Source organism: Pseudoalteromonas luteoviolacea S2607 (assembly GCF_001625575.1).
Classification (GTDB): domain Bacteria; phylum Pseudomonadota; class Gammaproteobacteria; order Enterobacterales; family Alteromonadaceae; genus Pseudoalteromonas; species Pseudoalteromonas luteoviolacea_E.
Map to the genome: position 1 here is coordinate 57,672 of NZ_AUXV01000020.1, position 57,671 is coordinate 115,342.

The 57,671-nt window shown below is 42.3% G+C and carries 57 protein-coding genes and 1 tRNA gene (1 of these 58 only partly in view); 27 read left to right on the forward strand and 31 right to left on the reverse strand.

Going from position 1 to position 57,671, the window contains the following annotated elements; translation table 11 throughout:
• Nucleotides 1-56: 56 nt before the first annotated feature.
• The 3 genes from N480_RS12355 (at nt 57) to N480_RS12365 (ending at nt 2,634) form a co-directional block, all read left to right on the forward strand.
• Nucleotides 57-776, forward strand: a complete 720-nt coding sequence (locus tag N480_RS12355) for a substrate-binding periplasmic protein (RefSeq protein ID WP_063372811.1) — start codon at nt 57-59, stop codon at nt 774-776.
• A gap of 136 nt (nt 777-912) precedes the next feature.
• Nucleotides 913-1,749, forward strand: coding sequence for a pirin family protein (locus tag N480_RS12360; protein WP_063372812.1), 837 nt, complete (start codon nt 913-915; stop codon nt 1,747-1,749).
• Nucleotides 1,750-1,869: 120 nt separating this feature from the next.
• Nucleotides 1,870-2,634 (forward strand): alpha/beta hydrolase, encoded by a 765-nt coding sequence (locus tag N480_RS12365; protein ID WP_063372813.1) that lies wholly within the window; start codon nt 1,870-1,872, stop codon nt 2,632-2,634.
• Nucleotides 2,635-2,794: 160 nt separating this feature from the next.
• Here the strand turns inward: N480_RS12365 and N480_RS12370 are convergent, their stop codons facing one another.
• Nucleotides 2,795-3,268: an NYN domain-containing protein gene (locus tag N480_RS12370; protein ID WP_063372814.1), complete on the reverse strand. Its 474-nt coding sequence runs from the start codon at nt 3,266-3,268 to the stop codon at nt 2,795-2,797.
• Nucleotides 3,269-3,327: 59 nt separating this feature from the next.
• A complete protein-coding gene (locus N480_RS12375; protein WP_063372815.1) occupies nt 3,328-4,215 on the reverse strand; it encodes a LysR family transcriptional regulator in 888 nt (295 codons plus the stop codon).
• A 112-nt stretch (nt 4,216-4,327) separates the two neighbouring features.
• Here N480_RS12375 and N480_RS12380 point away from each other — a divergent pair, with 112 nt between their 5' ends.
• The gene (locus N480_RS12380) at nt 4,328-5,083 is read left to right on the forward strand and encodes an SDR family oxidoreductase (protein ID WP_063372816.1); all 756 of its coding nucleotides are present in this window, start codon (nt 4,328-4,330) and stop codon (nt 5,081-5,083) included.
• Between the two features lie 55 nt (nt 5,084-5,138).
• On the opposite strand, the gene N480_RS12385 is transcribed toward N480_RS12380, so the two are convergent.
• Nucleotides 5,139-5,591, reverse strand: a complete 453-nt coding sequence (locus N480_RS12385) for a GNAT family N-acetyltransferase (protein ID WP_063372817.1) — start codon at nt 5,589-5,591, stop codon at nt 5,139-5,141.
• Nucleotides 5,592-5,775: 184 nt separating this feature from the next.
• On the opposite strand from N480_RS12385, the gene N480_RS12390 reads away from it, so the two are divergent.
• Nucleotides 5,776-6,207, forward strand: a complete 432-nt coding sequence (locus tag N480_RS12390) for a GNAT family N-acetyltransferase (RefSeq protein WP_063372818.1) — start codon at nt 5,776-5,778, stop codon at nt 6,205-6,207.
• Nucleotides 6,208-6,244: 37 nt separating this feature from the next.
• Here N480_RS12390 and N480_RS12395 read toward each other — a convergent pair whose 3' ends face one another.
• Nucleotides 6,245-6,781, reverse strand: a complete 537-nt coding sequence (locus N480_RS12395; protein WP_063372819.1) for a dihydrofolate reductase family protein — start codon at nt 6,779-6,781, stop codon at nt 6,245-6,247.
• A 92-nt stretch (nt 6,782-6,873) separates the two neighbouring features.
• Nucleotides 6,874-7,449 (reverse strand): DJ-1/PfpI family protein, encoded by a 576-nt coding sequence (locus tag N480_RS12400; protein WP_063372820.1) that lies wholly within the window; start codon nt 7,447-7,449, stop codon nt 6,874-6,876.
• Between the two features lie 355 nt (nt 7,450-7,804).
• On the opposite strand from N480_RS12400, the gene N480_RS12405 reads away from it, so the two are divergent.
• Nucleotides 7,805-9,967 (forward strand): M3 family metallopeptidase, encoded by a 2,163-nt coding sequence (locus N480_RS12405; RefSeq protein WP_063372892.1) that lies wholly within the window; start codon nt 7,805-7,807, stop codon nt 9,965-9,967.
• A 55-nt stretch (nt 9,968-10,022) separates the two neighbouring features.
• Here N480_RS12405 and N480_RS12410 read toward each other — a convergent pair whose 3' ends face one another.
• A complete protein-coding gene (locus tag N480_RS12410) occupies nt 10,023-10,379 on the reverse strand; it encodes a response regulator (protein ID WP_419554941.1) in 357 nt (118 codons plus the stop codon).
• Nucleotides 10,380-10,566: 187 nt separating this feature from the next.
• Here N480_RS12410 and N480_RS12415 point away from each other — a divergent pair, with 187 nt between their 5' ends.
• Entirely contained in the window at nt 10,567-10,812 is a 246-nt protein-coding gene (locus N480_RS12415) for a Rho-binding antiterminator (RefSeq protein ID WP_063372822.1), read from the forward strand.
• Between the two features lies 1 nt (nt 10,813).
• Here the strand turns inward: N480_RS12415 and N480_RS12420 are convergent, their stop codons facing one another.
• Nucleotides 10,814-11,278 (reverse strand): GNAT family N-acetyltransferase, encoded by a 465-nt coding sequence (locus tag N480_RS12420; protein ID WP_063372823.1) that lies wholly within the window; start codon nt 11,276-11,278, stop codon nt 10,814-10,816.
• A gap of 283 nt (nt 11,279-11,561) precedes the next feature.
• Entirely contained in the window at nt 11,562-12,362 is an 801-nt protein-coding gene (locus N480_RS12425) for an MBL fold metallo-hydrolase (protein WP_063372824.1), read from the reverse strand.
• A gap of 236 nt (nt 12,363-12,598) precedes the next feature.
• Here N480_RS12425 and N480_RS12430 point away from each other — a divergent pair, with 236 nt between their 5' ends.
• The 4 genes from N480_RS12430 (at nt 12,599) to N480_RS12445 (ending at nt 18,575) form a co-directional block, all read left to right on the forward strand.
• Nucleotides 12,599-13,582 carry a DUF4097 family beta strand repeat-containing protein gene (locus N480_RS12430; RefSeq protein ID WP_063372825.1) on the forward strand — a complete coding sequence of 328 codons (984 nt, stop codon included), beginning with the start codon at nt 12,599-12,601 and terminating at the stop codon, nt 13,580-13,582.
• 276 nt (nt 13,583-13,858) lie between these two features.
• Nucleotides 13,859-16,030, forward strand: coding sequence for an ATP-binding protein (locus N480_RS12435; protein WP_063372826.1), 2,172 nt, complete (start codon nt 13,859-13,861; stop codon nt 16,028-16,030).
• Nucleotides 16,031-16,325: 295 nt separating this feature from the next.
• Complete coding sequence (locus N480_RS12440) at nt 16,326-17,060, forward strand: glutathione peroxidase (protein ID WP_063372827.1); 735 nt, start codon at nt 16,326-16,328, stop codon at nt 17,058-17,060.
• A gap of 66 nt (nt 17,061-17,126) precedes the next feature.
• Nucleotides 17,127-18,575, forward strand: a complete 1,449-nt coding sequence (locus N480_RS12445; RefSeq protein ID WP_063372828.1) for a dihydrolipoyl dehydrogenase — start codon at nt 17,127-17,129, stop codon at nt 18,573-18,575.
• Nucleotides 18,576-18,617: 42 nt separating this feature from the next.
• On the opposite strand, the gene N480_RS12450 is transcribed toward N480_RS12445, so the two are convergent.
• Nucleotides 18,618-19,373, reverse strand: coding sequence for a substrate-binding periplasmic protein (locus tag N480_RS12450; protein ID WP_063372829.1), 756 nt, complete (start codon nt 19,371-19,373; stop codon nt 18,618-18,620).
• 165 nt (nt 19,374-19,538) lie between these two features.
• Nucleotides 19,539-19,703: a hypothetical protein gene (locus N480_RS25355; protein ID WP_155732840.1), complete on the reverse strand. Its 165-nt coding sequence runs from the start codon at nt 19,701-19,703 to the stop codon at nt 19,539-19,541.
• A 144-nt stretch (nt 19,704-19,847) separates the two neighbouring features.
• On the opposite strand from N480_RS25355, the gene N480_RS12455 reads away from it, so the two are divergent.
• From N480_RS12455 to N480_RS12465, 3 genes are all read left to right on the forward strand, one after another.
• Nucleotides 19,848-20,387 carry an isochorismatase family protein gene (locus tag N480_RS12455; protein ID WP_063372830.1) on the forward strand — a complete coding sequence of 180 codons (540 nt, stop codon included), beginning with the start codon at nt 19,848-19,850 and terminating at the stop codon, nt 20,385-20,387.
• A gap of 144 nt (nt 20,388-20,531) precedes the next feature.
• Nucleotides 20,532-21,482 carry a GlxA family transcriptional regulator gene (locus N480_RS12460; protein ID WP_063372831.1) on the forward strand — a complete coding sequence of 317 codons (951 nt, stop codon included), beginning with the start codon at nt 20,532-20,534 and terminating at the stop codon, nt 21,480-21,482.
• Nucleotides 21,483-21,610: 128 nt separating this feature from the next.
• Nucleotides 21,611-21,928 (forward strand): hypothetical protein, encoded by a 318-nt coding sequence (locus tag N480_RS12465; protein ID WP_063372832.1) that lies wholly within the window; start codon nt 21,611-21,613, stop codon nt 21,926-21,928.
• A gap of 124 nt (nt 21,929-22,052) precedes the next feature.
• Here the strand turns inward: N480_RS12465 and N480_RS12470 are convergent, their stop codons facing one another.
• The 3 genes from N480_RS12470 to N480_RS12480 form a co-directional block, all read right to left on the reverse strand.
• The gene (locus tag N480_RS12470; RefSeq protein WP_063372833.1) at nt 22,053-22,616 is read right to left on the reverse strand and encodes a DUF3833 family protein; all 564 of its coding nucleotides are present in this window, start codon (nt 22,614-22,616) and stop codon (nt 22,053-22,055) included.
• The gene (locus N480_RS12475; protein ID WP_231102262.1) at nt 22,613-23,140 is read right to left on the reverse strand and encodes a chalcone isomerase family protein; all 528 of its coding nucleotides are present in this window, start codon (nt 23,138-23,140) and stop codon (nt 22,613-22,615) included. Before N480_RS12475 ends, N480_RS12470 begins: the two co-directional genes overlap by 4 nt.
• Before the next feature lie 114 nt (nt 23,141-23,254).
• On the reverse strand, nt 23,255-24,160 hold the full coding sequence (locus tag N480_RS12480; protein ID WP_063372834.1) for a LysR family transcriptional regulator: 906 nt from the start codon (nt 24,158-24,160) through the stop codon (nt 23,255-23,257).
• Between the two features lie 104 nt (nt 24,161-24,264).
• On the opposite strand from N480_RS12480, the gene N480_RS12485 reads away from it, so the two are divergent.
• On the forward strand, nt 24,265-24,747 hold the full coding sequence (locus N480_RS12485; protein WP_063372835.1) for a GNAT family N-acetyltransferase: 483 nt from the start codon (nt 24,265-24,267) through the stop codon (nt 24,745-24,747).
• Here the strand turns inward: N480_RS12485 and N480_RS12490 are convergent.
• From N480_RS12490 to N480_RS12505, 4 genes are all read right to left on the reverse strand, one after another.
• Nucleotides 24,744-25,238, reverse strand: a complete 495-nt coding sequence (locus N480_RS12490; RefSeq protein ID WP_063372836.1) for a DUF2314 domain-containing protein — start codon at nt 25,236-25,238, stop codon at nt 24,744-24,746. The two genes, N480_RS12485 and N480_RS12490, sit on opposite strands and share 4 nt — an antisense overlap.
• Before the next feature lie 380 nt (nt 25,239-25,618).
• On the reverse strand, nt 25,619-26,005 hold the full coding sequence (locus tag N480_RS12495) for a hypothetical protein (protein WP_063372837.1): 387 nt from the start codon (nt 26,003-26,005) through the stop codon (nt 25,619-25,621).
• Nucleotides 26,006-26,117: 112 nt separating this feature from the next.
• Nucleotides 26,118-26,684, reverse strand: coding sequence for a uracil-DNA glycosylase family protein (locus N480_RS12500; protein WP_063372838.1), 567 nt, complete (start codon nt 26,682-26,684; stop codon nt 26,118-26,120).
• A gap of 313 nt (nt 26,685-26,997) precedes the next feature.
• Complete coding sequence (locus N480_RS12505) at nt 26,998-27,297, reverse strand: hypothetical protein (protein ID WP_063372839.1); 300 nt, start codon at nt 27,295-27,297, stop codon at nt 26,998-27,000.
• Nucleotides 27,298-27,339: 42 nt separating this feature from the next.
• Here N480_RS12505 and N480_RS12510 point away from each other — a divergent pair, with 42 nt between their 5' ends.
• A complete protein-coding gene (locus N480_RS12510; protein WP_063372840.1) occupies nt 27,340-28,929 on the forward strand; it encodes a PepSY-associated TM helix domain-containing protein in 1,590 nt (529 codons plus the stop codon).
• The gene (locus N480_RS12515; RefSeq protein ID WP_063372841.1) at nt 28,926-29,261 is read left to right on the forward strand and encodes a DUF3325 domain-containing protein; all 336 of its coding nucleotides are present in this window, start codon (nt 28,926-28,928) and stop codon (nt 29,259-29,261) included. The genes N480_RS12510 and N480_RS12515 overlap by 4 nt, the downstream gene beginning before the upstream one ends.
• Before the next feature lie 716 nt (nt 29,262-29,977).
• Here N480_RS12515 and N480_RS12520 read toward each other — a convergent pair.
• From N480_RS12520 to N480_RS12530, 3 genes are all read right to left on the reverse strand, one after another.
• Complete coding sequence (locus N480_RS12520) at nt 29,978-31,630, reverse strand: hypothetical protein (protein ID WP_063372842.1); 1,653 nt, start codon at nt 31,628-31,630, stop codon at nt 29,978-29,980.
• Between the two features lie 67 nt (nt 31,631-31,697).
• Nucleotides 31,698-33,629 (reverse strand): alkaline phosphatase PhoX, encoded by a 1,932-nt coding sequence (locus N480_RS12525; RefSeq protein WP_063372843.1) that lies wholly within the window; start codon nt 33,627-33,629, stop codon nt 31,698-31,700.
• A gap of 143 nt (nt 33,630-33,772) precedes the next feature.
• On the reverse strand, nt 33,773-34,321 hold the full coding sequence (locus N480_RS12530) for a lipocalin family protein (protein WP_081231863.1): 549 nt from the start codon (nt 34,319-34,321) through the stop codon (nt 33,773-33,775).
• Nucleotides 34,322-34,437: 116 nt separating this feature from the next.
• Between N480_RS12530 and N480_RS12535 the strand changes: the two genes are divergently transcribed.
• Nucleotides 34,438-34,998 (forward strand): DUF6942 family protein, encoded by a 561-nt coding sequence (locus N480_RS12535; protein ID WP_063372844.1) that lies wholly within the window; start codon nt 34,438-34,440, stop codon nt 34,996-34,998.
• A gap of 10 nt (nt 34,999-35,008) precedes the next feature.
• Here N480_RS12535 and N480_RS12540 read toward each other — a convergent pair whose 3' ends face one another.
• From N480_RS12540 to N480_RS12555, 4 genes are read right to left on the reverse strand one after another with little or no spacing between them, the layout of a single operon-like run.
• The gene (locus tag N480_RS12540) at nt 35,009-35,680 is read right to left on the reverse strand and encodes a class I SAM-dependent methyltransferase (protein ID WP_063372845.1); all 672 of its coding nucleotides are present in this window, start codon (nt 35,678-35,680) and stop codon (nt 35,009-35,011) included.
• A 49-nt stretch (nt 35,681-35,729) separates the two neighbouring features.
• Nucleotides 35,730-39,383 (reverse strand): AAA family ATPase, encoded by a 3,654-nt coding sequence (locus N480_RS12545; protein ID WP_063372846.1) that lies wholly within the window; start codon nt 39,381-39,383, stop codon nt 35,730-35,732.
• The gene (locus tag N480_RS12550; protein WP_063372847.1) at nt 39,383-40,600 is read right to left on the reverse strand and encodes an exonuclease SbcCD subunit D; all 1,218 of its coding nucleotides are present in this window, start codon (nt 40,598-40,600) and stop codon (nt 39,383-39,385) included. Before N480_RS12550 ends, N480_RS12545 begins: the two co-directional genes overlap by 1 nt.
• 55 nt (nt 40,601-40,655) lie before the next feature.
• Entirely contained in the window at nt 40,656-40,892 is a 237-nt protein-coding gene (locus tag N480_RS12555; protein ID WP_063372848.1) for a hypothetical protein, read from the reverse strand.
• A gap of 501 nt (nt 40,893-41,393) precedes the next feature.
• On the opposite strand from N480_RS12555, the gene N480_RS12560 reads away from it, so the two are divergent.
• Nucleotides 41,394-41,891, forward strand: coding sequence for a DUF6702 family protein (locus tag N480_RS12560; RefSeq protein WP_063372849.1), 498 nt, complete (start codon nt 41,394-41,396; stop codon nt 41,889-41,891).
• 53 nt (nt 41,892-41,944) lie between these two features.
• Here the strand turns inward: N480_RS12560 and N480_RS12565 are convergent, their stop codons facing one another.
• Both N480_RS12565 and rtcR read right to left on the reverse strand, forming a co-directional pair.
• Nucleotides 41,945-43,384: a metallophosphoesterase gene (locus tag N480_RS12565; RefSeq protein ID WP_063372850.1), complete on the reverse strand. Its 1,440-nt coding sequence runs from the start codon at nt 43,382-43,384 to the stop codon at nt 41,945-41,947.
• A 95-nt stretch (nt 43,385-43,479) separates the two neighbouring features.
• Nucleotides 43,480-45,096, reverse strand: coding sequence for an RNA repair transcriptional activator RtcR (gene rtcR / locus N480_RS12570; protein ID WP_063372851.1), 1,617 nt, complete (start codon nt 45,094-45,096; stop codon nt 43,480-43,482).
• Between the two features lie 300 nt (nt 45,097-45,396).
• Here rtcR and N480_RS12575 point away from each other — a divergent pair.
• From N480_RS12575 to N480_RS12595, 5 genes are all read left to right on the forward strand, one after another.
• A tRNA-Thr gene (locus N480_RS12575) sits at nt 45,397-45,471 on the forward strand.
• 206 nt (nt 45,472-45,677) lie between these two features.
• The gene (locus tag N480_RS12580; protein WP_196761489.1) at nt 45,678-47,297 is read left to right on the forward strand and encodes a slipin family protein; all 1,620 of its coding nucleotides are present in this window, start codon (nt 45,678-45,680) and stop codon (nt 47,295-47,297) included.
• The gene (locus tag N480_RS12585) at nt 47,290-48,516 is read left to right on the forward strand and encodes an RtcB family protein (protein ID WP_063372852.1); all 1,227 of its coding nucleotides are present in this window, start codon (nt 47,290-47,292) and stop codon (nt 48,514-48,516) included. Before N480_RS12580 ends, N480_RS12585 begins: the two co-directional genes overlap by 8 nt.
• A gap of 2 nt (nt 48,517-48,518) precedes the next feature.
• Nucleotides 48,519-49,571: an RNA 3'-terminal phosphate cyclase gene (gene rtcA, locus N480_RS12590; RefSeq protein WP_063372853.1), complete on the forward strand. Its 1,053-nt coding sequence runs from the start codon at nt 48,519-48,521 to the stop codon at nt 49,569-49,571.
• A gap of 2 nt (nt 49,572-49,573) precedes the next feature.
• A complete protein-coding gene (locus N480_RS12595) occupies nt 49,574-50,380 on the forward strand; it encodes a nucleotidyltransferase domain-containing protein (RefSeq protein WP_063372854.1) in 807 nt (268 codons plus the stop codon).
• A 34-nt stretch (nt 50,381-50,414) separates the two neighbouring features.
• Here N480_RS12595 and N480_RS12600 read toward each other — a convergent pair whose 3' ends face one another.
• On the reverse strand, nt 50,415-51,284 hold the full coding sequence (locus N480_RS12600) for a LysR family transcriptional regulator (protein ID WP_063372855.1): 870 nt from the start codon (nt 51,282-51,284) through the stop codon (nt 50,415-50,417).
• Between the two features lie 89 nt (nt 51,285-51,373).
• Here N480_RS12600 and N480_RS12605 point away from each other — a divergent pair, with 89 nt between their 5' ends.
• The gene (locus N480_RS12605) at nt 51,374-51,874 is read left to right on the forward strand and encodes a lactoylglutathione lyase family protein (RefSeq protein WP_063372856.1); all 501 of its coding nucleotides are present in this window, start codon (nt 51,374-51,376) and stop codon (nt 51,872-51,874) included.
• A gap of 159 nt (nt 51,875-52,033) precedes the next feature.
• On the opposite strand, the gene N480_RS12610 is transcribed toward N480_RS12605, so the two are convergent.
• The 4 genes from N480_RS12610 to N480_RS12620 all read right to left on the reverse strand — a co-directional run bounded on the left by N480_RS12610 (nt 52,034) and on the right by N480_RS12620 (nt 55,804).
• Nucleotides 52,034-54,736, reverse strand: a complete 2,703-nt coding sequence (locus N480_RS12610) for a hybrid sensor histidine kinase/response regulator (protein WP_063372857.1) — start codon at nt 54,734-54,736, stop codon at nt 52,034-52,036.
• Nucleotides 54,737-54,900: 164 nt separating this feature from the next.
• Nucleotides 54,901-55,119, reverse strand: a complete 219-nt coding sequence (locus N480_RS12615; RefSeq protein ID WP_063372858.1) for a hypothetical protein — start codon at nt 55,117-55,119, stop codon at nt 54,901-54,903.
• Entirely contained in the window at nt 55,120-55,290 is a 171-nt protein-coding gene (locus N480_RS25360; protein ID WP_155732841.1) for a hypothetical protein, read from the reverse strand.
• A 124-nt stretch (nt 55,291-55,414) separates the two neighbouring features.
• Nucleotides 55,415-55,804, reverse strand: a complete 390-nt coding sequence (locus tag N480_RS12620) for a DUF3224 domain-containing protein (RefSeq protein WP_063372859.1) — start codon at nt 55,802-55,804, stop codon at nt 55,415-55,417.
• A gap of 102 nt (nt 55,805-55,906) precedes the next feature.
• Here N480_RS12620 and N480_RS12625 point away from each other — a divergent pair, with 102 nt between their 5' ends.
• Both N480_RS12625 and N480_RS12630 read left to right on the forward strand, forming a co-directional pair.
• Complete coding sequence (locus tag N480_RS12625; protein WP_063372860.1) at nt 55,907-56,704, forward strand: helix-turn-helix transcriptional regulator; 798 nt, start codon at nt 55,907-55,909, stop codon at nt 56,702-56,704.
• Nucleotides 56,705-57,124: 420 nt separating this feature from the next.
• On the forward strand, nt 57,125-57,671 hold the 5' end (the start) of the coding sequence (locus tag N480_RS12630; protein ID WP_081231865.1) for a methyl-accepting chemotaxis protein. Its footprint extends 2,258 nt past the window's final position; 547 of the gene's 2,805 nt are visible here — the first part of the coding sequence; it begins with the start codon at nt 57,125-57,127; its stop codon lies beyond the right edge, outside the window.

A 57,671-nucleotide genomic window follows, 5' to 3' on the forward strand; every position in this document is an offset into this window, starting at 1 on the left:
ACGATTCAGTACGCTATACTCATACTATTTGAAACACCTATACATCAAAGCCAAGAATGAAGTACCTGTTTGCCGTCTTGTTGTTCCTATTATCGAGACCTCTGTTCGCTGAGACTTACCACTTTGTTTCAATTAACTATCTTATTGAGCAGGAAATAGGCCGTATTGTACTGCCAGAAATATACAAGCGCTTGGACATTGATATCACCATTACTCCGTTACCGGGCAAAAGAGCACAGTTTGAAGCCAAAACAGGGCTTAAACATGGTGAGATTATGAGAATTTTTAGCTATGGCGCCGAGACGCCCAGCACTGTACGCGTGCCCACACCTTACTACTATTTAGAAACAATGGCGTTTATTCGCAAAGACAGCAAAATAAAAATTGAGTCTGTAGAAGATCTGAAGAAATACCACATCGTTAAAGTGCGCGGGGTGAAGCACACAAATAACATCACCAAAGGCATGAAGTTTGTCGAGGACATGGACACAACGAAGCAAATCCTAAGACTTGTTTCTGCCGGCTTGGCGGACGTAGCACTCACCAATCGAGTTGATGGCTTAGTACACTTAGATGAGCTCGGTATAACTAACGTAGTACCCATCCCGAAAAACTTGGCTGTGCTTGAGTTATTTCATTACATTCACCACTCACAAAAGCACTTAGTACCAATTGTGAATCAAAAGATTATTGAAATGCAACATTCGGGAGAGCTTGCCAAGTTGATTTCTCAGGCTGAACAGCAAGTTATCAAAAACACCCAGTACTTTCCTTAATCAGCTTCTTCAAGCAGTCTACCCCACGCTGTAGAACATTCTCTTAGTTAGAATGAAATCATCGTTTTTTGTCAATTTTATCCAGTACCAAATAATTTTAAAGTAGCCTTAATCGAACATATTACTAGAGGTAACTATGAAAATTTTGAACGTTACTAAAGCACAACTGACGCAAGATGGTGCAGGCGTAAACATAAAACGAATTGCTGGCTTTGATGGTAAAAGTATTGACCCATTTTTGATGATTGACGAGCTAAAGTCAGATAATCCTGAGGACTTCATAGCTGGTTTTCCAGCACACCCACACCGCGGTATCGAAACCTTCACTTATATCATAAAGGGCGGTTTCGAACATCAGGACCAGATGGGTAATAAAAAAGCGATTAGGGCTGGGCAAGTGCAATGGATGAGCACTGGCCGTGGTGTCATTCATTCTGAAATGCCACTTGCGGATGCTAAAAAAGGCATGCATGGGTTTCAGATTTGGCTCAATATGCCCGCGAAAGATAAAATGAATGCGCCTAAGTATCAAGATTCAAGCGAGCGAGTGCTTCCAAGTATCACCAATCGTTCAGGTGCAAAAATAACAGCGCTTGCAGGTCAATGGCAATTAGAGGATCAGCAGGTGTCGTCAGGGCTCAATGATCTCGCAGGTGATGGTGCAATATGTGATATAACGATGCCAGCTTCAAGCTCACTACAACTCGATTTATCTCATTTTGGTAAAGTGATGGCGTATATTCACACTGGTGCGCTCAAAGATAAGAATTTCACAGCGGGTTACATGGTAACAATTGACCCTCAGCACCCAATTGAGTTGCATGGAGGCGACGTCGAATCTGGTTTGCTTATACTCGCAGGTCAACCTATTAAAGAAAAAATAGCCCATATGGGGCCATTTGTAATGAATACTCAGGACGAGTTGGCCCAAGCTGTGCGAGATTACCATGCGGGTAAATTTGGTCACATATAGAGCCATTTACTTTTGTTAGACTGTAAAGGCCATTTACAGTCTAAATTTTTATACTTATCATTAATTTACTCGACTGAAAGCAAGCTATATACTGCGCACAAATAATAAAAAGGACCTTTAATGAAAACAATCCTAGTCGCTTTATGTGTCAGTGTGACAGCATCAGCTTATGCTTCAACGACACAAATTGAGTCACTTTACGACCAGCATCGAAACAGGTCTGTACCCGTTCAATTGGTGCAACCTCAAGATCCAACTCGCTGTACCGCACAGCAACCTTGCCCAGTGGCATTTGTCAGTGCTGGTTACGGCGTATCACATCAAGAATACCATTTCCTTAGTAAACAACTATCAGCCAACGGGTATCTATCTGTTGCTATCAGACATGAGTTAAAATCAGATCCCCCCTTATCGGTATCTGGAGATCTATACCAGACCCGCCTAGAGAACTGGCAAAGAGGTGCGACTACACTTAAGTTTATTCGCTCACGACTTATGAAAACGATGACACATTTTGATTTTGACCAAATTCTACTCGTTGGTCATTCAAATGGCGGAGATCTGTCGGCGCTTCTCATCAATCAAGGCCCTGATTTTATCAGTGGCCTTGTCACACTAGATCACAGAAGAGTGCCTCTCCCGCGTGATAAGCAAGTATCTGTTTTATCAATACGTGCCAGTGATTTTCCGGCAGATAAAGGAGTTCTGCACACAGACCAAGAGCAAACACGCTATGGCAGCTGCATTATCGAAATACCGAATGCCAAACACAACGACATGACGGACAGTGGCCCCAAATGGCTTAAAGAAAAAATAGCAAAACTGTTCAGAGGACACTTACAAAAAAATAGCTGTCAACAGCTCAAGGCTACTCTCAATATATAACGAGCGCAATTTCAAAACACACCGCATCGGGATTTGATATCCAGCACTTAGGTCAATGATAAAGCGAGTGAGCGCATAATTAAGGTACTCACTAATTTTTCATTCGTTTCGTATTGAACAATGTTTGAGTGCAATTGAAAAAGTCTCCGCTAGATACCAATTACAGTAATAACTCGCCCTGTATCGGGTTATAGCGGGTTGCCGCATCAATTAGGCTTTTCGCAGTTAACGCCTCAACCCCATACACTTCAACTTGAGTGTCAAACTTCTCTTTGACTGTGCTGGCCAGAATATCAAAATCCCCATCGCCAGAGACCAAAATTATGATGTCGGACTCTTTAGCGCACTCTAAAACATCAATTGTAATGCCTACATCCCAGTCGCCTTTCGCGGTTCCATCTGAACGCTGAATAAACGGCTTAAGCTTAACGTCAAACCCTATGGCCCTGAGAATATTTTGAAACTGGCGCTGCTTTTCATCGCCTCTGTTTATGGCATAGGCATAGGCGTTTACCACTGTTCGGTTTTTCGTCGCTAATACCCAAAATTGATTGTAATCGAAGTTTCTTTTAAAGGCGCTTCGAGTTGTGTAGTAGACGTTTTGTACATCTACAAAAATACTGACTTTTTCCATATGACCTCTCTGATCACACTATGTAATCTTTAACATCCCAAAGCTAATTGTTATCTTGTTTAGCCAAGACCCTGTTTTTGGCATGTAATACGTAATTTATCAATAAAAACTCTGACCTTTGCAGGCATGAATGCTCGACTGGGGTACAGTACATGTAACGGGAATGCTTTCAAAGGTTGGTCTTTAAATAACTGCACAGCTTCGCCTTGATCAAGCGCTTCTTTGAATGCCCACACAGGACCCAAATGTATACCTTGACCTTGTAATACCAAATCCTTTAAAGCACTGACACTATTCACAATAAAGCGCCCTTGGACCTTAATTGACTTAGCGCCTATATCTATTGGCTTCTGTGTCTGAGCGCTCGAATAGAAAACAAAATCATGTTCGCTCAAGGCTTCTACGTTCTTAGGTACACCTTTTCGCATTAAGTACGTATTTGACGCCACTAATACTCTTTGTACTTCTCCCAGCTTTTGACAGATTAAACTTGAGCTAGTTAACTCCCCCACCCTGACAGCAACATCTATGCCCTGCCCTATCAAATCTTCATAGTGACTGGACAAAATTAAGTCTACGCTCAATGCTGGATAAAGTTTGCTCATTTGAGCGAGTACAGGTAACACAAACTGTATCGCAAAATCATGAGGGGCAGCCACTCGCAACATGCCACAGGGCATATCATTATTCTGCAAAATATGCGACTCCAGTGCCTGCATTTCATCCAATAGCTTTCTTAAGCCTTGGTAATACTGTTCACCCGCCTCAGTAGGTGAGGAACGTTTGGTAGAGCGAGCCAGTAGTTTTACGCTTAATCTTTGTTCCAATGCTGCTATTTTCCTACTCACCAACGAAGGATCAAGAGCCAACTGCTCAGCTGCGGCTTTAAAACTGCCCGCTTCTACAACGCGTAAAAATAGCTGCTCATTACTGAATTCGGTAGCCATAGCGTCTTATTGCACTTTTTGCATTTAATAAATTTAAAATTACTCCATACCCAAAGATATTGCAATAAGTCTATAGTTAAAGGCGTTCAAAGATTATGCAAAGGAGAAATTTATGAAAATGCCTTTATCGGGTAAAGTTGCTTTGGTAACAGGTGCAGCGCGTAACATGGGCCAAGCATTCGCATGTAACCTTGCTGAGCAGGGGTGCGATATCATTGTTCATTACCACAGTGAAGCCTCTTTAACTGATGCTGAAAAAACAGCACACATGGTGAAAGATTTAGGTAGAAAGGCGTTGGTCGTACAAGGAGATATTAGTAGTGCATCCGCTGCTGAAAACCTCTTTATACAGGGCATAGAAGCTTTTGGAAAAGTGGACATAGTCGTTAACAATGCTGGGGCGGTGCTAAAGAAAGCGTTTGTTGATTATACAGAGCAGGAGTTTGATGCCTTATTTAACATAAACTGCAAAGGTGCATTTTTTATCATGCAAAATGCAGCAAAAAGACTAGAGGACAATGGCAGGGTAATTAATATTGGTACTTCTTTGCTTGGTGCATTTACAGGCAACTATGCTTTGTATGCGGGCTCAAAAGCTCCACTGGAGCAATTTACTCGAGCACTAGCCAAAGAGGTTGGTGCAAGAGGGATCACGGTCAATACAATATGTCCAGGTCCTATTGATACCGCATTTTTCCATGCGCAAGAAGATCCGCAGTCAGTACAGTATTTAAGTGCGGCCAGTGTCTCAAATAGGCTTGGTAAAGTAGAAGACATCGTGCCAATGGTAAGTTTTCTGGCATCTGAACAAGCGCAATGGACAACTGGACAAACGCTATTTGTCAATGGCGGTTTCGTAACAAGATAAAAACTCAAATCAATGCGTACAGGCTAGGCAGTCTAGCCTGTACGCAAACCTAAACTTACAAAATAAGGTAGAGCTTTAACCTGTCTCTATGCAGTATGCCTTGTTCATATAATGGCATACTGTAATACCTCGCAAAATAATCTACCTCAACACGCTCGACTCGAAATCCCAATCGCTGATAATAAGTTAACTGATAACCAAAAGTACCCGTGCCAAGCTCTACTCTTTGAAATTTCAAATCTCTCAACTGAGCTAACACAAAAGACAATAATTGCGTACCAATGCCTCGCCTTTGCATAGACGGACAAACAGAGATATTACAAATTTCACAACTCGAGCTGGAAAGGGGCTTTACAATACAAGCCGCAGCAATCTTATTATTTTTCTTTGCCACAAATTGTAATGAATCATCAATATATGACGCAATTTGCACTTCGCACGGGTCTGCTTCAAGTAGCAGATCAAGTGGTATTTTTTCTTGAGTTCGTTCACAAATGATATCTTGCATGATCCCTCCATTTAGATTTTGTAAGTAACGCTTGCTCAACAAAAGGCTGTGGTCAACATGATAAAATTTCTATAATAAGCCCGCGTAAAATTTTATTTGCATACAAAAAGGTTATTTGTCATTTTTAAGCCTTAACGTATAAATGTATTCTTTTTTTAGCTCTATCATCAAGGAAAGGTTGAGTATGAAAATAACGCTAAAGGCCGCCAAAGAAGAAGACAAGCCCTACTTGTTGACTCTGCGTAAACAAACAATGACAGAACACCTCGAACGCCAAGGCATATTCTTGAGCCATGAAGCGCACCTAAATCGTTTGGAAGACCATTATAAGTGTTCACACTTGATATTTATCGACGACGTCAAAGTCGGCACATTAAAATACCTCTCGACGCAAGAATCACTCGAGATTATGCAATTGCAAGTTGCGCCTCAATATCAAAACAAAGGGCTGGGACGGGCCGTTGTCCAATATATTGTCGCTGAACATGCAAATCTACCAACTTACTTAACAGTATTGAAAGAAAACCCCGCACTTTACCTTTATCAAAAATTAGGCTTTGTCATTACTTCTGAAGACGAGTACGAGTATCACATGCTATTGCCAGCTGAGTCTTGATAGGGTCGATATCCTTTGTAAAGCCCCTTTACAGTTCTCAAAGGTGTATTTTGTAATGTGATTGAACTAGCTGGTTAAGCAGAACTTGCGAAGAAACCAATTCTATCTTGTGGGTGATTTTAGTGTCGGGTAGCCACCTAATGCCACTTCCAAGAATCACGGGGACAGTGGTTACTATTAGTTCATCGACCAAGGCTGCACGAATAAAGTTTTGTACTAATTTACCGCCATCTATATACAGACGATGATGCCCTAATTTACTCAGCTGACCAATCAGCTCGTGTTCTCCAGCCCTTATTAAATAAGCTTTTCCCTGAACTTGGGGCGGTAATTTTGCCAAACTATGACTGACTACATATACAGGTTTATCATAGGGCCACTGACCAAAGCCAATAACTTGCTCGAATGTGTTTCGCCCCATAACTAGCGCGTCTATATCAGCCATAAATTCGGCAAACCCCAAATCGCTATGCTGAGGGTTATCTATCTCAGATAACCAGTCAATACCACCATCTTGATCTGCGATATAGCCATCTAAACTTTGGGCTAAATATACTGTGTTTTTTGTTCTCATATTCCTTTTCACTCAACGAAGCTCGTACACAGCATATCGGCCGCTCTATTGATTTAATTAGAAAAAAGTTTAATACGATTAACCATCAACAATTAAATTTCACTCCAGCGATAGTCCATCTGGTGCGCGGTTTTCTTCGCAACTTCGAACCCAAATCGTTTTTTAACCATATCCAAGCTCATATCAATCCCTGATGCGACACCTGCAGAGCTAGTAAAATTTTGATCTGTGACAAAACGTTTGTCATTGATGACATGAAGATGGCGATGCTGCTCACTTAACTCATCGATACGTTGCCAGTGCGTAGTAACCGTTTTACCTTCGATCAACCCAGCTTTAGCAAACAAAAATACACCGCTGCATATTGACGCACAATGTCGTGTATGTGTGGCAGTTTCAGCAAGCCAATCAAGTACGGCCTGATTATTAATCACGCGATCTAATTTACCACCAGCAACAATCAATAAATCAAAACGGGGGTGGCCATGTATACAAAAATGGGGGTTTATCGAGACATCGCCTCGTGTCCTAATTGGCGCCTGACTTGGTGCAATTAGACTGACATTAATCGGCCTGTTGGCGATACGAGAAGCGGTTGTAAATACCTCTAGCGGACCACAAAAATCCAAGGCTTCTACACCGTTATAAATAAAGATACCAATTTCCATGATGTCATCACGGGATCAGAGTATGTGTTAGTTAAAGTGGCTCAATTTTAACCAACAATCAAGGGAAACTTTTATGAAAAAGTCGAGACTCCAAAAAGCCCACTAAAAAATTTTAGATTTCACTAAAATTTCGATGAATTATTCATAATAAGCGACCAATGAATAGTAAATTAGTCTTGTTACAATTAGCAAAACTTTTCCCACGTATCTGTTTGGCTCTGATGCGCGATTACAGTAGTATGTCCCAAATATCGCAAGCCTGAAGACCCATCAACATAGGTTACAGGCACCATTTTTGGTCAACATTGCAATTTTATTACTCACAATTAAGAAATCAGAGCATACTGAGAACACTATGAAATTAAAAATGTCATTTTTAAGTGCGGCGGTCTGTTTAGCACTTGCAGGGTGCGGAACCACTTCCAGCTCACCTGAATCAGTTACGGTAGAAAAAGTTCAAAAACAATACACTAACCCGCTTTTAAACGAATTCACAGGCCCGTACCAAGGTGTACCTCAATTTGGCCAAATGAAGTTAGAAGACTTAGTGCCAGCAGCTGAAACGGCTTTAAAAGAGCATCTTGGCGAGCTTGACGCCATTGTTAATACCCCAGAAGCCCCAACATTTGAAAATACCATTGTGGCGCTCGAACGCTCTGGAAGTGCAACCGAAAGACTATATGCATACTTTGTAACCTATATCACAAACTTATCCTCAGCAGAAGTACGTGAAAAACAAGCTGAAGTTATGGCTAAGTTTTCTGAGTTTGAGTCAAAAAGAAACCAAAATAAAGCGCTATTTAAACGCGTTAAAGCGGTATATGAAAGTCCAGAATATAAAACGCTATCACCAGAACAACAGCGTGTAACTTGGACACAGTACAATAGCTTTGCGCGAAATGGGGCTACGTTAGAAGGAAAAGCTGCTGCCCGCTATGCAGAAATTAACCTTGCATTGTCAGATCTGTATACCAAGTTTGGTAATAACGTTCTTGCAGACGAAGAGGGCTATACGACTTTCCTAACTAAAGATCAGCTTTCAGGCCTGCCTCAAGCATTTATTGACTCAGCAGCAAGTGCAGCTGAGAAAAAAGGTCAACCAGGCAAATACGCAATTACAAACACACGCTCGTCTATGGATCCGTTTTTAACCTATTCAACGGAGCGAGCGTTGCGTAAGCAAGTGTGGCAAAACTACTACAGCCGAGGCAACAATGCTGGCGAACATAACAACAAAGCCGTCATTTCGGAAATTTTGAAATTGCGTCGTGAACGCGTAGAGCTACTTGGTTACGAAGACTATGCTCATTGGCGTCTTGAAGATCGCATGGCCAAAACACCGGCAAACGCTATTGCTTTAATGGACAAGGTTTGGCCAGCAGCGATTGCACGCGTAAAAGAAGAAGTCGCTGACATGCAAGCAATTGCAAACAAAGAAGGGGCAAACATCACAATAGAGCCGTGGGATTACCGCTTCTATGCTGAAAAAGTTCGTAAAGCAAAATACGACTTAGATTCAAATGAAATCAAGCAATACTTACAGCTAGACAAACTGACTGATGCCATGTTCTATGTCGCAGATCGCCTGTTTAACTATGAATTCTCACCAATCACAGATGGATCGGTTCCTGTTTACCATGAAGATGTAAAAGTGTGGGAAGTCAAAGACAAAACGACTGGTCAACATATCGGCCTGTGGTACCTTGACCCATTTGCACGTAAAGGCAAACGCTCTGGTGCATGGGCTGTTTCTTTTAGAAGTCACACATCTTTTGATGGTAAAACAAATGTTTTGAGCACCAACAACTCAAACTTTGTAAAAGCACCTGAAGGGCAGGCAACACTGGTATCTTGGAGTGATGCAGAAACCTACTTCCACGAATTTGGTCACTCACTTCACGCGCTATCTTCTAATGTTAAATATCCAAGCTCTAACTCTGGTGTACGTGACTATACCGAGTTCCAATCACAGCTATTAGAGCGTTGGTTGTCAACAGATGAAGTCATTAACCGCTTCTTGTTGCACCATGAAACTGGCAAACCAATGCCAAAAGCATTGGTGAAGAAAATAAAGCAATCAGCTACTTTTAACCAAGGCTTTGCTACAACTGAGTATCTCGCTTCTGCCATCATGGATATGAAGTTCCATACGACAGATCCTGACAAAATTGGGGACCCAGTTGCATTTGAAAAAGCACAGTTAGAAGCCATCGGTATGCCTAGTGAAGTGGTAATGCGCCATCGAACAACGCAATTTGGTCACGTCTTCTCTGGTGAAGGTTATGCTACAGCCTATTATGGTTACCTGTGGGCTGAGGTACTGACGTCAGATGCTGCAGAAGCGTTTGCCAATGCACCTGGTGGTTTCTACGATAAAGAGGTGGCTAAGCGCCTTGTGGATTATCTATTTGCAGTAAGAAACGCGATGGACCCAGCTGAAGCGTATCGTAAATTCCGTGGCCGTGATGCCGACGTTAGCGCATTAATGCGCGACCGTGGCTTCCCAGAAACCATGTAATTTTGACATTTAAAAGGCATGTTCTAGTAGAGCATGCCTTTTAAGCTCATTGTATTTAAGTACACTGTTGGCCGTTTGCATCTATAATTTTAATGCGCTGTAACTGCTTTACTAACGTTGCCATATTAAAAGGCTTGATAACAAAGCCATCCACCTTATGTAATAAAATTTCTTGGACACGCTCTTTGGTGTTTTCACAAGTCACCATCAGTACTGGCACCCCAGCAAGCTGTGGGGTAGAACGCATTTTATCCAATAACGTCAGGCCATCGACAAATGGCATGTTTAAGTCCGAAATGACCAAGTTATATTTGCGCTTTCCTAGAAGGGTTAGGGCTTGTTTACCATCAGTCGCTTCATCTATTTGACTAAACCCTAAGTTGCGCAACATATTAATCATCACATGACGCATCGTTGTTATATCATCGACCACCAGAATTCGCATTGCCTGTCCTTAATCACTGCGTAAATCGAACTATACCTTTCAAAACTAGCTAAATATTGGTTTGTTGTCTATCCAAAAGCAAGGTACATTGGTCGCATAAGTATCGTGATTCTTCAATTGACTCAGTGAGAAAAAAGATGACGGGGAGGCTGAGATGAAATGTGAACATACCGACTACCTTGAATTAGCTTGCATCAAAGGTTTTGAATTGCGTGTCACAACCCGAGAGGGTAAGGCTTTTACGGGGCATGCAAAAGACATTATATATGATAAACAGAAGTGCCAATGTTTAATCTTAGTCCATAACTCTGAGTCGCTTTGCATACCGCTAGAGGCAATCATAGAGCTTGAGGCACTTACCTCAAACACCTACTTTACAACATTACGCGTGAATGGCTGAATTAATCGGCCTGCAAAGATAACGACATAAAAACACTCAAAGGGTTGTCTCGGTATAAACCAAATCGTTCGCAGCGATCAAACCCCAAGGATTCATAAAGTTTAATAGACTCTTCCTGCTTAATACCCGTTTCTAGGCGAATTAACGGGATCTGCGCGTCACCGGCGTAGTGCAGTAATATTTGCATAATGCGCTTAGACAACCCTTTTCCTCGATAGTTGGGCTTTACATACAAACGTTTAATTTCGCCGTATAACTTCTTGTCAAACTGCTTTACGATAGCACCACAGGCGACTATTTCTTCTTCGTTCATCAGTCCAACAGCACGCACATTTGGTTGGTTCAACTCTTCGAGTGCCAAAGACTGGTCACTGGCAATGGGGTAAAGTGTGTTCATTAAGCGATCGATTTCAGAAAATAAATCTATCACATTAGGATCATCAGGCTTTAGCTCGACTAGCTGCATAGGGTCCCTTTTACATTGTTATTTGATAGCCAAGATGACACATCGCTTACCGCCTTCATTACTGGCTAATCATTGCAATCGCATTACGTTTACGTGAGACCAGCAATGGGCGGTTAGGTTCAATGCAGATAAGCGCCAAGGCGCTTCTTCAAGAAGTCTGGGTCATCTGAATGGGGGCAAGTATAACGGAAAATATTTAAAATGTTATTAAAATGCGATTTCTTACAGTTAATGGGTACAAAAACACCCAAAAGTTGATTAAGTGCTCAACCTAAACCTATTGTTATCGCTGCTGATTTTCACCAAGTGAAACCATAGTGAAGGGGGTTACAAACTTTAATCCTGCACGCTTAAAGGCGCTCTGCTCTTGCTCGCTATGGTAGTGATAAACCCATATTTTTTCTAAAATGCTTGCTGGATACTCTCGCAACAAATCGTCTATGCCACTGTGGCTTGGGTTACCATTGACGGAACAATCATGGAAAATTGTTTCTGCGCCGGTTGCTGTATGCGTGAGTAACTCAGGAATAGGGCGCGTATCACCACTATAAAAAACAACCCCAGGAAGGTGCAGAGCATAGGCCGAATTTGGAGCATGATGACGCACAGGATACACCCATAACTTAACACCTTGATGCCAAAATGATTCTGAAATAGGGTGCAAAATAAATGTATTCCAAACATCCGCTTTGCTCTCAGATAACTGCGTATACCTTAACATGGCACATAACTGCTGAACCAATAACACGGGCACATATAATCGCACTTTTTTTCCCGACAATGCAGCTTTAAAAAATAACTGTTCTAGGCCGCCAATATGGTCATAGTGCAGATGTGTTATAAACACATGGCTAGGTAATTGGTTAGAAAAAGCACGTTTGTAACTGGTGATTGTGTCGTGACCACAATCAATAAGTAACCATGGCTCGGATTTTTTACACAGCACACAAGCTGAGTTACCTAGACTCTCTGAGCTCGCGTCGCCAACGCCCAAAAATAGTGCTGATGACGGTGCTATTGGGGGCTTAACTTTATCTTTCCAGCACTCATCTTTAGATTGAGTTACCGTGAGATCTCCCAACATGTAGGTGTCTCCTGCCAATGTCCTCAGGGTGAAACTACTATAATGAATTGACAATGGTGTGACACATTTTGACGATTTTGTTTGCAAAACACTTATAATTTGGTGAATAAGACCAATTAAGCTCATTGTCGAAATACTAAAAACCCCACATTATCAATAGCTTATTGATTTTTTTCACTTGGCATTGCAATTGCTGACTACATAGCCATAAAAACTCAAATAACCAAAGGGAAGAAATGACCATGTTGAAAACTTTGTCTCCATTGCTATGCACACTATTACTTGGTGGCTGTATTGTCCATGTTGATTCTAATGCTCAAGAGCCACACATGGAGCTGACTCGATCGCTGACATTACCTGTTGAAAACTTGAACCAATTAAACATTGACAATGGTGCAGGTGACATCGTTGTAACAGGGGCACCAAACATCGATGAAATCGAGGTTACAGCCAATATAATCACCTTTGAAGACAGAAGTTACACATTCACGCTAGAACGTTCGGGTAACCAAGCAAACCTCGTCGCAAAGCATAACCCCCACATCGGTGTACTTTGGTACGCAAATAAAAGTCCACGCATTGATATTGAAGTGCGGTTACCTGCACGGCTTTTGGTGGAAGTTGAGGATAGTTCTGGTGCAATGGCCATTGCCAATGTAAAGGGGGTTGTAATTGATGACAGCTCAGGTCATATCACGCTCAACGACATACAAGGTAACGCAGAGATTAAAGATGACTCAGGTGGCATCGAGATAGATGGTGTAGCAGGGCATCTGCGTATTGACGACAATTCAGGTGATATCAATTTAAGTGCTGTTACCGGTAATATCGACATTGAAGATGGTTCTGGCGATATCAATATCACCAGTGGTGCAAAAGTCACGATTGATGATGACTCTGGCGACATCATGATTAAACAGATAGCTGGTGAAATTGAGCTACAAGATGGCTCTGGAGAGATACGCATAGATGGCGCTTTGGCGCTAAACGTGCGAGATGATTCGGGGGATATAGACGTTAAAAACATTCGCAATGATGTAGCGATCGATGATGGCTCAGGTAGTATCTGGCTCAGCCGAGTCCAAGGTCAAGTTCAAATAGAGGATGGCTCTGGAGACATTAACGTCAGTGATACGAAACAACTAGAGATCAAAAGTGATAGCTCAGGTGAAGTAAATATTTCTAACGTCGCCAAAGTAAAAAATGTGAATTTGAACTAGTACAGCGAATTTACAAGCATCATGTGTGCTACTGAACCATTTATTGAGTAGCGCACACTCAATACTGTGCAATTAAGAGGGCACTATACAAAATTGAATGATAAATTCTGATGTAATGAATAATACATAATAACTAGATATTAGCGCTTATAATTTAAGTGTATTGATGCTGAGAAAAATGCATATTAAGTCCCTGTCGTTAATAATATTTACCGATATCACCACCTACGTAGTTACCATAGTATTGTCATATTATGCAAAAACTATGGAAATGACGTGTTCAAACGATTTGTCGCCGCAAGTATATTAACGATAACAGCCTCAGCAGTGACTGTTGCTGCACCCGACACGTTTACACAATATAAAGCGTTATCTGAAGCTAAAGGGCAAAAAGACAGAATTGCTTTACTAAAAACAGCTACAGAGCTTTTACACAGTAAGACACTAAGCCCAGAACAACTTACTTATGTATTGCATAGAAGTGCATTGCACCTAGTCAGAGAAAGTCAGTTTGAACAAGCTCAGCAGCGATTGGATCAACTCAAAAGACACTTGCAAGACTTTCCCAACACCAATTTACAGGGCAAATACCACTGGGTTTCAGGAGATTTAGCCTTATTGCTTGGTAATAATCAGTCCGCGGAAATTCACTTTCGCCAAGCTGTTGCGCGATTTAAAGAAAGCCAAGATGTGCGAATGTTGAGCCATGCGCACCGCTTGCTAGCCAACGTACTCTCAGAACAACGAGACTACTTTCAGGCCGTATCACATGTTTTTCAAGCAAAAGACGCGGCATTAAAAATTGAGCACGTCCAACTATTTTATGCAGCGCTCAGTACAGAAGCACGTATCTACCGCGACTTTAAACAGTTTGACAAGGCACTCGATGCGCTTAATCAAAAGTTGCAGTTTCAAAAGCAGCAACCACAAACCAGCTTAGCGCACGTATCCTCAACCTATTTCAGCCTTGCGGATATATACCAGCATCTTGGAGATCATGATGCAGCATTAGACGCGCTACAAAAGTCCTATGAATTAGACGCACAGTTAAATGATAAAAATTACATGGGCGTATCTCAGCTACGCATAGCTCAACAGCATCTGCACTTGAGTAACATACCCGCGGCAAATCTGGCAGCCAAAAAGGCGTTAAATTTATTCAAAGAAGTGAACAACACTCACAATATTGGGCAAGCACTAGCAACGAAAGGGCAAATTAAGTTAGCTAATGAAGAGTTTGCAGAGGCTGTAAACTTAATTCGAACAGGTTTAGCCAAACTCCATGGCTCCAATAATAAACAACTTCATAATCGATATCAGTCATTTTTAGGGCAAGCTTTATCACATATACATCCACAACAAGCGATTACATTGCTTACTCCTTTAGTCGATTTGGTCGATGAGCAAATCAAAATTCGTACTCTGACCAGCTTATCATACGCACACAAACAGCAAGGTGAGTTGGCACTGGCACTCAGTTATCAAGAGCAAGCTTTTAATTATAAGCAAAAACTCTCTGAAAAAGATATTACAGCAAGGCTTGAGGCCAAAAAGCTCAATAGCGAACTCGGATTAAAAAGTTTAGAAGTCAACGCCTTGCAAGCAGGGCTTGCCGAGCAACAAGAGGACACAAAAACACGCACAGTGTTGCTTGCTTCGGCCATTATCGTGCTGACTAACTTTTTGCTATTGTTCTATCTCTACCATTTAAAAAGACGCCGAGTCATGGAAAAAGAGGCAGAACTTCTAAACCAAAGCTTAAACCTCAAACAACAGCTTTTGGCTGACGTGTCTCATGAGCTTCGAACACCGCTTACCGTGCTTAAACTGAATATTGAAGCGCTGGAGTATAATTTAACCGAAGACCCAAAAGCGACCTATCAAGTATTACAACGTAGACTCGATATGCTAAATACCCTGATTGCAGATATCTATGAACTGGCACAAGCAGATACCAATAATTTGCGATTAGAGTTTGAAACCCTACAAGCCAGAGCGCTGTTTGACGAATTACTGATCGCCATTGGTCCAATCATTGAATCTCCCGACTTACAAATCGATTACCACAACCAATTGTCAGACTCACTTCAAGTTGAGTGTGATATCAGTAGGTTAAATCAGGTGTTTAATAACCTTGCAAGAAATAGCATCCACTACACAGATAAACCCGGCCAAATCAAAATCAGCGTCTTCCAGCAACAGCACACCATTGTTTGTACCTTTGAAGACAGCTCGCCAGGTGTCAACTCTGACGCACTTGGAAAGCTATTTGACCGTCTGTATCGATGCGATAAATCGCGCAGTAGAGATTTGGGGGGGTCAGGTCTTGGTTTATCTATTTGTGAAAAAATAATCGAGCTGCATCACGGTGCCATAGAAGCAAAACACAGCGATCTGGGAGGTGTTTTAATCCGCTTCACTTTGCCAATTCAGCATACCCGTCCATAACGTGTAGCGCCGATTAAAAGCGCTACATATGATCTTGATTGAGCAGCAGGCCCTTAGGGGGATTAATCTCTTTTATCGCTCATAGTTTTGCCTGTAAATAGACCTCAAGTCACGTCACAAGAAAACGACCAGCCCCTAATCAATTTGTCATTTAGCGTCTATATTTTGAATAAGTTCGGTCTGTACAATCACAAACCAATCGCTTTTTTTGATTGATTTGATTTATTCAATCAAATATACAAAACAACAACTCAACGACATAATAGCTCCATCAACTTTCGAGGAGAATAGAAAAATGCTAAACAATATTGAAGGTAAAACTGTACCATCTGTGACGTTCCCAATCCGCGTAGGCGAGGAGTTTCAACATATTACTTCTGATGAGCTATTTAAAGGTAAGACTGTAATCGTTTTCTCTTTACCAGGAGCTTTCACGCCAACATGTTCGTCGACACATTTGCCTAGATACAATGAACTTGCTCATGTATTTAAGCAAAACGACGTAGACGACATTGTATGTATGTCAGTAAACGACACCTTTGTAATGAATGCATGGGCACAAGACCAAGAAGCTGAAAATGTCACACTGATTCCGGATGGCAATGGCGAGTTTACCGACGGTATGGGCATGTTAGTAGACAAAAGCGACCTTGGTTTTGGCAAGCGTAGCTGGCGTTACTCTATGCTAGTAAAAGATGGCGTCATTGAAAAAATGTTCATTGAACCAGATTTACCAGGCGACCCATTTGAAGTATCAGATGCGGATACCATGCTGGCATACATCAATCCAGAGCAGAAAAAACCAGAACCAGTTTCTATTATCACTAAGCCCGGCTGCCCTTACTGTGCGAAAGCGAAAGCGTTACTAAGTGAGCAAGGTCTAGTGTATGAAGAGTTAGTGTTGGGTCAACAGGCTAGTTTAACGAGTCTAAAAGCGCTGTCAGGTCGTGAGACCGTGCCACAAGTATTCATTGGTGGCAAACATATTGGTGGCTCGGATGATTTAACAACTTACTTTGAAAATAATTAATCACCAGTACTGTAAAGGGGTTTGACAGCCCCTGTATAACTCTTTTCAAATTAAAGTGAGGTAATAATGAAACAGCTTGAAACAGATGTCGTTGTAATTGGTGCTGGAACAGCTGGCTTAAGCGCATATCGAAATGCCAAACAGTATACGCCCAATGTTTTAATGATTGAGTCAGGGAAATACGGCACAACCTGCGCACGTGTTGGATGTATGCCAAGTAAACTGTTAATAGCTGCTGCTGAAGCTGCACACAGTGTCGAGCATGCACCTCAATTTGGTGTATTGACAGAAAAACCGCAAATAGACGGAAAAGCAGTGATGGCAAGAGTACTCAGTGAGCGAGACCGCTTTGTCGGCTTTGTTGTCGAAGCTGTGGAAGAGTTACCTCAAGAAGACCGCATCATCGGTCATGCCAAATTTTTGGATGATAACCGAATACAAATTGACGACCACACGGTGATCACGGCAAAACGATTTGTTGTCGCAACAGGCTCAAGACCAAATATTCCACCTCCATTTTTGGCATTTGGAGACAAACTCATTATTAACGATGATGTGTTTGATTGGCAGGATCTCCCTGAGTCCGTAGCAGTATTTGGCCCAGGTGTCATTGGACTTGAACTTGGCCAAGCACTCCACCGTTTAGGGGTGAATGTAAAGCTATTCGGTGTAGGCGGTAATATTGGCCCGTTGACAGATCCTGTAATTAGAGATTACGCAAATACAGTATTTGCTGAAGAGTTTTATGTTGATACAGATGCCAAAGTATCGGATATGCAAGTTGTTGATGGTAAAGCGCAACTCAGCTATATCGACAAACAGGGAAATTCACAAACAGAGCAATTTGACTATGTACTAGCTGCGACCGGTAGAGTTCCGAATGTAGATAACCTCGGTTTAGAGAATACCTCGGTTGAATTACAAGATCACGGTGTACCAATTGCAGACCCACATACCATGCAGTGTGGTGAGAGCCATATTTTCATTGCAGGCGATGCCAGCGATCAGATACCGCTGCTACATGAAGCCGCAGATCAAGGCACCATCGCAGGAGCCAATGCAGGGCGATTCCCTGATATTAGAAATGGCCTAAGACGTACACCGATTGCCGCTGTGTTTAGTGATCCACAAATTGGTATGGTTGGCGACAACTATGCACAGCTAACGGCAAACTATGGTGAATGTGGGTGCTATGAAATCGGTGAAGTCAGCTTTGAAAACCAAGGCCGAAGCCGAGTTATGTTAAAAAATAAAGGGCATATGCGAGTTTATGCAGAGCAGGGGACTGGTCTATTTTTAGGTGCTGAGTTTATTGGACCAGCAGCTGAGCATATCGCACACCTGTTAGCATGGGCGGTGCAAAACAAAATGACCGTGCCACAAATGCTCGATATGCCTTTTTATCACCCAGTAATAGAAGAAGGCGTGAGAACAGCACTGAGAAATGTGAACGCCAAACTCAAATTTGGACCTGATATTATTCAGCATTGTTTAGAGTGCGGCCCAGGTGCATAAAAAGTCTAAAGAAACATATAAAAGTCGGGGTGAGTAGTACACTCATTCCGACTTTGAATAGAAATGTTCTGGGTTAAAAATTTCTGGCTGGCGCTGCCTAATCGATTTCAACGCTTCATTCATTTGCTCAACTAAGCGTTTTCTTACTCCTTGGTTACAGGCAAAGCCCAAATACGAAGACCTTAATGGCAAAACGATACGGTAGTGAGATGGATCTATGCCTGCGCGCTTAAACTGATACCTTGCAATGACATCCCCATAGGCAATCAGATCAATCCGTTTTAGTTTCAGCATTTGTACCAACTCAAAGCCTGATGCTAAAAATACAAGGCTTTCTCTGCTCACCCCGGCTTGGCGTAACAGTTGATGACCGATATCATTTTTGACAACTCCTACCTTAAGATCACCCAAACTTTTTAAATCAGACAACTGATACTTGGTTTCTTTGTGACCAATAATCGCAACATGATTATCCATTGCAGGCCCAACAAACTGAAACAGCTTGGCACGCTCTTCTGTGTAAGTCATTGAGAATATACATGCATTATGGTTTGAAAGGGTCATATGATAGGCCCTAGGCCAAGGCAATAGCATGACCTCATTTTCATCAAAACTCCAATTGAGATCTCGGTATATCGTCTTTAATGCATTAATCGCGATACCTTCCACATTGCCATTTACATGATAATTGAACGGTGGATAGTCTTCTGTAAACCATATCAGTTTGGGATCTTTGGCCTTTGCTGCCTGAACGCTAAAAAGCATTATTCCCAATAAGAGGAGCTTGATAATCTGCATGCTTTTTCACCCTAATGTCACTTAAAGTGTAGATGCAAAAACAAAGTTTAAAAGCCGAGACAGCAACAAACTGACTATTTTCTGAGATACCTCATATCGAAGCGGTTTCAATTAAAGTTTAAAATTGGATTAGTTCGGCTTTTTCCTATCGTTCGTGACTGTGCGCTACGATGTGCTGTTTTTGGTATAGGATTGTCGGCAATCACTGTCGACGAGTTTTCTTATCTCTGGCGATGATTCGATACCCAACTCAGTATTCAGAGCAACCATTTTACCTTCTATGCTGTTATCACCGCACAATTCAGTATCGACCTTTATTTTTAGCCACATCTTCGTCTTGTTTATAAACACACGTATAAAAAAGCGCGCTTGTCAGCATGTCTTAATTTGTCCTCTCATTGTCAGGATCTTGTATCTACGCGTTTTCAATCAGCATTTATAGTGTTTAACACCAACCCAAAAGAGGAATCCAACATGACAAAAGCATTAATCATTATAGACACGCAAGACTCGTTTTTTGAAACCGAATACTGGCAAGACAATGGCTTTGACGCATTTAAAACGAACCTATTAAGCCTCGTTGATAAATTTAAAGCAAATAACCAACCGATAGTGAAAATCCTTCACAGCAGAGAGGATGCAGATGACAGTCCATTCAACCCAAAAACAGGGCTCGTCAAACCAATGGCTTTTTTGCCACAAGAATTTACAAAAACCTTCTACAAATCAGTGCATAACGCGTTTACAGATACAGGCCTTGCAACTTGGCTCAAACGCAGTGGGATTGATACGATTGTTATAACTGGCATCCGTACTGAACAGTGTTGCGAAACAACTGCGCGCGTAGCGTTTGATTTAGGTTTTAAAGTGGAGTTTGTAACAGATGCCACACTCACTTTCGACATGCTCTGTCCAGTTACAGGTACACTGTATTGTGCTAAAGAGATTCAAGCGAGAACAAACTTAGTTCTTGCCAAACGCTTTGCTTCAATTCATGCTCATTCCGATTATTAAAATACTTACCACACAGCATTATAAATTAGCCGACTCAGACTCTCATTACAGGTGAGCAAGTCGGCTGGCCGGTATTAAAGAGCGCCACGCCAATACATTTTTCCGTCGCTGGCGTGAAAGCGATACAACAACCTGGGGGAACAAGTGACAATTTATTTTGTTTTATTATCTGATACTCTGCCACTGGACTTCGCGGGGCCCCTCCAAGTATTTTTGGAGGCAAGGCGCTTGGGCGTGCCTCTTGAAATTAGGTATGTCAGTGCATCTCAACAGTTTACGCTCGATGGTGGTCTACAGCTGAAAAACCTCGATCCACTTCCCGAGCACTTACAATCCGAGGACGTTATTGTCCTACCAGGTTGTAATAAAGCCTTCGCAGCCTACGCCACTGACGACGCAATTGAAACAATATTCTGGTTAAAACAAAAGGTAACTCGCCATACTATATTGACGATATGTTCGGGCGCATTACTGGCAGCAAAAGCGGGTCTGCTGGGCAACAAATCTTACACAACACATTACGGACTTATCGATAAAATGCGTGCTGCTTTTCCAGAGTGCCAAGCATTAGAAAATCGTATTTTTGTCGAAGATGATAACCTTATTAGTAGCGCAGGGATTAGCTCTGGTATAGATATGACGCTGTACTATATAACTACGCGATACGGCGAACATGTTGGCGCGCAAGTTGCGCGAGAAATGCTGGTATATTTTCGCCGTACAGGCCAAGATCCGCAACTCAGTAGTTGGTTACAGTTTCGCAATCATATGCACCGCGGTATCCACAAAATTCAGGATGAAATTTGCAATAATGTTGAGAAAAATTACTCCCTCGACCAGCTCGCGAACATAGCATGCCTTTCTCAACGGCAACTTAGTCGATTATTTACAGTGCATTTGGGTATAACACCTCGCGCATATTTAGAACACATAAAAGTCGGTCACGCTAAGCAGCTGTTGCAATGCAGCAACCAAAGCATAGAATGGGTTGCACAAAACTGTGGCTATTCAAGCAGTAGACAATTTAGGCGTGTATTTGCCAAGGTTACACATATTAGCCCGCAACAATTCAGACAACAGCAACATCATTTGTGATAATGCATATTGGCGTTATCTCAAATCAATGTAAGGATAATCCTTTACGTTAAAGTAAACGTTTCTCGGTGTTTTAAATTTCGATGAAAATAGCTAGACTCAAATAAACTATGATGTGAGGAGAGTTTATGAGCGATTTACAGGTTTGTATCCAGCTGCGTCTTGAGCCTGGGTGCATGGGGCCGCAAGGCAAAGATCATATTGAGGCCTTTTGCCAAAAAGAAAATACCGCGCCTTGGCAAAATCATTTTGCCATTGTCAGTGTTGTACCTAGATATGATAAAACGTTGCCTGAGTGGGAATATCGACTGAAAAATAAGCTACTAAAAGCAGAACAAGCGAATCGCGTTGTCGAAATGCACAATACGTCAAAAGCTGATTTGGAAGAAGAGATAGAAACGCATATAGCGCATGAAATAGACCGCTATATGGAAGGAAAATTATGATATTGGCTCTTGCATAACAAAAGCGCACGCAGTTGAGTTTTGATTCAAAAATGAATTTACAATTGGCATCACAGAGTAAGGCGCTTCAAGGTACGAATACGCCTTTCGGCACTTACATATATATCTATGGGTGTAAAGCCCCTGTACAGCCGAGCGGTAGCTCTTGATTTTGCATAAAGATTGTCACTTCAGCGACCACCAGACCGAATTTTTTAATATATGAACGATTCATCAACGTACATTTATCAAAAGCCCACATCCAATCATCAAATACCACTCTGTAAGTTGTGTCATCGACAGGTAAGTCCATTTCGTACTGCCATCTCAAAGCATTACCAAATACGTCTCCGACGGCTTGTGTCGCTATATCATCGGAGTCACCTGTAAAGCCTTGCCCCTGTTTTGATATGCGCCACACTCTGTGCTTCACGCCGTCACCGTATCCGTATGAAAATGTTTCGTCTAGTACCAGCGTGTTGTTTTTATTGACCTCACCTTTTATGTCTACTTTAAACCTCTGTACAAGTTGCCCACTTCGATTTTGTACTATACCCCATGCGTAAACCTGCCCATTGAAGAAAGTAAACACATCTATGTCAGGCGTCATCGCTTTGTACTCATCGCTTTGCACTGATGATTGGCAGGCACAGAGAAGCACTAAGGTACAAATCAGCAAGAGTTGCTTCATGATTTACCTCCCAGTAATTTAAGTCTCATTTTTGGCTCAGAAGTTTTGTCACCAAGCCAAATATCGAAAAACCATTTCGTGAATAGCGGGTCTTCAATCTCACCCAATAACTTTTCAGCATTGTAAAACTGTGTAGTACCGCTGGGCGTTCTCAGCCCGTAAAGCGAGTAGTTATTTTCAACATCAGGAAAAATATTTTTCATGCGTTCAAGCCAAACCCTGCCCATTTGCTCGTCTTTAAAACCCTGCTTTTCCATTTCTTCTAAAGAACGCTCTGCAATGTCCTCCCCACTGAGATCCCGTAAATAAGTTAGCTGTAACACGAAAGGAGCGGATGGTTCATATTGGCCTGTTACCGTGTAAAGGCTGATGTCATATACATCCCAGAACAGATAGGTCATTCGCGCGGTCTGTCCGACTTGCGTCATACCTTTTTTAACTCCAACGGGATCAAAAGCGGCGCTATGCGCGATGCTACTAAACAGCACTATTATCGCTGCCATACTTAATTTAACTTGGGTCATTTTAAGTCCGTGTATAATACTTTTTTATATATACGCAGACGGTATCGATTCCGTTCACTACCACATGACTCACATCACCATGTATAACACCGAGATTTAAACCCAATAAAAGCCCTAGTTCAGCGCGTGAAATCGCCGAAATTGCTCAATAAACCATTTCAATTTTGGATCGTGTTGCCGAGTACGATACCAATACAGCTTCACATGATAATTTGGTATTTTCAAAGGAGGCGGATGAATTGTTAATTTCAGCCTAGGTGCGATTTCCTCGGCATATTTGGCAGGCATTGTAAGTAGCCAATCAGTATTTTGAACACAGATAGGTGCACTCAGCATATGAGGCGTTGATAGTATCACTCGCCGCAATTTTTTTTGCTGTGCGAGCGTTTTATCGACAATTCCGCGTGATTCGTTCCATGGTGCTATCAGTACATGACTGCGTTCTAAAAAAGTGTTTATAGTTAAGCTTAAATTAGGACTCATGTGCTGACAGCTGAGCGTTACATACTCTCCCTCAAACCAATTAAGCTGAGCTAAACTCTCTGACTTCTCTTGTTTATGTGCAAACCCACACACAATGTCCAACTGGAGCTCTTTAAGTGCCTGAATTGGCAGGCGCTGTTCGAGCTGTATTATTTGTACAGATATATTGCTGAACTTTTTCAGTAAATAGCTCAAAAAAGGTTTTAAGCACCACGCAGTGTAATCGGTGGCTGCAATTGTAAATTGATGCTTGTCAGCTGGGTCAAATTCCTTGGACTCTTTTAGCCCTTGGGAGATCACTTTTAATGCAGGAAGTACCTCATCAGCTAATCGGTGGGCATAGTCTGTCGCTAACATTTTATTGTTCACTCTGACAAATAGCTCATCATTTAGACGCTCTCTTAAGCGCGTCAAAGCATGACTGCAAGCAGACTGACTCATATGTAAAACTTGTGCCGTTTGCGTAACTGATCCTGTCTCATACAGTACTGCAAATAGCTTGAGTAGGTTTAAATCAATATTAGGGATATTACTCATGTATTATATGCATACAGCATGTGCAAAACATGCACTTTATTCATAACTAACTAAACATTACACTGATACAAAGCGAAGTCAATTATTACAGAGAACGAGCAATTATGAACTTAACAATACGCCCAGCCCAAAAGCAAGACGCTGCTACAATACTGCACTTTATCAATGAACTTGCCATATACGAAAAAGAGCCAGATGCTGTACTTAATACAGTACAAGAAATTGAAACCAAACTGTTTGGGGAAGATGTACGTGCGCATGCAGTGATTTGTGAGCAAGAAGGCGAAGCAATCGGGTTTGCAGTATATTTCTTTAACTATTCAACTTGGCTTGGTAAATATGGCTTATACCTTGAAGATCTCTATGTCGCACAAGATAAACGGGGCGCTGGTGCTGGCAAAGCTTTAATGAAGCATTTAGCGCAACTGGCTGTTCAGAAAGATTGCGGAAGATTTGAGTGGGTCGTTTTGGATTGGAATAAGCCAGCTATCGACTTTTATCAAAGTATTCAAGCAGAACCTCAAGATGAGTGGATCATATATCGCCTTACCGGCCAAGCCCTAAAGGAGTTTGCAGAGCAACCTTAAAGATCTATGTACTTATCTTTCATTGCATTGAGCTCAGGCGGTAAATCTATGCCGTCTCGCTGTGCAATTGTAAACATGGCGCGCTGAATAAACCCGCCATAAATGTTGCCCATATCATCTGTGATTTGCCAATCTTCAATGTCATCTAGCTGACAGACAAAGTTGTGGGCCATTTTTTTACTGTGTGTAATAGGAGGAGTTACAAGAAATACACTGACTTCATCTCCTTTGATTGTTTCAACGTGCGCCCCTAAATGCTCTACCACTCCATGGTCACTTTCAAACCCTAGCTTTACAAATGCATCTTTTGGATACTTTAAGAATAATGTTTTGAATTCATCTATTGACTCCTTCGCAAGCTCAACCGCCTCTAACAACAGTGGGTCATCGGGATCAGTTTCAAGCGGTGGAAACGTTTCTGACGATGAACTATATCGATAATGCAACCATAACGCTAAAAGCACAGCGACAATGAGTAAACCCCAATACATGTAGACTCCTTAACAACTGCGTTAATATTAAGCTCTGCTGGCTTAAATACGTGTTCATTGACCGAAATTTGAAGAACCTACCAGAGTTTTGAAAGCGGTACTAAACTAGCTAAGTTTTTCAATCTCGTACGATAAGTGTAGTGAATAGGAGTAAAATAACATAATAAAATACGTATAAATTTCAAAGAAATAATGGAGGAAATGGATATGTGCAGTGTGGGCTACATCACCGCTTCAACGCACATTTAACTCAGAATAATGACGAGGCTTTCAGCGCTACACAGTAGATATGATCAAAGCATACCAAACCACATAAATTGTAAAAATGCAAAAAGCTGCACATTTACAGTCTTTCACAATCAAGACTAATTTTATCAGTGTTACAGCGCGGTAGGTTTTTGATGCCGCTTTTGCTGTTTTCGACGCAGGTTATTACCAAGGAGATCTTCTCGACTAACTAAAAACCCGCAAATACTGCTAACAACAATGTAAATACCGTACATTGAACCGATATAAACCCAATTACTTTGACTTGTCAGCAAGGCAATATTGGTTCCATCATTTACAAATAAAACGTTAACAATAGATAAAGCAAAAACGACTCGATAGTACAAAACATGTCCCAAATGGCTGGCAAATGCTGCGACTAGCAAGGCAAATAGACACAAATAAAATCCAATGACGGAGTTCGCACCTGGTTGGTAACTAGGAAAGATAGCAAGTATTGAAATAATTACCGAGCTCCATCCCGATATATGATAAATCATTTTCAGTTCCTTTGAATTAAATTGTTATTTTTTGTAAACCGCTACGTATGAAGCGATTATGGTAGAAGTAAGTCAAATTGGCAACTCCTTTAGGTCTACATATAGGTATAAACTAGTTATTTATTATGGTTTCAACCCGCTTTTTTAATGCAGGAATTGCATCGGTCTCAAACCACGGGTTACTTTTCAACCAATGAAAGTTACGTGGACTTGGATGCGGTATCGCGATTTTCGACGGTAAATACGTGGACCACTGCTGAGTACTTTTTGTCACATTATTGAAATCGTCTAAATGATATGATTGTGCGTACTGCCCAATCAGAATCGTCAGTTCAACATCAATAAATTCTCTCAACACTTTTTCTCGCCAAGTCTGTGCACAAATTTTCGGCGGAGGATTATCACCACTTTTTCCTTTTCCGGGATAACAAAACGCCATGGGAACAATTGCAAACAAACTCGGGTCATAAAACTGCGCTTCATCCACACCTAACCACATTCTTAAACGTTTGCCGCTCGCATCATCAAATGGTTTACCTGTTTTATGCACACTCAGGCTAGGCGCTTGCCCAGCAATGAGTATCCTTGCTGTCTTAGTGCCTTGCACTACGGGCCGAGGTTCATAACCGAATTGCTTTTGACAAAGGCGGCAGTTATTAATTTCTTCCAGTAACTTCATCGAAATATATCTTCTAGCCACATTGAATAGTGTCCACTACCCAAAAGTGTTTTAGTTAGCGTTATAGTGAGACCTTAGATCATACAAAAAAATTTCTCACACCGTGAAATAACATACATTTATTGGCATATTGCTCTGCTCTACTTCGTTTAAGCGCATATATAAAAATAAATTATTTACATAATTTTGTGCATTGTTACCAGTTATTCAGTCTTGCATTTTACTTGTAGCCAAAGCTTTAACGCCAAGATTTCACCTCGTTGATCTGTAACTTTAACGCATTTAACAATGATAATTACTGTCATTTGCAAAACTATTCATGGATAATTAGGGATCTGTGAAAAAACATTAGGAACATTATGTCACATGCAGACAATGCCTTGACTCTTAGATATCGGCTAAGCGTATTGTCCCGATTTTGCGCTGCAATATTTGGCGGATATTTTTTTACCGCATACAGTGTAGCTCTGCTTAGTTTGCTTTTACCAACTGCCAAAGTAGACGCCGTCTTATATAGCGTTTGTGCCAGCATACTCATTTTCTGCTGCGTTTTTATCGCTGTATTTGGCGTTCGCAGCCAAAAACGGATTTGGTCATCTCTGATATCAAGCATTTTGGGATTGCATTTATTAACTCAATATATCCAGGGGGGAATATGAAAGAGAGTTTTTTCCGCTCAATGACTTGGCTACACACCTGGGTAGGCCTACTACTATGCTGGCTGCTATTTTTGATTTTTTTTGCGGGCACTATCAGCTTTTTTCGCCATGAAATTAGTTTATGGAATCAGCCAGCAGTCCATAATATAGATCACAATAAACAGCAACAGCAAACACTCATAGAGTCTGGTCTAGCGTATTTAAACAGCGCTGCGCCAGAAGCAAACCGGTGGTGGATCGGCCTGCCATCAAGCAGGCAACCCGAACTTCAAGTATCTCATAGGCACAGCCAAGGAGAAGGCAAACGAGACAAATGGCATGATGAACGACTCGACCCAAATACACTTTTACCAATTGAGGGCCTTGTAGATACAAAAGGCGGTAACTTCTTCTATCGACTCCATTTCGATTTACACTACATGGATAGAAAGCTAGCAAGATGGCTTGTTTGTTTTGCTTCTTTATTTATGCTGATAGCGCTCATTTCGGGAATAGTGATACACAAACGGATCTTCAAAGATTTGTTTCAGTTTAGACCTCAAAAAGGTGTCAGAGCATGGTTAGATGCACATAACCTGTCTTCAGTGCTGGCTTTGCCATTTCATCTAATGATCACTTACACAGGCCTAATTACTTTGATATTTATGCTCTTTCCAAATCCGGCCGAAACGTTATATGAAGATGGGCTAAAAGGGTTTAGAGCGGATTTCTACCCCGAAAGGCAACGTATTGAGGCGTCGAATAAAAAACTCGACGAACCAGCTTTTGAGGCCGCTTTTACGCATTTTTATCAAAACTGGCCTGAGCAAAAAATCAAACGCGTCATCGTTGATCATCCAAGCAATACCGCTGTGAACATCAAAATATATGGTGACAATGGCACGTTAATTCGGGATGAATACCCATACTGGCAATACTCAGGCACGACAGGTGAACTGCTTAAAACCGCTCGGCTAGACCCAAGTAATGCAGAAATGCTTTACGGCGGTATGATAGCCGTACACAGCGGGCGATTAGCACATCCAGGACTGCGTTGGCTGTACTTCATCTGCGGTATTGCCGGCTGTGTCATGATTGCCAGTGGTTGTATTATGTGGGCAAAGCGTATCAAAGAGCGCTTAAAACCGACACAAACGGCAAGCTTTGGGTTAAAGCTCGTAGAAACGCTTAATATTGCTACCATCATGGGACTACCTTTAGCAACAGCAGGGTTCTTTTATGCCAACCGCTTGTTACCACCAGATATGGTAGCAAGAGCCGATAAAGAAGTGTTGGTCTTCTTTGTCGTTTGGTTAGCAACAACCTTATTCACTTCGCTATTTAGAGACAAACGTGCTTGGCAATGGCTAGCGTATTGCAATGCAGCTATTTGGTTGCTACTTCCCGTTTGCAGCGCACTCACAACTCATAGTAATTTGCTCACCTATATCCAAGACGGAAAATGGATTTTGGCCAGCTTTGATTTAGCTTTTATTACCACAGCTTTAGTGTTTTATTTGCAAGCCAAAAAACTTGCAAACAAGGCGACGGCGAACAAAAGTGTGAGTAATAAACGCACCCGAGTAACAGCGGAGCAACGCGCATGATATATGGCTTAGCAATGCTTTTATGCTTAGGTGCTTTTTACGCTTTTGCGATGGCTAAAACGGCACATTACAAAAGCGTATTTGGCACAAGACCAAGTCAGGAGCAAACCAAGCGCTTTAACTTGAGTGGGTGGATCATTATTTTACTAAGCTTTATCGTTAACCTATCCCAAGCAATAGGGTACGGTAGCTTGATGTTCTGTGGGCAAATGGCGCTCTCTGTATTGCTGATTGCGGTGTGCTTAACTTACAAGCCTAATTGGATGAGATCACTTTTTTACCTACTTCCCTTGTTAGCTGTGATTATGGTTGTATCGTCGCAGGTATTTTAAACTTCAGAGCTGCAGGTAAGCGATCACCTGCAGCTCAGATCATGATTTTACTACCTCTAACGTCTAGTTTTCTCAATTTCTCATTAAAACCCACCCATTCAGTTAGTAAAAATCTGATCCTATGTAGTCTGACATCATTCCACTTAGTAAATATGTGATCCATCTGAAGTAAAATGGATAGATTAGTTAGTAAAAACTCGATCTCAAAGAGTTACGTTAGTAAATATGTGATCTCTAGCCTGTTTTTTAAAACATTAAGTTAGTAAAATTATGATCTGAGATTAGTACGCCTGAAGATGAACGATGATTTTGCGACAAAAGATAGTAATTCAAAGGCCAACTTTATATCACTCCTCAATTCTAAGTTAGTAAAAATCTGATCTGGTTCGAATCAGCTCATGTTTTTACCTACTTAATGACCTCAAGTTAGTAAAATTATGATCTGCCTCACAGTAACTTGGTAAAATCGTGATCTCTGAATGATAAATTGTGATTAAAACATGCCGTTTGAATCATAGGAGAACAGGAAGAAACACATTAAACCTTTGATTTTAATGTACTAAACCATAAATCTAGAGACCAACTACGCTTACTTTAAATTTGTATTGGTCAATCACATAGTAGGTAAAATTCTGATCTAAAGCTTGTTCAATGTATATATTAAAAATATGTGTGAAAGAGTAGGGGGAGTTGATGAATTCACTCCCCACTAGGGATCAGTTTTTTGACCAATCGAGTTGCATGTCCCAAGCAAACTGCTTACTTTCTTTGAGCGGTGCCTGAGAATCATCTACTTGTTGTAAAACATTTTTCGCTTTTACTAGCGTTGCATCGCGACCGAATAAATAGCTCTGCTCTTTGACAATAGTAAGGTAGGCCTTATTCAAGGCCAGAGCACGCTCTTTTGAAGGTGTGATCAATTCATATAAATTAACTGCAGACTGCACTTTTTCCATGTCTACTTTACCACCTGTGAACCACTTTCTGAGCATCTCTTGGTTTTGGCGAAACTCATCACCACCGCCGACACGGGCCATATATGTTAAGAACTCACCTTGCTGCTCACCCACATTTGGTACGTCTTTTTGAGTACGTAGGTTGATGTAACCCCACCCCTCGGCACCTTCTACTTTGCGAGCAAATGAAAAAGTTTGATCATACGTGGAGCCAACCGTTTTATGGCAACCATTACAAAAAGCGAGCTCTTGCGCATGCTGTGGTCTCAATTCACCATTGCTGTCTTCAATATAACCATTGATGGTCCAGCCGAATGTATTGTTGACGCCTCTATCACCTAGGTACATGGTCACAGGCATCTTTTCGAACTCTTTTTCTTTTGCTTCCCGATAGTAAGAAGCTGCGATTTCTTGATTGGACTTAAAATTATGCTTTTTCATATAGCGTAACTCTTTGAGTCGCGGTGCGTTATAGATTTCACCATGCTCATCAACACCTAAGTAGCGCACGGTATGCAAAAACTCCGTACCTTCGGGATAGAGCATATGTGCTAACATTTCACCGCTGTCACCAACATACTTGGGCTGTGCAACAATTTTAGAGACAGTACTTAGCTTTCCATCACCGTTGAGATCTTGGCCAACTCGTTGTTCAGAGATTTGGGGGGCGCTGATTTCTTTTAACCCTTTTACGGCCAACTCAGTTAAACTCAAATTAGCAAGATAAACATCTCGGCTAAACGCGCCATTCAAGGTTTGAAACGAGCGAGGCAGACGGATCATGACATCGCCTGTTGAGCCATTCGTTGGCCAAAATGTGCTAGGAAAAGGCTTGTAGTTAAAGGCGACCCAGCCGCTGCCATCACGTGCAAAACCCAATTCATCAAACGCTTTTTCAGGGAAGGCAAGGTCTTTGATCGGTGTTATTTCACCCTTCCAACCAGCATCTTTAGAGATTTTTTCGATAAATGGACTGTAGTTGTCTTGCTCTATCCAGTTAGTAATTTCTTGATCTGAGATCCCTTTGATAAGCTCTGTGCGGTCAATAAATAAGTTTTTCCAGTGGTTAGTCAAGCCGAGGTCTGAAAATTCATAATCACCTTGAAGATCACCATCATTCATTACATTAGGACGATTTTTTTGTTCATGATAAGACTGATGACACGCGTAACACGGGTTGTTAACCCCATCGGTTTTAGTATAACACTGAGGGGGTATCACAGATTCTGGGTTATAAACTTCATCGTGTTCAATATAGGCTGTAGCAGGAATATCATCACCCGTTTTATACGGTGAACTCACGATATCTTCAGATGCTTCAGTTGGTAAATTTTTGCTCTGTTGCAGTGTGTCAGAACATCCACTTATAAGTATCGCTGCAGCGATTGTGGTAATAAGTAATTGGTGTTGCATTTGTATGACTTCCATTTAAAAAGCGAAAAAAGCGGTGCATCAGCACCGCTTTAGTTTTTAGTTATTGTTATTTTGATTTCGGGTCATACATCCACAATGTATTGTTGTATTTCCAAGATGCGCTGTGATCTTCGCCGATTAGAATACGACCATCACGCATAACAATTACATTGTCAGGCTGCGCCAGCTGACTTGCATCACAACGTACGTCTGACGTTAAAGAAGAGCGATAAGTAGAACCCATAACAACTGGTTCGATTCGCGTTAAGCTGTAGTTTTGATCGATATGTGCGCGGTAAACACCGCCACAATCTTTAACGCGCGAAGAAAGTTGAATATCACCTTCACCATCAATCATGGTGTTGTCGATATCCGCAATACCAATATAGAGATAAGCTTTTTCAACAACTTCACCTTCAATGACGTCTTGGCCTGAAATGGCCTCTAATACTCGGTCATGGTTAATTGCCAAACCCTCAAGCTTACGCCACTCAGCCGTCGCCCCTTTGAGACGAGCAGCTTGACGAGCTTCAAGGAATGCCACACGGTCATCCATAGGTTTACCAGCTGTAACAGGAGAACCTCCTTCTTCAGCGGTTGGGTAAGTTGCTTTACCATCTACCCACGCCTGTACATCTGCCATTGAGATGTAATTCGTTTGACCATCAACATAACTGTCCGGAGCAATCCCGTCGTACTCAGTGATCCACTCTAAAATTGCAGCGTTTGTACCAGTTGCAATCTCGACCCACTCAACATCAAACCCAGTTACTGCTGGATCTGATAGGCCTTTATCCTGAGTCAACTTCGCGCCGTATAACGTACCTGAGCTAAGGTCTTCTGCATTGTCTGCAACAAACTTAAATAATACGCCACCGGTATCATCTTGAGAGGAATAAACGGTGCGGCGGTCAGGCATTACAACCGCGTTTTCGTGCTCGTAACGACCAATGGTGTAGTGCTTTTCTACGGTTGGCGTGTCAGACAGCGGAGATTTTACTTCTGCGATATAACCGTAGCGATAAGGATTTGGTGACTCTGGTGCCAAAAAGTCTCTAAATTGTTGTAGGCGAGTGCTAACAACTGGTGCATTCCAATCTGGGCTGGTTGTTGTATCAACAGTAGAGTTTACAATCCACTCTTCTGACGTTAGCGGTGTCCCCCAAGGAGATACTGAACCAAAACAGTTTGCAGCAGTCCCTTTCACAGCGTCAAAGTCGATCATCATCGCCTGCTCAACGCTCCAACGACCCGTTGTGCTCTTACTCATTTTCAAACGGCTCATGCCACCTGGGTAGTCTTCCCAGTTAGTAAATAAGTAACCTGTGTTTTCAGACTCGAAGATAAACCCATTAAAATCAGGCATATCATTTTTAATGATTTCTTGACCAGAAGTCATACCGTAAATGACACCTAAACCGCCCGCTAGACCATCTTCTCCTAAGTCTGCGTATGTATCACCACTTTGACCTAGAATTTGATACTGACCAATTGCTGTAACGATAGTTTGTTGTTCAAACTCCGTTTCGTGTAAAGGCGCATCGACCAAGTTGCGAGGCAGCTCATTAAAGTTCACACCGGTCAACACACCAACTGTGCCAGTGTTAAATGGACGGTTATTAAATGAGTCAACAGCGCTATTTTCATCACTCGGGTGTTGCGCATTAAAGAATAAGTCGCCTTGCTCCGTTAAGAACAGCCCCGTTACCTCTGACCCCGTTGGAACAGTTGCAATTCGCACTAGGCCAGAACCACCATTGATGCCATCAGTACCGTCAGCGCCATTTTGACCATCAACACCATTTTGGCCATCAGTACCATTCGACCCGTTGGTACCGTTTGTGCCGTCTTTACCATTTGTGCCATTGCTACCAGCTTGTCCAGTTTCACCTTGAACACCCTGTTCACCCTTGACACCTTGTGCACCATCATCTCCATCACAAGCAGTCAAAGCCAGAACAACAGCACTGGCAATTAACGAATAGGCTATGCGCTTCATTATTATTACTCCGATTAGTTTTGCTACATTGGGTTTGTTTATAAGCGGACATAGCCTGACCGGAGGAAATGACATTAGAGTTTATGTACTATGAAACTTTTCCGACAAAAAGATGACTAAATTAATGCAACTGTAAAGGGGGCTTACAAATTTTTGGCCATTGTATGCTTCATATATATGAGTTCATCTACCGAGTAACCGAGCTGCTTAACCGTTTCTTCAAAGTCTCTCAAAACACTCTCTGAGACTTTCGGAGTACGAGATAACAGCCACAAATAATCCTTGTTATAGCTCGTGACATAGGCGTATTCATAGTTCACTTTATCCAGTTTGAAAACCACATAACTACCATAGAAAGGACCAAAAAACGACACTTTCAAATGACCTAAGGTTGGATTTGAGACAAACTTAGCAATCCCCTCAGCTTGTTTCCATTCACCTTCTTTAACCACGTAACCACGATTTAGCACAGACACCGTACCATCATCTTGTAACTCATAAGTTGCAGTCACGCTATCCATACCGCGTTCAAAGCGGTGGTCTAACCTCGCGATTTCATACCATACGCCTTGATACCTCTGGACATCAAAGCTTGTTACTGGCTGCACACCTTCTGGGAGCCCTGTGCAACCACCAATACTCATTGCACCCCAAAAGATAAAAACAATCCCTAAAAATTGACCTTTCAACATGATAGACTCCTTGATTCTGATTTAATCTACAGTATTGCAGTTGTTTGATACGGCGCTAATCCCGTATACGATCGCTTCGCTGAAAATACATAAACCATTGAAATAAATCATAGATCATGAAAATACCAACTCAAGGGTTTGGCGCCACACGTGGCCTATTAGCCGTCTATATAGAAAATAGACCACCTTTAGATGAATACAAAAACCTTAATAAAATTATACCTTTACAGCATGGTGAGATAGAGTATATCAATCAAGAGTGCGGTAATGGGTGGCGTAAAGTCTTTAATGTTTTTAGCAAATTTATCGCAGAACTCAGTCACCCAGATCACAATTTTACTAAGTTAAAAAAAGCCAACACTCGCTGGCAAACTTATCGCGATAGCACCTTGTTACAGGGCCATAGCCAAGAGGCCTTGATTTTCAGCGCGCCAAACCTAGCACAAAGCCACTATACTTGGCATATCATCGCGGGCCGTACTTATGCCAAGCAATTATTAAAAGATCAGATTTTTACCAACTCACTCGTTTGGTTAGATGAAGAGTTTGCAATAGATGAAGTAAACAAGTTGATAGTGTGCCCTTACTTTGACTACAGACAACTTAGCAATATAAAAATTGCTAAGTTGGTCGCATTAATTAAAAGTGGGGCAGGGGGAGTACACCTATCTACATAGGCAATACCATTTAATTACGCTTATAGGTATTGATGGCGCTAAAACCTAGCGCCTTAAAATAAACTATAGGCGTCGAAAACCCAGCCTTTTCAAGTAAACTAGTTAAGCTTTCTAAACTGATGGGATAAAATTCCTCAACGAAATTACGGCGCATTTTTTCGACTCCTTGGTCGGTCAAACCCAATACGTTATGACAGAATTGAAACTGGGCCTCTCGCTCAAAGTTAGTCCCTGGAAGCATAAGGTCGGCTAAAAATAACCTTCCTTCAGGCTTAAGGTTGTGGCTGATCTGCATGAGCAAATCGTTTTTATCGCCATTATCCTGTACGAAATGCATCACTAATAAGCACAACGCAGCATCCGCCTGAAACGCATTGTCAGTTAGTTTACCGTGATGAATAGTTACGCGGTCGCGAATGCCCAAGTTAGTAAAATTTTGATCTGCTATGTCTAACATATCTGCTGACACATCCTGCGCAATAAAATGCCAACCTTGATTTTGCTCAGCAAGCTCTACGATTTCACGTCCCGTGCCAGCCCCAACAACCAAAATAGTGGCATCTTGCCCCAACATCACCCGTAATTGAGCGGCCGTAATTTGATGCAAAAGTGCGTAACCGGGTACTAGTTTGCCAATACGCTGGTCATAATTGAGTGCTTCTTCACCTGTAAATGTTGGCATTTTCTTTCCTTAATAATGTGTTTTAATCCAGCGCACCCCAGCGATAGTATCAAGACGCATGAGTTAACACTGTCGAGTACCCGCCGGCTTGTTTCTTGATTTGAACTTGTGTAGCCACTCGCTCAGTCATTTGTGCCACATGAGAGATCACGCCAACTTTTCGGCCTTGCGATTGCAGTGCATCTAATGCGTCCAACGCCACGCTGAGAGTTTCAGGGTCCAAAGTACCAAAACCTTCATCGATAAATAGAGAATTGATCTGTACTTGATTAGATGACAAAGATGCCAGCCCCAATGCCAAAGCCAGTGACACTAAGAATGACTCACCGCCAGACAACGTATTAACGCTGCGCTGTTCATCAGCCATATCTCTGTCGACAATAGCTATTTCCAAGGATTGACCGATCACGGTCAATCGATAGCGCCGAGACAAACTACTCAAGTGGTGATTTGCATAGTGCAGCAGGATTTTTAATGTTTGCGTCTGCGCCAAATTGCGCATTGTCTTACCTGTCGCATCGCCTAAGAGTCGATTCAGTAGGTGCCAATTTTCGTAGTCACTTTGCATGCGCAGCAGTTCATCTTGATGGGCCCTTATTTTTTCAACGTTGTCATGATGAGTTTGTAAACTCACAGATAACGTAATGATTTGCCCGTTAAGCGTTTCTTGCTGAAGCGACAGTGACTCTAGGTATTCATTTAGTGCATCTTGGCTTTGCTCAGGGCTTTCAATGGCGCAGTGCTCTGCCATATTTTTGTCTACATGCTGCAACTGAGATCGTTTTTCTACCAACTTAGATTCAAGCAATTGCGCCTGTTCAATTAATGGTTGCCAGTGTGATTTTTGTAGCGACAGTAGCTCATAGACCAACACTTCATTGAGTTCATTATGTTGCGCCGATGCGCCCTCCAACCAAGTTAAAAATCGTGTGTGGTTATCGTCGAGTACCGTTTGGTACTCCTGACACTGCGCTGTGAGGTGTTTTAACTTGATTGCGTGCTCGTCTTGTTCTTTCAGTAACTGCTGTAACCTATCTTTTTGCGTCTGCAATCGCGATTGTGCAGCGGCTTCGTACGCTTGTAATTGCTGCTGCCATTGATCCGCACTTTGCTCAAGCGGCAACAACTCAGCCCGCTTACTTTTTGTTTCGTCGCACAGCGTAACTTGCTGAGAAAGTAGTATAGATACGTCCACAACTTGTTGTTTTACTTGTTCAAGTAATTGCTCTTTAGCATGTAGCTTGGGCTGAATCTCTGTGATATGTCGCCCTAGTTCATTTAGCTGGCTTATTTTTTGTTGCTGTGACTGTACTGCGTTTGCAAGGGTTTCAGTGGCATTATGGGGGGCTAACTCAAACTGTGACAACCACTGAGGTTCAGGGTACACCTCTGTAATGCGTGTCCTTAGGCTTTGAGATAACCTGTCCAGCTCCTCAGAGCGTTGCGCCTTGCTAGTTAATAATTGCGTATACTCTTGCACTTGAGCTTGATGTTGACTCAAAGTCGCGTTCGCTGTGTTCAATTGCTGTTGTAGTGCCTGCTGTGCCTGAAACTTCTGTTGCTGCGCTTTACTAAGCTCGCTATATCTCGATAACAGCTCTTCTATTTCAAGCAATTGCAATTCATGTTTTGACGCATCAGCAAAGATCGAGGGAAGCTCATGAAGCAGCGCTTTGTTTGCCTGTTGCTTTTGCACAATCTGTGCATTTTGCTGTAAGGAGGCCTGTAGCTGACCATTGATTTGCTCTAAATGCGACACCACCTCATGATAGCGTGTTTGGGTTTGCGCACGTGCTTTTTCAGCAGCCTGATACTGACTTTCAAAGTCATTGATCAACTGCTGCCAATGCGTATCAATATGATCGACATGATAAGGATGTTCAGTAGCACCGCACACCACACACTCTTTACCGTGCTCTAACTGTGCCCTCAATGCGCTGATGTTATCACTCGCTCGCAGTTTAACTTGGTGTAAGTTATCTTGGGTAATTAGCAACTGCTGCCTAGTCAACTCATCTTGATGCTCGGCATCTTTACGTTGTGCATTGGCACTGTGCTGCTGATGTCTGAGGCTGTCAATTTGTGTTTGTAATTGAAGCAATTCATTATCTAATTGAGATTGCTGTACAATCGCCTGCTGAGCTTTTTGCACTTGAGACTTTTGGAACTGCAATTGCTCATAATCTAGCTCAGCTAACTCCCGCTGAATTTGGGTAAGCTCTATCTGGCTCTGTTCTAAGCTGCGTGCCAGATCTTTACACCTAGGCTCTGCTGTTTGCAATGCAGCCTGAGCAGCCTTAAGCTGGGAATCTATAGATTGTTGTGCCCCGACAATCGCGCTTTTTTCATCAAAAGCCCCCAAGTATTGTTGTAAAACTTCATTGATCTCTTGCCAATGTGCTGTTAGCTCTAACAAGGCTGGCTGCTCAGACAGTTGTGCTTTGGTTTCATCATGCTGTGTCGTTAAGCTGCTCACTTGCAAGTTCAATGCTTGATGTTCGGCTACATGATTTTTCTCTGAGTTTTGCAGTTGAGTTAACTGGCTTCGATGTTGCTCTGCAAGGGCAAAATGCTCGGCACAAATACTATCGAGCTCTCGAACACGTAGTACGTCAGGACCATGTTTTACTAGGGCTTCTTGAGCGCTGCTTACCGCGGCATTTGCCGATGTAAGTTTTTGCTCTTGTGAAGCTATTTGTGGCTGTAAGTCAATTTGGCAAAGCGCTTGGATTGCTTCTTGGTTGCGTTGCAGCACCTGCTCTGTTTGCGACTTTTGTTCTCGGTTGTCTGCAATTTGCTGAACTACTAACGCAAGTTTAGCGCGCTTAAATTCACTTTGTTGCTTGGACAACTCTGCCTCAGTTGCAGAAACTTCAGTTGCTAACTCATCATGCTGTTGCTGTAGCTTGTGCTTTGTAATATACCAAGCCAATTGCAATTCAGTAGTTTTTAGCTCAGATTTAAGTGCATTTTGCTGTACATTGAGTTGCTCAAGTTGTGCTTGCTTATCAGTGAGCTCCTCATCACTCAGCAGTTCAATATCACCTATTTTCTGCTTAAACCTGTCTAGCGCATCCAATTTACCCTTGTGCGCGTCATAAATTGCTTTGCCAACAAGGCTAAATTGTTCTGTACCCGTTAAACACTCTAATAGTTGCGCCCGTTCATCCGCATTCGCTTTTAAAAAAGCTGCGAAATCATGCTGGGCCAATAAAACAGCACGCGTAAATTGTTCAAAATTAAGCCCCAACAATTGCTGCAAAAGTTGTTTTGCTTTAGATTTCTGCGCTAAAACCTGCTCGTCATGTGATCTAAGCACTAGATGTTCAGCGTCTTTTATCCTGCCATCAACTTTGTTTCGCGCTCTGGCAACTTGCCAACGAGCGACGTAGTGCTCACCATCTTGTCCAATAAAACCAACTTCGGCAAAACCAGATACGGTGCCGCGGCGCAATAAGTGGCGCGGATCATTGAGTTTAATGTCATCACCATTAAACTCCACTTTATTTTTAGAGTCAGATTTTAGCCTTGCCGTTTTGCCATAAAATGCCAAGCATATTGCATCCAGCATGGTACTTTTACCTGCGCCTGTCTCTCCGGTTATGGCAAATAACCCAGTATCTTTTAGAGGCGCAGTGGTAAAATCAATTTCGGCTTGGGGCAAAGAAGCCAAGTTCTGGATTTTGATGGTTAGTATTTTCATTATTTATCATGCTCGCTCAACGAAACCAAAACCTCTTCGAGGCACTTTTTCAGTGCGTTTGAGGGGACTCCTTGTGGGTCGACGTGCTCTTTGTACGCCAACTCTAATAACGTTGTTGGTGCAAGCTCAGAGACCTTTCCCAGATCTTCGAAGATGACTTCATCATCATGCTGTGCCTGCTGAGTCACCCGCTCAATACCACAAAAATGTACGGGTTTATTTTCTAATGCCTGTTCTATTTTGTGACGGAATTGGCTGTCAGTTTCACTGGCATTTAAACGCAGACGTAAATACGGTTTTGGCACATTGTCACAAGAGGGTAATTCGAGCGCGTTTATCGCTTCACAAAGCTCCACGAGGGTCGCTCCTCCTTTTTCAGGAAGCAAAATAACCTCTTTGTACCTTGGTACATAACGGGCTGACACAGCCTTGACTTGAGACTTTTCAAATTCGACAAGCACAACTTGATGCTTATAATTCCGTTCAGCAAAAGACATCGGCATAGGTGTACCGCTGTAACGAATACAGTCATTATTCGCAACTTTTTGAGCTTTATGTAAGTGCCCTAACGCGACATAATCAGGTAAATCACCAAACACATCTGCATGGATTGAATCAAATCCACCAATCGTAATATTGCGCTCTGAATCACCTGAAATATCCCCTCCTTTAGCGTGTAGGTGTCCCATGGCAATTGTGGGAACATCTCTATCGACAATTGACGCATAAGCATCTTCATACGCTTGCCTTACTGCATGCGCGTAACTGCTTTCATCGTTATCTAAGTGTGTAATATCTGCACTGCGTAAAAATGGCATCGCCACAACATTCACTTTGCCTACGGGCATGGCCAAAGTCTTAACGACATTTTGTGGATTGTGTTTATCAAATCGTCCAACAACGTGTGTGTCGAACTGTTGTAAGAGAGGTTTGGCTGTTTCAATGCGATTCGCTGAATCGTGATTACCGGCAATTATGACAATGTGTAAAGCCGGCAAGAGGCTTTTTGCTTGTTTGATAAAAGCGTAAAGTTGCTGCTCAGAGGCGGCTGGAGGCGTTGCTGTATGGTATATATCACCACTGACTATAAGCAGATCAGCTTCAATTTGCACAAGCTCTTGGCAAAGCCAATCTAAAAATGCTTGATGCTCTGTATAGCGACTGTGTTCATAAAATTGTTGACCGAGATGCCAGTCAGACGTGTGTACAACCTTCATGCAGCGTTCCTTTCCTATTTAGGAACGCTAATATAACATTGCTTGGGGCTATTTATTAATAGCTCAAGCGCCACCACATGAAAATTATTACAGGTAAGGCAAGCAACAGAAGCATAGGTGCACGATAAAGCTTGCTTTGCTTTGCTTCTAAACGCTTAATTGCTGAGCGCTCATTGCACGCTGCAACTTTATCAACATAACAGTAACCGTTTTCAAGGTACTCTTTACAATTTTGTTCGTCAGCAGGTATTGCAACCAGCTTCTCTTGTTTTTTTAGTATGTAAAAGTCCATACTGCTCACCACATTTCTTTTCGATAAACGGGTATAAATAAATGAGCAAAACTAACGCCAGTTTTACCCAAAATGAGAAAGAGCGCGATTTTAATGATAATTCCAACCAAATATCAACAGTCTTATTGTGGTTTTTGAATTTTTTTTCAAAATAGAGACAATAAATTTGAAAAATGCACAACTGGCATACCCGTCAAATTGCTAATTTATCATCACTTTGGTCAGTTTTAAGACTAGCTACGACTTACTGAATCACTTCTGAACCGCTTTTAACGTTGTACAAATTTTTACCAACTACCAATAGCCAACTGAATTTATTACGTAAAATAACAGCAAAAGATAAACATTAAATTGTAGGCGCCACTAAAAAGGTCAAAAAGTCGACAGTTTTACTTCCCTATTCAATAAAAAAGCACAATAATCCTTCTCCATAATAATTAAAATAAAGTAGACTATAGGTAAGTGAGTAAACACTATCAAATCCTGAGAAGGAGTTATTTTATGCGAACTTGGCTTTTCGCCGGGCTCAGCTTGATGTTGGCTTTTGCAGCACAAGCGCACAAATTAAAAGCATCTATTGCAACAGCAAATATATTTCCCGAGCAGGGAAATATCCAAATTGAGTATCGCTTTCATTTGCATGATCTTGAACATGCCTTAGTACACCTGTTCAATGACCGCAAAAATGTATATCAAAACAAAAAGGTTCAGCAAGCATTCGCTGATTATGTCTATACACACACATCCCTTAGGCGGTTAAATGGCCAAGCTCTGGCTTTATCAGCTGCGACGGTAAAAATAGATGCTAAATACCTATGGGTATATCAAGAAGCACAGTTTGCAAAAGGCACCCCATTAAAAGGGCTACAAATGCGCCATGGGGCACTGAGAGATATTTGGCCAGACCAAATTAACCTTGTGAACTTTAGAGGCATTGGCAAAGTCAAAACGATGCATTTTGACAAGGATGATAATTGGTTGACGGTCGAGTTTGATTGAACCCTGATTGATAACCTTACGCTAAAAAGGGGCATTGTGCCCCTTTTATTCAATTACTGACATACCTGCTCACCACGCGCTGAAAACTGTGAGTCGCAGCGTAAAAACGCCTCTCCTTGTTCATCAAAAAATCGGCCATACCAGCCTGAGTACCTATCTAATTCGAGCTCTAAAAAACCAAATTTTGCTTGCTCATTACCATTGGCTTCCAAGCCATCTACAATGGCTTCAAAATTGGTGTAAGGTAATTCTTCGCTGAGAGTAACTCCGCTATTGCCCACTACAATTTGTGGCGGGCGCTTGTACTGTTTATCAAAACTCAGGGATTGGTAAATATGCATGTGGCCAGATAGCAGCAGCGCCACCTGTTCAGGTAAGCGGCCTAACGGGGTGTTGGCTAAAGCGTGCTGCATCATGATATTTAAGGTATTATCGGTGGCCACGTTATTCACTCCCCAAAGTGGCCTATGTGTCACGGTCCAAATTGGCTTATCCGGATGCTTACTTGCAAACTTTTGTAGCCCTTCATATTGGGCTTGATATTGTGTTGTTAAACTATTGGAAAATCTATCATCACATGCATTCGCAGTGTCTTGCACCCAAATATTCAGTTTTTCTAGCTTCAGCATATAAGGTTCAATCATGGCGATTGAAGATACCGCAGTCGTAGGTGGATTAGAAAAGCTGCCTTGTGCAGGACACGCCCGTTGAGCGATTCCACTTTCTATACTTGAACCGGGACCAAAAAAGTAGAACCAACCCAACCCTGCTCGACTGCACAGTTCATGATTCCCTCTTGCAAATACCCAAGGTGCCTTGGTTAAAATCGCATCGGCTGAGCTAAAAAAGTCAGCTCGCCACGCTTGCCATGTATCTGGTTTTGGGCTGCCTGTCGCATTTTGACTGTAGTAGGTTTCTTCTAAACCGCAGGTTTTGCCGCCATAGCCACCATCTCCCGCATCATATGCGTAAACCCCTTTACTAATGCTGCCACTGGTTCCGCGATAATTATAATCCCCCATGTGTAACAAGAGGTCCACTTCTCGCTTAGCTCCTTCATCAATGAGTGTTTTAAACGGCTCAGCGGGCCCATTGCCATCACAGACATGTGCTTTGCAGCCCGAGTCACCATATACCTGAATACGTTTTGGATTGAGGCTCATCGCATCAAATTTAAGCTGTGTACCACCAACAAGGTAAGATTGTCCTTCCGATACGCGTGCTTCACATACTGTAATCGGGAAGTTCGCGCCTGGATGCAAGCCACGAATACGCATCTTACTGCGCTTGCCTTGAGAGTCCTCAAGCTCTGGACAGAGCGCCGCTTGGTTTTGGATACCGGGTATTATGGCCCGAATATAAAGTAGGGTGTCACCTTGGTTGCTTGGCGCAAGCATCGCATAAGCCGTGATCACTTCGGCTTTTTTTAAAGGCTTTTGGCTGCTGCAACCGGCCAAAATAACTAACCCCAATATAATACTGACGAATCGCATTGTCGTTTTCCTTCTAATCGCGTCACTAATTCCTTGTTTAGTGTAGTAAAACTTGTGTAAAGGGGTATTACAAAAGCTTACTTGCACACAACGCACTATTTTGCCGCTGCAATATCTCGCCACTTAATATCAAACTTAGCCAAGTACTTTTGTAACCGACTTGAGTCATTACTGGTGGCTTTATGAGTCCTGCTAACGTCAAACAATACGCGCCCAGCGGCAGCCATGCTTGGGCTTTGCAAACATACGGTGACTACATACTCTAATTGCTGACGATCAAACATATCAAGTTGAGAGATTTGCTCGTCGCTCATGATTAACGATAAGCAAGATCCATGCTGTAACGATTGACTCGTCTGCCAATTACTTTCGAGCCGCGCGATTTCTTCTATTACATCTTCTTTACTGATCCGCGAAGAGTCGGCCAACGTGGCTAAACGGATCATCGACGATCCGAGATCCCTAAAGTTACCCTGCCATGTGGCTTTTGCGCTGTGTGCAAATTCCAAATAAGCAGATCGCGCTTCTTTATTAAACCGTACTCTTCGACCTTGTGATTCACTGTATTTGTCTAGTTCAAAATCTATGTTGGCGTCAATATCTTCGCGCCTATCTTTTAAAGCTGGTAGTTGATAGGTCCAGAGATTAATACGAGCAAGTAAATCTTCTCTGAATGTCCCCTCTAATACACACGCTTTTAAATCCCGATTGGTACCCGCAATGAGCTGGAATTCACTCGTCACCTCTTGATCACTACCAACAGGATGAAATTGCTTGTTTTCAATTGCTCGCAACAACATCGCTTGCTCTTCGAGCCCAAGCTCACCAACTTCATCCAAAAACAAGAGCCCTTGGTCTGCCGCTTTTAAAAAACCATCTCGCGCCTGCTGGGCTCCGGTGAATGCGCCTTTGGTGTGGCCAAACAGAGCAGCCATTGCATTTTCGCCTTTGAGCGTTGCGCAATTAACAATCACAAGCTCACCTTGCAAGGTTTTACGTTGCTTTTTAAGCTGGAAAATCCGCGAAGCAAGCTGGCTTTTCCCCGCGCCCGTTGGGCCGGTTAGCAAAATAGGCGCGGTGGAACGTATGGCGACTTTTTCAATTTGGGCGATAAGGCGATTAAACGCAGTATTTTTTGTCTCTATACCACCTTTTAGAAAGCTCTCACCTTGGCGGCGCTCTATATCAAAGCGCTCAGCCAATTGGTCGTACTTTGAAAGGTCTAAATCAATGGTCTGCACTCGCCCCACAGACTTATTATCATTGTGCGGGTCGGGAGATGTTTGTATTAAACGCCCCGGAAATTGCCTGCTTTCCGTGAGCAAGTAGCTACATATTTGTGCTACATGGGTACCCGTGGTGATATGAAAAAGATATTCTTGGGCATCCAAATCAAACTCAAGCGTACGGCAAAAATCATACAATTTAGCGTATACCTCACCGAAATCCCAAGGGTCGTCAAAATTGACTTCAACCAAATGCACGGTTGTTTCAGGTGATACGGTTTCAATGTCAACGGCAACATTATTGGCTAAACGTGTACTTTGTTTGCCATGCAGCAGATATAAGCGATTTATGATCAAATCGTCTTGACTTACCAATGAAATATTTGGACGCCAGCGATGCCAACGGTCAACCCGCTTTCCAATGGAGTCCAATTGCGTACCAAGCAAGCTTACAGCCACAACTTCTTTCAAAATAAACCTATCCATTTAGATATACCAATATCTAAATGGAATCATTTTTATGATTCAAGCGCAATAAGAAATATACACCGTGATTCAATAAAAATTGATTTTTCACATTAAAATCAAAGAATTAAAAATTAAATTCAACTTTTTTCAAACCTTTGGCATGTCAATTGAAATACCAAGCTCGTAGTTTGATAGCGTGTTTCTAAATAACACCGCGGTGCGACTTACCCTGTAAGCACGTATTCCGAGATCAACTACCTCAGTAATAGGTACTGACAATGGCAACACTTTAAGTGTGGGGTTCGACTCCCCTTATTTGATAGATAGCTCAATGGTAGAGCCACGAAATTTGTAATTCGTTTGTTGCGGGTTCGATTCCCGCTCTAATCACCATAAGTAAAAGATAGAAACATTATTAGTTTTTACATTTAACTGCGCTGAAAAGCGCTTAATTATGTGAGTAGCCGCCACTAACACTAAGATGGGCTTCGCTGAATAAATTTCGTAAATGGCAAGCTGGATGCTCCCCATTTATGCACTTGTTTAGCCAACCCAGCGATAACTAGCTGGCCGCTACTACGCATCACAAGGAATACAAAATGAAAATTAAAAAACAACAAATCGTAGCAGAGACAAAACGTGTTTTCGTATACAAGAACAAGCAGTTTAAGGGTGTACTAACATCAGGCAAGCACACTTTTTGGGATTTTAAAAATGAACTCGAATTTACGACACACAGCATCGACACGATGTTTTTTATGGCACCGGACGCTGAACGCTTATATCACTCGAACCCAGAAGTTCAAGCACACATCAGCCACTACAAATTAAATGAGCAAGAAATCGGCTTGTTGTACTTCAATGACACTTTGAAGGGCGTTGTAGCGCCAGGTGAGAATCTCTATTTGTGGCGAGATGCAGGTGATATCCATTTGGAAAGAGTGGATATCAGCAATGACTTTTATGTCGATGACAAAACCTTAAAGATCATAGAAAAAGCAGGATTAAACCTCGCGTCAAAACTCATTAGAACCGCGAAAACTACCGCTTGTAAACCGATTTACCAAATACAAATTGAACGCGACCACATCGGCTTGTTGTTTATAGACAATAAGCTGGTCAAGGAGTTGCCAGCAGGGAAATACGGTGTGTGGCAGTTCGGCCGTGAGATTGAATTGAAAACGTTTGATAGCAAAAAAATATCGGCTGAAGCGGCCAAAGAGATCTACCAAAAAAACAGTGCAATGCAAAGTATCGCGCATCAAAAGCTGGGCGCTGAAGAGGTCGGATTACTGTATGTAAACGACATCTTAAAAGGCATTGTACCGCCGGGGGAGCACGTCTATCTATGGAAAGAAGCGGGAAATATTCACTTAGAAAGAGTAGATATCAGCGAGGATTATTATGTTAAGCAATCCACTTTTACTCAAGTAAGTAATGCAGGGCTAAACAGCGCAACAAAACTATTCAAACCAGCGGGCGCAGCATGTCAGCCTATTATAGATGTTGCTATCGACAGTGAGCACATCGGGTTGCTGTATGTGAACAATCAATTGCAGCAAGAGTTAGCACCAGGGCGTTATGGTATATGGCAATTTAACCGAGATATTGAGGTGAAGATCTTCGACTTGCGTACACAGATGACAGAAGTCTCTGGACAAGAAATATTAAGTAAGGACCGAGTCAGTCTTCGTATTAACCTCAGCGCCAGTTTTCGAATTACAAATGCAGTACAGGCGGCTTCAAGCGTTGAAGATGTCAATTCATTCGCGTATAACGCCCTTCAGCTCGCTTTAAGAGAAGCGGTAGGCACACAAAATCTTGATGATCTGCTGCTCGATAAACTGTATATCAACGAAACGGTGAAAGAGCTCGTCAGTGAGCAACTTGCTGAAATTGGCGTGCAGTTAATTAGCGTCGGCATGAAAGACATCATCCTACCAGGAGAGATGCGAGCAATACTTAATCAGGTTGTAGAAGCGCAAAAGGCTGCCGAAGCCAATGTCATTAAACGTCGGGAAGAGACCGCTGCGACAAGAAGTCTGCATAACACGGCTAAGGTGATGGAAAACAACCCAACGCTGATGCGCTTAAAAGAGCTAGAAGCACTAGAAAAGGTTGCAGACAAAATTGAAAGTTTAACGGTTTATGGCGGCTTGGAAGGGCTCATGAACAACGTAGTAAACCTAGGTCAAAAACAAGGAGGCCAACATGTGTAAGTCACAATACGAGCTACTGGACAATAACACCAAACATCCGATAAAGGCGTGGACAAAAGGCGTGCCATTTGAACCCGAGGCGCAACAACAACTCAAAAATATCGCATCGATGGATATCGTACACAGCCACATCGCGGTGATGCCTGACGTGCACCTAGGTAAAGGCGCGACCATTGGCAGTGTTATTCCATCGGTGGATGCGGTTATCCCTGCTGCGGTAGGCGTGGATATAGGCTGTGGTATGGTCGCGACCAAAACCACCCTCAAAGCAAGTGACTTACCCGATAACTTAAAGTCGATACGCAGCGCTTTTGAAGCCGCGGTACCGCATGGCCGCACAACAGGCCGCGGGAAACGTGATAAAGGCGCTTGGGGGAATATACCCAAGCTAGTACAAAAAGAGTGGCTGACGTTGGAGCAACGTTTTGCTCAAATTTGTGCAAAACACCCGGCAATCGCCAAGAGCAATCATGTAAACCACTTAGGTACAATGGGAACAGGTAACCACTTTCTAGAGCTTTGCCTAGATGAAACGCAAAATGTATGGTTGATGCTGCATTCAGGCAGCCGTGGCGTGGGTAACCGAATTGGTACTTACTTTATCGAACTGGCCAAAAAAGAAATGCAGCGCCATCAGCTACATTTACCCGATATGGATCTTGCCTACCTTAAAGAAGGGAGTGTTTACTTCGAAGACTATGTAGAAGCCGTTGAATGGGCTCAGGACTTCGCGGCAAAAAACCGTGAGATCATGATGTTCAATGCATTAAAAGCCCTTAAAGATGAGTTACCAATGCCATTTGAGACTATGGATGTGGCAGTTAACTGTCATCACAACTACATCTCCAAAGAGGTGCATTTTGGCAAAGCTTGTTACGTTACGCGAAAAGGCGCACTACGTGCAGAGCAGGGTGAAATGGGGATCATCCCAGGCAATATGGGTGCTCGTTCATACATAGTGAGAGGGCTTGGCAATGCCGACAGCTTCAATAGCTGTAGCCATGGTGCAGGGCGTGTAATGTCCCGTACTAAGGCCAAAAAGGTATATAGCATTGCAGACCATGAAGCGGCAACACAAGGGGTGGAGTGCCGTAAAGATGCAGCCGTGATCGACGAAATTCCGCATGCCTACAAAGATATTGATAAAGTCATGGCAGCACAGCAAGACTTGGTAGAAGTCGTGCACACATTAAAACAAATCGTATGTGTAAAAGGATAAGAATGACAACCAAAACAAACAAACCAACCATTATTATTGACGGCTCAAAAGGAGAGGGCGGTGGCCAAGTACTCAGAACCGCCCTAAGCCTGTCGATGCTACTCAATCAGCCCATAGAGATCAAAAACATCCGAGCTGGACGAAAAAAACCGGGACTGAAGCGTCAACACTTGACTTGTGTACTGGCTGCACAGCAAATATGTGATGCACATGTCACAGGAGCTGAACTCAATTCGCAAAACATCACTTTTGTACCAAACCAAGTGCAAGCGGGTGAATATGAATTTAAAATCGGCACGGCAGGCAGCACAGTATTAGTTTGCCAAACCATTTTGCTGCCACTGGCGCTAAGTGGTGAGCCGTCCACTGTGTCACTGCAAGGGGGTACTCACAATGGTATGTCACCTTCTCTGACCTTTTTTGAGCACTCGTTTATGCCAGCTCTGAAAAGTATGGGATTAAACTGCGAAATCAAAACACATAAGCTCGGATTCTTCCCAGCAGGCGGCGGCAGTTGGCAAATAGACATTACACCTCTTTCGTCCCTTAAGTCTTGCCAGTTTGAACAATCCGGTGCAGAGTTGGAACTGCAGCAAAGCAATTGTAATGTGCTTTCTATTGTCGCTGGGGTCAAGGACTCCGTGGCAAGTCGAGAGATCAAAGAGGCGCAGTCCCAATTAAGTTGGGAAAATGCAAACACCGAGATTGATAGAGCGAAAGCCTATGGCAATGGTAATAGCTTCCATTTGAGCGTGGGGCAAGCTAAGCAAGTCGCCATGTTTGAACAAATTGGCGAACTTGGCCTCTCGGCTGAGCGAGTAGCGGGGCGTGCTGTTAAGTCTCTCAAACATTACTTAAAGTCAGGTGCAGCAGTGGAAGAGCATTTGGCAGATCAGCTGCTATTGCCCATGGCCCTCGCTGGGGGCGGAAGTTTCACCACCACAGCACTGAGCAGCCATACAACAACGAATATTGACGTTATTGCGCAGCTCAGTGGTATCAAAATTAAAACACAACAATTAAACGAACACCTTTGGAAAGTATATTTGGACTAATAATGGATAAAGCAGTTACATCAATAAGCCCAGAAGCGCACAACGAAATCATGACGCGTATAAAAAAAGCTGAACAATCGCACAATGTAAAGGTCCTTTACGCAATTGAATCTGGCAGCCGCTCTTGGGGATTTGCATCATCAAATAGCGATTACGATGTGCGCTTTATTTATGTTCACCCAAAAGATTGGTATTTGTCCGTGCTGTTAGAGGACAAACGTGATGTGATTGAATACCCAATAGTTGACGATATTGATATCAATGGCTGGGACCTGCGCAAAGCACTTAAGCTTTTAAAAGCATCAAACCCTGCGGTAGGTGAATGGCTCAACTCGCCAATTGTCTATATTAATGATGAAAACTTTAAGTCGCAAGCACAGGCGTTATTTGCCCGCTACTACAGAACAGAACGCGGTCTCTACCACTATGTAAACATGGCTAAAAGCAACTATCGAGGCTATCTCAAACAGGACAAGGTGCCTTTGAAAAAGTACCTTTATGTATTGCGCGCTCTGTGCGCTGCAAGATGGATTGAAAAACACGATAGTCCGCCGCCAATAGAGTTTTCGGTGTTAGTAGAGGGCGTGATTGAAGATACTCAGTTACTTGCACAAATACAGTCTGTTGTTGAGAGAAAACAGCAAGCTACTGAAAAGTCATTGGTGCCTAAAATAGCGCCTTTAAATGCGTTCATTGAATCAGAACTCGATTTTTTTGAAAGCAATATCAATAAATCAGATAACCACGAGCAAGACCCAAGCTACTTAGACGCCTTTTTTCAAAATAGACTGTCGCACGCTACCAGCTAGTAAAAATTTGATCTGTAGTGGTAATTTCAGACCACTACAACAAGTTACAAATCTCTTGCACCACTGTCTCAATGCGCTTTGGCTGCGATGAGTTTTGCCTTTTGCATAAATACACAGTTTCGAACACAGGCTGCGCTAAGCTGTGAATGGCGATCTTTGATTGCTGCGCAAAGGCTTCAACGGCATGGGCGGGTAAAACAGTAAAGCCAAACCCCATTGCAACAGGCTGTAAAATGAGGCCTATTTGATTCGAAAAACCTTTCTTTTTTAACAAATTTGCGTGCCCAAACTCAGCATAGTTTGCGCCCAAAAGTAAACTTGCATGATGATTACCATCAGGGTGATCAATGAAGCCCAATTTATTGAGAGATTGCCACGTAGGCTGTCCAGAGCCTGCGGGAGTAATAAGCAAAAGCTGCTCTTTAGTAATTGCTTCACTATGCACTTCCTCCAGCCGACTTTTTACCGTCATTAAACCAATATCAACAGATTTATTGGCAACCGCTTGCTCAATTTCAGTGTTAGGAGCAAAGCGGTGATCGATCACTAATTTAGGATACTTATTTTGCAAAGCCAGTAAGTGAGGGTACAACTTTAAACCCAAGCTGCCGGGAGAGTGAATACGTACACAGCCTTCATAAGCAGGATCATCACCAATTGTCTGCTCTAAATCAGTGAGATCATCAAGGATAGAACGCCCTTTAATATAGAGCTTTTCACCAGCTTGGGATAACGAAAACTGCTTCTCCTCACGTTGAATCAACGTTTGTTTTAATTGAGCTTCTAACTTACTTATATGCTGACTTACACCCGACTGCGTCATATGCAGTTTTTCAGCAGTCCGTGTGAAATGCCCTATATCAGCGAGGGTACAAAATGTACGCAACCATACCAAGTTGATCATTACAAAATATTATTAAATAGAGAATAAATGATAATTTCAAATTATAGCTCTAGGTTTGTAATCTGCCTATAAATTTTGAGGAGTACACAATGAGCAAGGTATACCCACGCAACTTTTCCCACATTGGGATTTCAGTTCCAGATCTAGAAAAAGCCGTTAAATTTTATACTGAAGTCTTAGGCTGGTATTTAATCATGACACCGACAGAGATAACCGAAGATGACAGTGCAATCGGCGAGATGTGTACTGATGTATTCGGTGCTGGATGGTCGCGTTTTCGCATTGCGCACCTCTCTACCGGCGATAGAATTGGCGTGGAGCTATTTGAATTTAAGAACCAAACGAACCCAGACAATAACTTTGAATACTGGAAAACCGGTATATTCCACTTTTGTGTGCAAGACCCCAATGTTGAAGCTCTGGCAGAGCGTATCGTTGCCGCTGGTGGCAAAAAACGTATGGAAAAACCTCGCTACTATTACCCTGGTGAAAAGCCCTATCGTATGATTTATATGGAAGATCCGTTTGGTAATATCCTTGAAATCTACAGCCATAGTTACGAGCTGATTTACAGTGAAGGGGCATATTAATGCAATGCACTGAGGACAACTAGCCAAAAGCTAGAGTCATTAATTTTTATACTGCCCTTTAGCGCCTCAAGTGGCCTGTTTTTGGTGTAAAGGGCATTGACAGTTTATGCGCTTTAGCAGGGTCAAATATTAGATTCAGCGCCATTACTCTCAAGTAAACTAAACATGCCGTTCATCCGCATATCCACCTAGTACTCCGTAAAGCGTATTTACATCAATGGGTTTGCCTATATGCGATACAAAGCCCTGAGACAAATATCTATTAACGTCTTCCACCATAACGTTCGCGGTTAACGCAATCACTGGCGTTGTGCCGTTGAGTGCTTTAATTTTCTGTTGAGCTTCAATGCCATCCATTTCTGGCATATGGATATCCATCAAGACTAAATCATATTGATCTTGCATAAAGGCTTCCACTGCCAGCTTACCATCTGCAACGAGTGTCAAATCTGCTTGAGTCGGTCTCAACATTGCTCGAATGAGCGTTTGATTAATCGCATTATCTTCAGCGATTAAAATCCTCTTACCAGTCAAGTTTGGCGCTGTAAGTGACTTTTGAATGGTTGGGATCGAGTTACTGTTAGCTTTCTCTAACGGCAATGTAACTACGATTTGAGTGCCTTGGCCAAAGTCACTAAATATCTTGATATCTCCTCGCATAATTTTAATCAAATTGATGGTTATCGACATACCTAATCCAGTCCCACCATATTTGCGTGTTGTCGATGAATCGGCTTGACTGAAACGCTCGAAAATACGCGCTTGTGTTTCTTGTGTCATACCTATGCCGGAGTCGAATATCTCAATCTTAACAGCTTGTTTTTGGTCTAACGATGTGCGGCTAAGAACCACTTTTACTTCACCCTTATTGGTAAATTTCACCGCATTTGAAGCAAGGTTGAGAACGATTTGTTTTACCCGAACAACATCTCCCATCCAGCCATCTTTAAAATCATCATCAATAATTGTGATAAAGTCGATATTTTTACTGCTGACCAGAGCATCGAGGTCATATTGAACTGACTCTAGCACTTTGCGTAATGAGAACGCATTGTGCTCCAAGGTGAGCTTGTTATCTTCGATTTTTGAGTAGTCCAATATATCGTTAATGATGGTCAGTAAACTCTTTGCAGAATAAGCGGCATTAGACAGTATCACTTTTGAATTTTCATCCAATGATATATTTTCTAATAACTGCAAGCCTCCAAGAATCGCATTCATAGGTGTGCGAATTTCATGGCTCATATTAGACAAAAAGTCCGATTTGGCTTTTGTAGCCAGCTCCGCTTTTTCTTTCGCTTCTTTGAGTGAATTTCGGATCTTAACATTTTGATCGATATTTGAGATCGATCCTGCCATCTCCTTTAAATCTCCTGCTTCGGTGTAGTATGGCGTACCTCGACCTCTAAACCACGCGTACTCCCCCTGTTTGTTGCGCACGCGATATTGGATCTCAAACGTTTGTCTGTCTGTAATAGCTTGGTTCACTTTATCTAGCGTTTTATCGACGTCATCAGGGTGCAACATGGTCTGGAACAACGCGAAAGTCGGTTCAAATTCTTGAGGCTCAAAGCCTAGCATTGTAAAAAAATTATCAGACCACTCGACCTTGTCCTTAATCGGGTCAACCCAATGCCAAAACCCATCCTGAGATCCTTCAGCCACCAGCTTTAACTTATTCACCGCTAACTTAAGCTCAGTTTCCTTGATGCGTAAGTCTGAAATATCTCGAAAAATAGACACAACAGCACCGGTGTAGCACTGAAAATATACAGTAGAAAATACACTATCAATACGCTCGTCGGCATAGGTCAACGACTCATAATCAAAACTTCCCCCATTACGGGCAATTTCCTTCATGCGAGCGGGTATGTCGGTCTCTGACAACGCAGGAAAAGCCTCCACTAGCGTTTTGCCAATAAAGGACGCATGCTCAAATCCTAAGATGCTTTCGGCAGCGCTATTAAACCCTTTAAACGCCAATTCTCCCGCTTCATTGAACTCCCATAAGTGATAGCCCATAGGCATGTTACTAACGACACTTTGGCTGTAGCGGATCTGGTTTTCCAACTCGCTTTGAACTCGCTTTAAATCGGTAATATCGGTACCACAGCCGATCATCATGCCATTAGAAAGTCTAAAATTAGCCCACAATTGCCGCCTTTCTTCCTTGCTTTTAATTTGCACGGGATACTCTCGAAACTTGCCTTCTGTGGCAGTAATATCGATAAACACTTGCTGACGAATTGCATCATCAGGATAAAAGTGTTGCATTAAATCTGGGGTGCTTGTTGCTTCTTCAAAACTGTAGCCAAGTTGATGCTCACAAGAGCGGTTCCATAACAGGCATTGTCCACTTTCGTCGAAAGAGTTCACCATAATAGGTAGCAAATCAACTAGCTCTTCGAATAACAGGTGTTGTTCTGAAGTCTTGTTTTCTTTACGCTTCTCTTCTGATATTACTGCTGACTGCTGTGAGGGCATTACTTCATAGCAAATGCCCAATAACGCAATCAAACCGTTATGTTCGTCAAACTCAGGTAGCGCGAGACAAGCCATCAATACAGCTGGTGCGTCCCTATCTTTGGCTAAGCGAAATTTAACATCAACCTCTTGACCTTTATTGACAGCCAAGAGAAATGCTTGTTGCACTACTTCTAAATCATCCTCATGACAGTGTGACACGATAAATTCTGGTGCTGTTGCGCCTGCGCGGGTGTTGATTAATTTGCTTTGCGATAGCCCAAACAGCTGTTCAACCGCATCATCCACCCGTACTTCACCACTTTGTAACTCCCACCTCCATTGCCCGCCCCCTAAAGACTTAGTAAGCAAAGAAAGCATATTTTGAGCATATTCCATGTGAACAACCAACTGTTTATAAAGGGATAAACAAAACTATAGATATGAAGTGTGGTTGAACACAGAGCAATAGTAAAGCAAATGGCGCTTCGTTTTTGCCGCCAATGCAATGCACTCTCGTCTGCGCTGATTCTTTTCCAATTTAATTCACTTTGTGGGGGAGCTCATTTGGTGTTTAGCTGAGATAAACACAGCTTAAATAACCAACAACAGCTATAGACTCCAGCGCAATAGACCAGCACGTAACTTTCATGAAAAAAGTGCTCTTTTAAGTTGCCAAACAACATCACCTGATAATCAACGGCAAATGCAATAAGTGCGCAAAGTGCCGCATAAGACATTGTTTTTCGATATACCCATGAACCAATCAAAGCAGTAAACATTTAAGGGACCCCTTGAGGATATAACACAGCGTAAAACTGTAGCCACAAACCAAAGCCAGGGGCAAATGGATAGATAATTGAGTCATAGTAATATGGGTGAGGCTTAGCTATGTACAACCCTATAAATGCACACACCAAAATAGCAAGGTGCTGCATTAAACAAATCAACATATGCACTCCAATGAAGCTATATAAATCACCCCATGTCACAAATGTGCAGAGTGGGCTCCGTGATAATCAGTCTAAAATAAACTATCTTTTCGAAGCGCTGCTCATCGAGCCCAACAAAACCAATTTAACTGCGTTTTTCGAGATAATACTCAGCTTTTCCACCTTCACCTGAGGTAAATTGCCCCTGCGCACCGACTATCGAGTGGTCAGGCTCACAGGCCACGACTTCAAACTCACTGCTGGCAACGCCTTGGCTAAATTTGCCCTTATGCGATAGGACCAAAATATGATTTTGCGCGCCCAATTCTGTTTGTATCAGTTCGATACCGCTGAACAGTGCATTACCTTCTCCGTCATAAACCATACTGTACTGAAGTTCACCAGCGCCTTTTATATCCCCTTGATAAACTTGTTTGACAATCGCGGTTGTCAGCTTCCCCCCAGTCAATACAACGTTTGACTCACGCGTTTGCTCTTGCCAATCTGCAATTTGAAACTCACCTTGCCACTTCATATTTCTCTCCGAGATGTTTTTACGTTTGAATTACATTAACATGGCGCCGTAAGGTGGTATTGTAAAAACGCGTCACACCTTACTAGATATTGGGACTAGATCATGGAAAAAAACAATCAGCTAATAAGCGGTGTGCTACATAAAGCGAAAGGTGAGCCGAATTATACTTTAAGACGTTACTTTCCATCGCCTCAACTGGCGAACCTTGTTGAACAATACTGGTTAGTCGATTGGGATTTACCAGTGGGCTCACAACACGTCCAAAAGAACTTGCCAGACCCAAATTGCCATTTGACTTTTTTACCAAATAAATGTGAATTCCTGGGCCCTGTTAGTAAAGTGTATGACTATACAATGCATGGACAAAACGGAATAATTGGCGTGAAATTTAAACTCGGTGCATTGACCCCCGTGCTACCAGAACCGATTGAATATTACATTGATACTGTTATTTCATTACCCAACTTTTTACACTGTGACTTAGCTTCTTTGTCTAAAACTTTAAGCCAAACAGACAATGATAAGGCTCGAGTCCATGCGCTTGAACAAGCCCTTGAACCGCTGTGTGACTATGTGAAAGTGCACCATGTTCAACAGTTAACAGCGTTAGTTGAACAAATAAAAAATAATGACGATATATGCACTGTCGAAGATCTCGCGCAGCAAAGCGGAGTGTCTAAACGCACTTTGCAACGGCAGTTCAAAAAAAACATCGGCCTTTCACCAAAGTATTTGATCCGTAAATATCGATTGCATAATGCGCTCGCACTAATAGAGCAGCAGCCTAACGACATACACCATTTGGTAAACAAATTAGATTACGTAGATCAAGCTCACCTGATCAAAGACTTTAAGAATATCCTTGGCATGACACCAGGTGCGTACATTGACGATATCTAAGCTTTATATTCAGCTCACATTTATAAATGTATTCAAGCTTATACAAAGGAACCGCTGTGGTTACAAAATACAACAAGGCATCACACCCCTTTGCATGAGATAGGATGATTGCAACATGCAATAATTCTATACTTTTCCACGTTGAGTAAGCGCATACCAAGTTACCTCGTTATGTAACTCAAGCAGGTTTCGATGCATTTGTTTAACATGTTGATTTCCCCATGTCTTTTTAAGACTTTTTTGCGCGCAGCTACTGCGCGCTTTTTTTTTTGTTTAGTCTAACCCCTATATTTTATTTCATTCCTTATTTTGCTGTTTTTTCCTAATTATCAAAATAACTTAAGACTCTATTCGACTGGCACAACGCGCAATATCAACTATATTTTTGCTTACATCTAATTCGTAATGACTCGGTGGCATATGATCTTTTCATCAAGGACAGAACGTCTTAAAAGACAAACAATTCAATCGAAATACGACCTTATATTTAATAACCAGCCTATATTGACGTTAAGTGAAGATGGCATGATCAAGGAAGTCAGTGAGGCACTCCTTGAAAAGTTAGGCTACCAACGCCATGAGTTAATCAATAAGCCATACAAAACAATACTCAAAACAACGCTAAGCTTTGCAAACCACGGAATCGAAAACAGTGCTTCAGACGAAGTGATGGCAATCAGTAAAAATAAACAGTCGCTGTGGTTCCAATCGCACCTTCTCCACTCCTTTGAGCAGCCCCACAATAGCGGGGTGCATGATGTAACTTCAGTGTTGGTGCTTCACGACATAACAAATTACAAACAGGAAAATTCAGACTTTGAGGGGAAAATAGACGCAATTGACAGGTCGCAAGCGGTCATTGAATTTAATATGGACGGCACAATCATTCATGCCAATGGTAACTTTCTCAAAGTCATGGGGTATGAGCTGTCTGAAATAGTCGGTCAACACCACAGTATGTTTGCTG

Excerpts from the sequence above, each read along its gene's own strand:
- N480_RS12355 (WP_063372811.1), top strand. The coding sequence starts at position 57 with ATGAAGTACCTGTTTGCCGTCTTGTTGTTCCTATTATCGAGACCTCTG.
- N480_RS12360 (WP_063372812.1), top strand. The coding sequence starts at position 913 with ATGAAAATTTTGAACGTTACTAAAGCACAACTGACGCAAGATGGTGCA.
- N480_RS12365 (WP_063372813.1), top strand. The coding sequence starts at position 1,870 with ATGAAAACAATCCTAGTCGCTTTATGTGTCAGTGTGACAGCATCAGCT.
- N480_RS12370 (WP_063372814.1), bottom strand. The coding sequence starts at position 3,268 with ATGGAAAAAGTCAGTATTTTTGTAGATGTACAAAACGTCTACTACACA.
- N480_RS12375 (WP_063372815.1), bottom strand. The coding sequence starts at position 4,215 with ATGGCTACCGAATTCAGTAATGAGCAGCTATTTTTACGCGTTGTAGAA.
- N480_RS12380 (WP_063372816.1), top strand. The coding sequence starts at position 4,328 with ATGAAAATGCCTTTATCGGGTAAAGTTGCTTTGGTAACAGGTGCAGCG.
- N480_RS12385 (WP_063372817.1), bottom strand. The coding sequence starts at position 5,591 with ATGCAAGATATCATTTGTGAACGAACTCAAGAAAAAATACCACTTGAT.
- N480_RS12390 (WP_063372818.1), top strand. The coding sequence starts at position 5,776 with ATGAAAATAACGCTAAAGGCCGCCAAAGAAGAAGACAAGCCCTACTTG.
- N480_RS12395 (WP_063372819.1), bottom strand. The coding sequence starts at position 6,781 with ATGAGAACAAAAAACACAGTATATTTAGCCCAAAGTTTAGATGGCTAT.
- N480_RS12400 (WP_063372820.1), bottom strand. The coding sequence starts at position 7,449 with ATGGAAATTGGTATCTTTATTTATAACGGTGTAGAAGCCTTGGATTTT.
- N480_RS12405 (WP_063372892.1), top strand. The coding sequence starts at position 7,805 with ATGAAATTAAAAATGTCATTTTTAAGTGCGGCGGTCTGTTTAGCACTT.
- N480_RS12410 (WP_419554941.1), bottom strand. The coding sequence starts at position 10,379 with ATGCGTCATGTGATGATTAATATGTTGCGCAACTTAGGGTTTAGTCAA.
- N480_RS12415 (WP_063372822.1), top strand. The coding sequence starts at position 10,567 with ATGAAATGTGAACATACCGACTACCTTGAATTAGCTTGCATCAAAGGT.
- N480_RS12420 (WP_063372823.1), bottom strand. The coding sequence starts at position 11,278 with ATGCAGCTAGTCGAGCTAAAGCCTGATGATCCTAATGTGATAGATTTA.
- N480_RS12425 (WP_063372824.1), bottom strand. The coding sequence starts at position 12,362 with ATGTTGGGAGATCTCACGGTAACTCAATCTAAAGATGAGTGCTGGAAA.
- N480_RS12430 (WP_063372825.1), top strand. The coding sequence starts at position 12,599 with ATGACCATGTTGAAAACTTTGTCTCCATTGCTATGCACACTATTACTT.
- N480_RS12440 (WP_063372827.1), top strand. The coding sequence starts at position 16,326 with ATGCTAAACAATATTGAAGGTAAAACTGTACCATCTGTGACGTTCCCA.
- N480_RS12445 (WP_063372828.1), top strand. The coding sequence starts at position 17,127 with ATGAAACAGCTTGAAACAGATGTCGTTGTAATTGGTGCTGGAACAGCT.
- N480_RS12450 (WP_063372829.1), bottom strand. The coding sequence starts at position 19,373 with ATGCAGATTATCAAGCTCCTCTTATTGGGAATAATGCTTTTTAGCGTT.
- N480_RS25355 (WP_155732840.1), bottom strand. The coding sequence starts at position 19,703 with ATGTGGCTAAAAATAAAGGTCGATACTGAATTGTGCGGTGATAACAGC.
- N480_RS12455 (WP_063372830.1), top strand. The coding sequence starts at position 19,848 with ATGACAAAAGCATTAATCATTATAGACACGCAAGACTCGTTTTTTGAA.
- N480_RS12465 (WP_063372832.1), top strand. The coding sequence starts at position 21,611 with ATGAGCGATTTACAGGTTTGTATCCAGCTGCGTCTTGAGCCTGGGTGC.
- N480_RS12470 (WP_063372833.1), bottom strand. The coding sequence starts at position 22,616 with ATGAAGCAACTCTTGCTGATTTGTACCTTAGTGCTTCTCTGTGCCTGC.
- N480_RS12475 (WP_231102262.1), bottom strand. The coding sequence starts at position 23,140 with ATGACCCAAGTTAAATTAAGTATGGCAGCGATAATAGTGCTGTTTAGT.
- N480_RS12480 (WP_063372834.1), bottom strand. The coding sequence starts at position 24,160 with ATGAGTAATATCCCTAATATTGATTTAAACCTACTCAAGCTATTTGCA.
- N480_RS12485 (WP_063372835.1), top strand. The coding sequence starts at position 24,265 with ATGAACTTAACAATACGCCCAGCCCAAAAGCAAGACGCTGCTACAATA.
- N480_RS12490 (WP_063372836.1), bottom strand. The coding sequence starts at position 25,238 with ATGTATTGGGGTTTACTCATTGTCGCTGTGCTTTTAGCGTTATGGTTG.
- N480_RS12495 (WP_063372837.1), bottom strand. The coding sequence starts at position 26,005 with ATGATTTATCATATATCGGGATGGAGCTCGGTAATTATTTCAATACTT.
- N480_RS12500 (WP_063372838.1), bottom strand. The coding sequence starts at position 26,684 with ATGAAGTTACTGGAAGAAATTAATAACTGCCGCCTTTGTCAAAAGCAA.
- N480_RS12505 (WP_063372839.1), bottom strand. The coding sequence starts at position 27,297 with ATGCTTGATATCAGAGATGACCAAATCCGTTTTTGGCTGCGAACGCCA.
- N480_RS12510 (WP_063372840.1), top strand. The coding sequence starts at position 27,340 with ATGAAAGAGAGTTTTTTCCGCTCAATGACTTGGCTACACACCTGGGTA.
- N480_RS12515 (WP_063372841.1), top strand. The coding sequence starts at position 28,926 with ATGATATATGGCTTAGCAATGCTTTTATGCTTAGGTGCTTTTTACGCT.
- N480_RS12520 (WP_063372842.1), bottom strand. The coding sequence starts at position 31,630 with ATGCAACACCAATTACTTATTACCACAATCGCTGCAGCGATACTTATA.
- N480_RS12525 (WP_063372843.1), bottom strand. The coding sequence starts at position 33,629 with ATGAAGCGCATAGCCTATTCGTTAATTGCCAGTGCTGTTGTTCTGGCT.
- N480_RS12530 (WP_081231863.1), bottom strand. The coding sequence starts at position 34,321 with ATGTTGAAAGGTCAATTTTTAGGGATTGTTTTTATCTTTTGGGGTGCA.
- N480_RS12535 (WP_063372844.1), top strand. The coding sequence starts at position 34,438 with ATGAAAATACCAACTCAAGGGTTTGGCGCCACACGTGGCCTATTAGCC.
- N480_RS12540 (WP_063372845.1), bottom strand. The coding sequence starts at position 35,680 with ATGCCAACATTTACAGGTGAAGAAGCACTCAATTATGACCAGCGTATT.
- N480_RS12545 (WP_063372846.1), bottom strand. The coding sequence starts at position 39,383 with ATGAAAATACTAACCATCAAAATCCAGAACTTGGCTTCTTTGCCCCAA.
- N480_RS12550 (WP_063372847.1), bottom strand. The coding sequence starts at position 40,600 with ATGAAGGTTGTACACACGTCTGACTGGCATCTCGGTCAACAATTTTAT.
- N480_RS12555 (WP_063372848.1), bottom strand. The coding sequence starts at position 40,892 with ATGGACTTTTACATACTAAAAAAACAAGAGAAGCTGGTTGCAATACCT.
- N480_RS12560 (WP_063372849.1), top strand. The coding sequence starts at position 41,394 with ATGCGAACTTGGCTTTTCGCCGGGCTCAGCTTGATGTTGGCTTTTGCA.
- N480_RS12565 (WP_063372850.1), bottom strand. The coding sequence starts at position 43,384 with ATGCGATTCGTCAGTATTATATTGGGGTTAGTTATTTTGGCCGGTTGC.
- rtcR (WP_063372851.1), bottom strand. The coding sequence starts at position 45,096 with ATGGATAGGTTTATTTTGAAAGAAGTTGTGGCTGTAAGCTTGCTTGGT.
- N480_RS12580 (WP_196761489.1), top strand. The coding sequence starts at position 45,678 with ATGAAAATTAAAAAACAACAAATCGTAGCAGAGACAAAACGTGTTTTC.
- N480_RS12585 (WP_063372852.1), top strand. The coding sequence starts at position 47,290 with ATGTGTAAGTCACAATACGAGCTACTGGACAATAACACCAAACATCCG.
- rtcA (WP_063372853.1), top strand. The coding sequence starts at position 48,519 with ATGACAACCAAAACAAACAAACCAACCATTATTATTGACGGCTCAAAA.
- N480_RS12595 (WP_063372854.1), top strand. The coding sequence starts at position 49,574 with ATGGATAAAGCAGTTACATCAATAAGCCCAGAAGCGCACAACGAAATC.
- N480_RS12600 (WP_063372855.1), bottom strand. The coding sequence starts at position 51,284 with ATGATCAACTTGGTATGGTTGCGTACATTTTGTACCCTCGCTGATATA.
- N480_RS12605 (WP_063372856.1), top strand. The coding sequence starts at position 51,374 with ATGAGCAAGGTATACCCACGCAACTTTTCCCACATTGGGATTTCAGTT.
- N480_RS12610 (WP_063372857.1), bottom strand. The coding sequence starts at position 54,736 with ATGGAATATGCTCAAAATATGCTTTCTTTGCTTACTAAGTCTTTAGGG.
- N480_RS12615 (WP_063372858.1), bottom strand. The coding sequence starts at position 55,119 with ATGTTTACTGCTTTGATTGGTTCATGGGTATATCGAAAAACAATGTCT.
- N480_RS25360 (WP_155732841.1), bottom strand. The coding sequence starts at position 55,290 with ATGTTGATTTGTTTAATGCAGCACCTTGCTATTTTGGTGTGTGCATTT.
- N480_RS12620 (WP_063372859.1), bottom strand. The coding sequence starts at position 55,804 with ATGAAGTGGCAAGGTGAGTTTCAAATTGCAGATTGGCAAGAGCAAACG.
- N480_RS12625 (WP_063372860.1), top strand. The coding sequence starts at position 55,907 with ATGGAAAAAAACAATCAGCTAATAAGCGGTGTGCTACATAAAGCGAAA.